The 53663-nt window shown below is 70.4% G+C and carries 56 protein-coding genes, 1 tRNA gene, 4 pseudogenes and 1 riboswitch (1 of these 62 cut by a window edge); of the genes and pseudogenes, 39 read left to right on the top strand and 22 right to left on the bottom strand.

Annotation, left to right across the window (positions count from 1 at the left end):
* Positions 1–38: 38 nt before the first annotated feature.
* Together AC07FJ_RS29955 and AC07FJ_RS29960 are read right to left on the bottom strand one after the other, a co-directional pair.
* Positions 39–626, bottom strand: coding sequence for an isochorismatase family protein (locus tag AC07FJ_RS29955; protein WP_479052357.1), 588 nt, complete (start codon positions 624–626; stop codon positions 39–41).
* A 120-nt stretch (positions 627–746) separates the two neighbouring features.
* Positions 747–2075 carry a nicotinate phosphoribosyltransferase gene (locus tag AC07FJ_RS29960; RefSeq protein WP_479052358.1) on the bottom strand — a complete coding sequence of 443 codons (1329 nt, stop codon included), beginning with the start codon at positions 2073–2075 and terminating at the stop codon, positions 747–749.
* A 107-nt stretch (positions 2076–2182) separates the two neighbouring features.
* Between AC07FJ_RS29960 and clpS the strand changes: the two genes are divergently transcribed.
* The 8 genes from clpS (at position 2183) to AC07FJ_RS30000 (ending at position 7834) form a co-directional block, all read left to right on the top strand.
* Positions 2183–2497: an ATP-dependent Clp protease adapter ClpS gene (clpS, locus tag AC07FJ_RS29965; protein WP_361422803.1), complete on the top strand. Its 315-nt coding sequence runs from the start codon at positions 2183–2185 to the stop codon at positions 2495–2497.
* Positions 2497–3075 (top strand): DUF2017 domain-containing protein, encoded by a 579-nt coding sequence (locus AC07FJ_RS29970; RefSeq protein ID WP_361422806.1) that lies wholly within the window; start codon positions 2497–2499, stop codon positions 3073–3075. Before clpS ends, AC07FJ_RS29970 begins: the two co-directional genes overlap by 1 nt.
* Before the next feature lie 305 nt (positions 3076–3380).
* Positions 3381–4796 carry an amino acid permease gene (locus AC07FJ_RS29975; RefSeq protein ID WP_361422809.1) on the top strand — a complete coding sequence of 472 codons (1416 nt, stop codon included), beginning with the start codon at positions 3381–3383 and terminating at the stop codon, positions 4794–4796.
* Positions 4797–4878: 82 nt separating this feature from the next.
* The gene (locus AC07FJ_RS29980; protein ID WP_479052359.1) at positions 4879–5301 is read left to right on the top strand and encodes a M67 family metallopeptidase; all 423 of its coding nucleotides are present in this window, start codon (positions 4879–4881) and stop codon (positions 5299–5301) included.
* 87 nt (positions 5302–5388) lie between these two features.
* Complete coding sequence (locus tag AC07FJ_RS29985; protein WP_355364863.1) at positions 5389–5505, top strand: putative leader peptide; 117 nt, start codon at positions 5389–5391, stop codon at positions 5503–5505.
* A gap of 110 nt (positions 5506–5615) precedes the next feature.
* Positions 5616–5894, top strand: a complete 279-nt coding sequence (locus AC07FJ_RS29990) for a MoaD/ThiS family protein (RefSeq protein ID WP_361422815.1) — start codon at positions 5616–5618, stop codon at positions 5892–5894.
* Complete coding sequence (locus tag AC07FJ_RS29995) at positions 5894–6844, top strand: PLP-dependent cysteine synthase family protein (RefSeq protein WP_361422818.1); 951 nt, start codon at positions 5894–5896, stop codon at positions 6842–6844. The genes AC07FJ_RS29990 and AC07FJ_RS29995 overlap by 1 nt, the downstream gene beginning before the upstream one ends.
* Positions 6845–7081: 237 nt before the next feature.
* Positions 7082–7834 carry an MBL fold metallo-hydrolase gene (locus AC07FJ_RS30000; protein WP_479052360.1) on the top strand — a complete coding sequence of 251 codons (753 nt, stop codon included), beginning with the start codon at positions 7082–7084 and terminating at the stop codon, positions 7832–7834.
* Positions 7835–7887: 53 nt separating this feature from the next.
* On the opposite strand, the gene AC07FJ_RS30005 is transcribed toward AC07FJ_RS30000, so the two are convergent.
* Entirely contained in the window at positions 7888–9138 is a 1251-nt protein-coding gene (locus AC07FJ_RS30005; RefSeq protein WP_479052361.1) for a PTS transporter subunit EIIC, read from the bottom strand.
* Between the two features lie 243 nt (positions 9139–9381).
* Positions 9382–10677 (bottom strand): PTS transporter subunit EIIC, encoded by a 1296-nt coding sequence (locus tag AC07FJ_RS30010; protein WP_479052362.1) that lies wholly within the window; start codon positions 10675–10677, stop codon positions 9382–9384.
* Positions 10678–10874: 197 nt separating this feature from the next.
* Here AC07FJ_RS30010 and AC07FJ_RS30015 point away from each other — a divergent pair, with 197 nt between their 5' ends.
* From AC07FJ_RS30015 to rdgB, 4 genes are all read left to right on the top strand, one after another.
* Positions 10875–11108 carry a PTS sugar transporter subunit IIB gene (locus AC07FJ_RS30015; protein WP_031076305.1) on the top strand — a complete coding sequence of 78 codons (234 nt, stop codon included), beginning with the start codon at positions 10875–10877 and terminating at the stop codon, positions 11106–11108.
* Positions 11109–11184: 76 nt separating this feature from the next.
* Positions 11185–11916, top strand: a complete 732-nt coding sequence (gene rph, locus AC07FJ_RS30020; RefSeq protein WP_479052363.1) for a ribonuclease PH — start codon at positions 11185–11187, stop codon at positions 11914–11916.
* Between the two features lie 92 nt (positions 11917–12008).
* Complete coding sequence (locus AC07FJ_RS30025; RefSeq protein ID WP_479052364.1) at positions 12009–12401, top strand: hypothetical protein; 393 nt, start codon at positions 12009–12011, stop codon at positions 12399–12401.
* A 22-nt stretch (positions 12402–12423) separates the two neighbouring features.
* Positions 12424–13026 (top strand): RdgB/HAM1 family non-canonical purine NTP pyrophosphatase, encoded by a 603-nt coding sequence (rdgB, locus tag AC07FJ_RS30030; RefSeq protein ID WP_479052365.1) that lies wholly within the window; start codon positions 12424–12426, stop codon positions 13024–13026.
* 52 nt (positions 13027–13078) lie between these two features.
* Here the strand turns inward: rdgB and AC07FJ_RS30035 are convergent.
* From AC07FJ_RS30035 to bcp, 4 genes are all read right to left on the bottom strand, one after another.
* A tRNA-Leu gene (locus AC07FJ_RS30035) sits at positions 13079–13154 on the bottom strand.
* A gap of 12 nt (positions 13155–13166) precedes the next feature.
* Complete coding sequence (locus AC07FJ_RS30040) at positions 13167–13541, bottom strand: HNH endonuclease signature motif containing protein (RefSeq protein ID WP_479052366.1); 375 nt, start codon at positions 13539–13541, stop codon at positions 13167–13169.
* Positions 13480–14196, bottom strand: coding sequence for an HNH endonuclease signature motif containing protein (locus tag AC07FJ_RS30045; RefSeq protein WP_479052367.1), 717 nt, complete (start codon positions 14194–14196; stop codon positions 13480–13482). The genes AC07FJ_RS30040 and AC07FJ_RS30045 overlap by 62 nt, the downstream gene beginning before the upstream one ends.
* 247 nt (positions 14197–14443) lie before the next feature.
* A complete protein-coding gene (bcp, locus tag AC07FJ_RS30050) occupies positions 14444–14911 on the bottom strand; it encodes a thioredoxin-dependent thiol peroxidase (protein ID WP_479052368.1) in 468 nt (155 codons plus the stop codon).
* A 123-nt stretch (positions 14912–15034) separates the two neighbouring features.
* Between bcp and AC07FJ_RS30055 the strand changes: the two genes are divergently transcribed.
* From AC07FJ_RS30055 to AC07FJ_RS30070, 4 genes are all read left to right on the top strand, one after another.
* A complete protein-coding gene (locus AC07FJ_RS30055; RefSeq protein WP_361422843.1) occupies positions 15035–15355 on the top strand; it encodes a DUF3618 domain-containing protein in 321 nt (106 codons plus the stop codon).
* 43 nt (positions 15356–15398) lie between these two features.
* Positions 15399–15737 carry a GroES family chaperonin gene (locus AC07FJ_RS30060; protein WP_031076289.1) on the top strand — a complete coding sequence of 113 codons (339 nt, stop codon included), beginning with the start codon at positions 15399–15401 and terminating at the stop codon, positions 15735–15737.
* A gap of 1 nt (position 15738) precedes the next feature.
* Positions 15739–15806, top strand: a riboswitch (guanidine-III (ykkC-III) riboswitch).
* A gap of 43 nt (positions 15807–15849) precedes the next feature.
* A complete protein-coding gene (locus tag AC07FJ_RS30065) occupies positions 15850–16170 on the top strand; it encodes a DMT family transporter (RefSeq protein WP_479052369.1) in 321 nt (106 codons plus the stop codon).
* Positions 16171–16244: 74 nt separating this feature from the next.
* Positions 16245–16628 (top strand): hypothetical protein, encoded by a 384-nt coding sequence (locus AC07FJ_RS30070; protein ID WP_479052370.1) that lies wholly within the window; start codon positions 16245–16247, stop codon positions 16626–16628.
* Between the two features lie 82 nt (positions 16629–16710).
* Here AC07FJ_RS30070 and AC07FJ_RS30075 read toward each other — a convergent pair whose 3' ends face one another.
* The gene (locus tag AC07FJ_RS30075; RefSeq protein WP_479052371.1) at positions 16711–19614 is read right to left on the bottom strand and encodes a transglycosylase domain-containing protein; all 2904 of its coding nucleotides are present in this window, start codon (positions 19612–19614) and stop codon (positions 16711–16713) included.
* Between the two features lie 131 nt (positions 19615–19745).
* Between AC07FJ_RS30075 and AC07FJ_RS30080 the strand changes: the two genes are divergently transcribed.
* From AC07FJ_RS30080 to AC07FJ_RS30090, 3 genes and pseudogenes are all read left to right on the top strand, one after another.
* On the top strand, positions 19746–20546 hold the full coding sequence (locus AC07FJ_RS30080; protein WP_479052372.1) for an ABC transporter permease: 801 nt from the start codon (positions 19746–19748) through the stop codon (positions 20544–20546).
* Between the two features lie 79 nt (positions 20547–20625).
* Positions 20626–21393 (top strand): annotated as a pseudogene (locus tag AC07FJ_RS30085) (ABC transporter permease).
* Positions 21394–21477: 84 nt separating this feature from the next.
* Positions 21478–22470, top strand: a complete 993-nt coding sequence (locus AC07FJ_RS30090) for an ABC transporter ATP-binding protein (RefSeq protein ID WP_479052408.1) — start codon at positions 21478–21480, stop codon at positions 22468–22470.
* Between the two features lie 12 nt (positions 22471–22482).
* Here AC07FJ_RS30090 and AC07FJ_RS30095 read toward each other — a convergent pair whose 3' ends face one another.
* On the bottom strand, positions 22483–23811 hold the full coding sequence (locus AC07FJ_RS30095) for an SGNH/GDSL hydrolase family protein (protein ID WP_479052373.1): 1329 nt from the start codon (positions 23809–23811) through the stop codon (positions 22483–22485).
* A gap of 98 nt (positions 23812–23909) precedes the next feature.
* Here AC07FJ_RS30095 and AC07FJ_RS30100 point away from each other — a divergent pair, with 98 nt between their 5' ends.
* Positions 23910–25199 (top strand): DUF445 domain-containing protein, encoded by a 1290-nt coding sequence (locus AC07FJ_RS30100; protein ID WP_479052374.1) that lies wholly within the window; start codon positions 23910–23912, stop codon positions 25197–25199.
* A gap of 281 nt (positions 25200–25480) precedes the next feature.
* Here the strand turns inward: AC07FJ_RS30100 and AC07FJ_RS30105 are convergent, their stop codons facing one another.
* On the bottom strand, positions 25481–25783 hold the full coding sequence (locus tag AC07FJ_RS30105) for a hypothetical protein (protein ID WP_361422859.1): 303 nt from the start codon (positions 25781–25783) through the stop codon (positions 25481–25483).
* A gap of 201 nt (positions 25784–25984) precedes the next feature.
* Here AC07FJ_RS30105 and AC07FJ_RS30110 point away from each other — a divergent pair, with 201 nt between their 5' ends.
* Positions 25985–26596, top strand: coding sequence for a hypothetical protein (locus AC07FJ_RS30110; protein ID WP_479052375.1), 612 nt, complete (start codon positions 25985–25987; stop codon positions 26594–26596).
* A gap of 82 nt (positions 26597–26678) precedes the next feature.
* On the opposite strand, the gene AC07FJ_RS30115 is transcribed toward AC07FJ_RS30110, so the two are convergent.
* A complete protein-coding gene (locus AC07FJ_RS30115; protein ID WP_479052376.1) occupies positions 26679–27458 on the bottom strand; it encodes a hypothetical protein in 780 nt (259 codons plus the stop codon).
* A 276-nt stretch (positions 27459–27734) separates the two neighbouring features.
* Here AC07FJ_RS30115 and AC07FJ_RS30120 point away from each other — a divergent pair, with 276 nt between their 5' ends.
* From AC07FJ_RS30120 to AC07FJ_RS30135, 4 genes are all read left to right on the top strand, one after another.
* The gene (locus tag AC07FJ_RS30120; protein ID WP_479052377.1) at positions 27735–28418 is read left to right on the top strand and encodes a hypothetical protein; all 684 of its coding nucleotides are present in this window, start codon (positions 27735–27737) and stop codon (positions 28416–28418) included.
* A 94-nt stretch (positions 28419–28512) separates the two neighbouring features.
* Positions 28513–29928 (top strand): transcriptional regulator, encoded by a 1416-nt coding sequence (locus tag AC07FJ_RS30125; RefSeq protein ID WP_479052378.1) that lies wholly within the window; start codon positions 28513–28515, stop codon positions 29926–29928.
* Positions 29925–31757 carry a DEAD/DEAH box helicase gene (locus tag AC07FJ_RS30130; RefSeq protein WP_479052379.1) on the top strand — a complete coding sequence of 611 codons (1833 nt, stop codon included), beginning with the start codon at positions 29925–29927 and terminating at the stop codon, positions 31755–31757. Before AC07FJ_RS30125 ends, AC07FJ_RS30130 begins: the two co-directional genes overlap by 4 nt.
* The gene (locus tag AC07FJ_RS30135; protein ID WP_479052380.1) at positions 31744–32514 is read left to right on the top strand and encodes a protein NO VEIN domain-containing protein; all 771 of its coding nucleotides are present in this window, start codon (positions 31744–31746) and stop codon (positions 32512–32514) included. Before AC07FJ_RS30130 ends, AC07FJ_RS30135 begins: the two co-directional genes overlap by 14 nt.
* Here AC07FJ_RS30135 and AC07FJ_RS30140 read toward each other — a convergent pair.
* Positions 32397–33491, bottom strand: a complete 1095-nt coding sequence (locus AC07FJ_RS30140) for a DNA cytosine methyltransferase (protein ID WP_479052381.1) — start codon at positions 33489–33491, stop codon at positions 32397–32399. The two genes, AC07FJ_RS30135 and AC07FJ_RS30140, sit on opposite strands and share 118 nt — an antisense overlap.
* Positions 33492–33623: 132 nt before the next feature.
* On the opposite strand from AC07FJ_RS30140, the gene AC07FJ_RS30145 reads away from it, so the two are divergent.
* Both AC07FJ_RS30145 and AC07FJ_RS30150 read left to right on the top strand, forming a co-directional pair.
* Positions 33624–34331, top strand: coding sequence for an HNH endonuclease (locus AC07FJ_RS30145; RefSeq protein ID WP_479052382.1), 708 nt, complete (start codon positions 33624–33626; stop codon positions 34329–34331).
* Between the two features lie 128 nt (positions 34332–34459).
* On the top strand, positions 34460–35632 hold the full coding sequence (locus tag AC07FJ_RS30150; RefSeq protein WP_479052383.1) for a DNA cytosine methyltransferase: 1173 nt from the start codon (positions 34460–34462) through the stop codon (positions 35630–35632).
* Here the strand turns inward: AC07FJ_RS30150 and AC07FJ_RS30155 are convergent.
* The 4 genes and pseudogenes from AC07FJ_RS30155 to AC07FJ_RS30170 form a co-directional block, all read right to left on the bottom strand.
* The gene (locus AC07FJ_RS30155) at positions 35605–36078 is read right to left on the bottom strand and encodes a very short patch repair endonuclease (protein WP_479052384.1); all 474 of its coding nucleotides are present in this window, start codon (positions 36076–36078) and stop codon (positions 35605–35607) included. The genes AC07FJ_RS30150 and AC07FJ_RS30155 overlap by 28 nt on opposite strands.
* Before the next feature lie 193 nt (positions 36079–36271).
* Positions 36272–37066: an NgoMIV family type II restriction endonuclease gene (locus AC07FJ_RS30160; protein ID WP_479052385.1), complete on the bottom strand. Its 795-nt coding sequence runs from the start codon at positions 37064–37066 to the stop codon at positions 36272–36274.
* Between the two features lie 43 nt (positions 37067–37109).
* Positions 37110–37184, bottom strand: a pseudogene (locus AC07FJ_RS30165) (excalibur calcium-binding domain-containing protein); the annotation flags it as partial.
* Positions 37185–37316: 132 nt separating this feature from the next.
* A complete protein-coding gene (locus tag AC07FJ_RS30170) occupies positions 37317–38333 on the bottom strand; it encodes an SEC-C domain-containing protein (RefSeq protein ID WP_479052386.1) in 1017 nt (338 codons plus the stop codon).
* Between the two features lie 130 nt (positions 38334–38463).
* Between AC07FJ_RS30170 and AC07FJ_RS30175 the strand changes: the two genes are divergently transcribed.
* From AC07FJ_RS30175 to AC07FJ_RS30185, 3 genes are all read left to right on the top strand, one after another.
* Positions 38464–38763, top strand: a complete 300-nt coding sequence (locus tag AC07FJ_RS30175) for a DUF6412 domain-containing protein (protein WP_361422868.1) — start codon at positions 38464–38466, stop codon at positions 38761–38763.
* A gap of 108 nt (positions 38764–38871) precedes the next feature.
* The gene (locus AC07FJ_RS30180) at positions 38872–39591 is read left to right on the top strand and encodes a YidC/Oxa1 family membrane protein insertase (RefSeq protein WP_479052387.1); all 720 of its coding nucleotides are present in this window, start codon (positions 38872–38874) and stop codon (positions 39589–39591) included.
* Between the two features lie 116 nt (positions 39592–39707).
* On the top strand, positions 39708–40565 hold the full coding sequence (locus AC07FJ_RS30185) for a fumarylacetoacetate hydrolase family protein (protein ID WP_479052388.1): 858 nt from the start codon (positions 39708–39710) through the stop codon (positions 40563–40565).
* Between the two features lie 82 nt (positions 40566–40647).
* Here the strand turns inward: AC07FJ_RS30185 and AC07FJ_RS30190 are convergent, their stop codons facing one another.
* The 3 genes from AC07FJ_RS30190 to AC07FJ_RS30200 form a co-directional block, all read right to left on the bottom strand.
* Positions 40648–41034: a hypothetical protein gene (locus AC07FJ_RS30190; protein WP_479052389.1), complete on the bottom strand. Its 387-nt coding sequence runs from the start codon at positions 41032–41034 to the stop codon at positions 40648–40650.
* A gap of 233 nt (positions 41035–41267) precedes the next feature.
* On the bottom strand, positions 41268–41762 hold the full coding sequence (locus tag AC07FJ_RS30195; RefSeq protein WP_479052390.1) for a heme-degrading domain-containing protein: 495 nt from the start codon (positions 41760–41762) through the stop codon (positions 41268–41270).
* Entirely contained in the window at positions 41759–42847 is a 1089-nt protein-coding gene (locus AC07FJ_RS30200; protein ID WP_479052391.1) for a Gfo/Idh/MocA family oxidoreductase, read from the bottom strand. Before AC07FJ_RS30200 ends, AC07FJ_RS30195 begins: the two co-directional genes overlap by 4 nt.
* A 56-nt stretch (positions 42848–42903) precedes the next feature.
* Between AC07FJ_RS30200 and AC07FJ_RS30205 the strand changes: the two genes are divergently transcribed.
* The 9 genes and pseudogenes from AC07FJ_RS30205 (at position 42904) to AC07FJ_RS30245 (ending at position 51127) form a co-directional block, all read left to right on the top strand.
* Entirely contained in the window at positions 42904–44016 is a 1113-nt protein-coding gene (locus AC07FJ_RS30205) for an ROK family transcriptional regulator (protein ID WP_479052392.1), read from the top strand.
* 385 nt (positions 44017–44401) lie between these two features.
* Positions 44402–45358, top strand: coding sequence for a hypothetical protein (locus AC07FJ_RS30210; protein WP_479052393.1), 957 nt, complete (start codon positions 44402–44404; stop codon positions 45356–45358).
* A 30-nt stretch (positions 45359–45388) separates the two neighbouring features.
* Positions 45389–45694, top strand: a pseudogene (locus AC07FJ_RS30215) (GntR family transcriptional regulator); the annotation flags it as partial.
* Positions 45695–45913 (top strand): annotated as a pseudogene (locus AC07FJ_RS30220) (2-aminoethylphosphonate ABC transporter substrate-binding protein); the annotation flags it as partial.
* Positions 45914–46046: 133 nt separating this feature from the next.
* Complete coding sequence (locus AC07FJ_RS30225; protein ID WP_479052394.1) at positions 46047–47576, top strand: alkaline phosphatase family protein; 1530 nt, start codon at positions 46047–46049, stop codon at positions 47574–47576.
* 98 nt (positions 47577–47674) lie between these two features.
* On the top strand, positions 47675–48454 hold the full coding sequence (locus AC07FJ_RS30230) for an HAD-IIA family hydrolase (RefSeq protein ID WP_479052395.1): 780 nt from the start codon (positions 47675–47677) through the stop codon (positions 48452–48454).
* Positions 48455–48577: 123 nt separating this feature from the next.
* Positions 48578–49222 (top strand): hypothetical protein, encoded by a 645-nt coding sequence (locus AC07FJ_RS30235; RefSeq protein ID WP_479052396.1) that lies wholly within the window; start codon positions 48578–48580, stop codon positions 49220–49222.
* A gap of 5 nt (positions 49223–49227) precedes the next feature.
* Positions 49228–49902 (top strand): class F sortase, encoded by a 675-nt coding sequence (locus AC07FJ_RS30240; RefSeq protein ID WP_479052397.1) that lies wholly within the window; start codon positions 49228–49230, stop codon positions 49900–49902.
* Positions 49903–50104: 202 nt separating this feature from the next.
* Entirely contained in the window at positions 50105–51127 is a 1023-nt protein-coding gene (locus AC07FJ_RS30245; RefSeq protein WP_479052398.1) for a glycoside hydrolase family 6 protein, read from the top strand.
* A gap of 64 nt (positions 51128–51191) precedes the next feature.
* Here AC07FJ_RS30245 and glxA read toward each other — a convergent pair whose 3' ends face one another.
* Positions 51192–53144: a radical copper oxidase GlxA gene (gene glxA / locus AC07FJ_RS30250; protein WP_479052399.1), complete on the bottom strand. Its 1953-nt coding sequence runs from the start codon at positions 53142–53144 to the stop codon at positions 51192–51194.
* Positions 53141–53663: the final stretch of a glycosyltransferase family 2 protein gene (locus AC07FJ_RS30255; protein ID WP_479052400.1), read on the bottom strand. 1415 nt of this gene lie beyond the right edge of the window; 523 of the gene's 1938 nt are visible here — the last part of the coding sequence; its start codon lies off the right edge, out of view; its stop codon occupies positions 53141–53143. The genes glxA and AC07FJ_RS30255 overlap by 4 nt, the downstream gene beginning before the upstream one ends.

A 53663-nucleotide genomic window follows, 5' to 3' on the forward strand; every position in this document is an offset into this window, starting at 1 on the left:
ACCCTCCCCGGCTCCTCCCCGGCGGCCTTCCCGGCGCCTCAGACCACCGGCTTGCCCGTCAGCTCCACGCCCGCCTCGCGCAGCTCCTCCAGGGCCCGCTGGACGGTCTCCTCGGAGACGCCCGCCGTCAGGTCCAGCAGCACGTGGGTTCTGAAGCCCTCGCGGGCCGCGTCCAGGGCCGTGGCGCGGACGCAGTGGTCCGTGGCGATGCCGACCACGTCCACCTCCGTCACCTCCCGCTCCCGCAGCCAGCGGGCCAGCGGCACGTCGTTCTCGTCGGTGCCCTCGAAGCCGCTGTAGGCCGCGTCGTACGCGCCCTTGTCGAACACCGCCTCGATCGCGCCCGACGCGACCGCCGGCGCGAAGTTCGGGTGGAAGCCCACGCCCTCCGTACCGGCCACGCAGTGCTTCGGCCAGGAGTTCACGTAGTCCGGGGCGTCGGAGAAGTGGCCGCCCGGGTCGATGTGGTGGTCCCGGGTGGCCACGACGTGCTGGTACACGGCGCCCGCGGCCTCGCCGATCAGGTCCGTGATGGCGGCGGCGACGTCCGCGCCCCCCGCGACCGCGAGGCTGCCGCCCTCGCAGAAGTCGTTCTGAACGTCCACGACGATCAATGCGCGGTGCATGGCGGGTGTCCTTCGGTGGTGGGGGACGGCGGGGATGGCATCGAGCCTAGAGACTTCCCCCGCCCTGCGGGAGGGGGCCCAGAAGGCCCGGACGGACGCGGCTCCTCGGGGACGGCCGGCTCAGACGTACTCCGTCGGGATCACCGGCTCGCCCCGCGACAGCTGCGTCGCCGACATCGGCAGCCCCGCCCGCGCCGCGATGTGCCGCTCGCGCGCCGCCTCCAGCGGCTCACGGGCCACGACCTCGCCGCCCTTGACGAGCTCGACCAGCAGCTGCCGGTCGGCGAGCCCGGCCGGCACCGGACCCGTGCCCACGACCTCCGCCTCGGCCGCGCCGTCCGCGTCCAGGCGCCGCGCGGCCCACTTGCGGCCGCCGACCGACATCTTGGCCCCCAGCGACTTCTTCGCCACCGGCACCAGCGGCGCCCGCACGTCCGCCGACTCGGCCCGGGCGACGAGCTTGTAGACCATGGAGCAGGTCGGGTGGCCGCTGCCGGTCACCAGCTGCGTGCCGACGCCGTACGCGTCCACCGGCGCCGCCGCCAGCGAGGCGATGGCGTACTCGTCGAGGTCCGAGGTGACGATGATCCGCGTGTCGCGCGCCCCCAGCTCGTCCAGCTGCTGCCGCACCCGGTGCGCCACCAGCAGCAGGTCGCCGGAGTCGATGCGCACCGCGCCCAGCTCGGGCCCGGCCACCTCGACGGCGGTACGGACGGCCTCGGTCACGTCGTAGGTGTCGACGAGCAGCGTCGTACCGCGGCCCAGGGAGTCCACCTGCGCCCGGAAGGCGTCGCGCTCGGTGTCGTGCAGCAGCGTGAAGGCGTGCGCGGAGGTGCCGACGGTCGGGATGCCGTAGCGGAACCCGGCGGCCAGGTCGGAGGTGGAGTCGAAGCCGCCGACGTACGCGGCGCGGGCCGAGGCGACCGCGGACAGCTCGTGGGTGCGCCGGGCGCCCATCTCGATCAGCCGCCGCCCGCCGGCCGCCGACGACATCCGGGAGGCCGCGGCGGCGATGGCGGAGTCGTGGTTGAGGATCGACAGGATCACGGTCTCCAGCAGCACGCACTCGGCGAAGGAGCCCTCGACGCGCAGGATCGGCGAGCCGGGGAAGTACACCTCGCCCTCGGGGTAGCCCCAGATGTCGCCGCCGAAGCGGTAGTCCGCCAGCCACGCGAGGGTCGGCTCGTCCACGATGCCGTGCTCGCGCAGGAAGCCGAGGACGCCCGCGTCGAAGCGGAAGTTCTCCACGGCGTCCAGGACGCGCCCGGTGCCGGCGACGACGCCGTACCGGCGCCCCTCCGGCAGCCGCCGGGTGAAGACCTCGAAGACCGAGCGCCGGTCGGCGGTCCCGCCCCGCAGGGCGGCCTGGAGCATCGTCAGCTCGTACTGGTCGGTGAAGAGCGCGGTAGACGGCACGTCCACCGGCAGCCCAAGATCCGCAGCGTTCATATGACGGATGCTACCTCCAATCTCGTCAGAGTGACGATTTCTCTGGGAGTCCAGGGGAAACGCTTCGGCGGGGCCGGTTTGTGCGGTGGTCCCCCTCCAGTGGCAGCATGGGCAAGGTGAGTGTTGCTCCCACTGAGATCGAACGCCCCCAATCGGCCGAAGAGTCGTTCGCCGTCGTCGAACCCGACGTGCCCTGGGTGACGATCGTCCACAACGACCCGGTCAACCTCATGAGCTATGTCACCTACGTCTTCCAGGCGTACTTCGGCTACCCCAAGGACAAGGCGCACAAGCTGATGCTCGACGTGCACCACAAGGGCAGGGCCGTGGTCTCCAGCGGCACCCGCGAGGAGATGGAGCGGGACGTGCAGGCGATGCACGGCTACGGACTGTGGGCGACGCTCTCCCAGGACCGCGGCTGATGAGCGGGCACTTCGAGGCGCTGCCGGGCGGCGGCGCGGCCGTCCTGCTGGACGAGGTCGAGGTCTCCATCCTGCGCTCCCTGACCGTGCAGCTGCTGGAGCTGATCGGGCCCGGCGAGCAGCCGCCCCGGGGCGAGGACCCGCTCGCCGAGCTGTTCCGCGACGGCCCGAGCGAGCCCCCGGCCGACCCGGCGCTGGCCCGGCTCTTCCCGAACGCGTACGCGGACGACGACGAGCAGCTGCGCGCCATGTCCGCGGAGTTCCGCCGGTTCACCGAGAACGACCTGCGCACCCGCAAGCGGGAGGACGCCCTCGCCGTCGTACGGAGCCTGGACGCGCTGACCGTGGCCGGGGAGGGCGCCGCGGTGCTCAAGCTGTCCGCCGACGAGGCGCGCCACTGGCTCGGCGCGCTCAACGACCTGCGGCTGACCATCGGCACCCGGCTGGAGGTCGGCGACGAGGACGACAACGACGACCTGTACCGGCTGCCGGACAGCGACCCGCGCAAGCCGATGGTCATGGCGTACCTCTGGCTCGGCGCCCTGCAGGAGACGCTCGTCGAGACGCTGATGCCGTAGGGGCGGGCGTCCATGCGGGCGTCCATGCAGGCGTCCATGCGGACGTCCGCTCAGCGGACGCTCAAATCCGCATAACGATCGGATTACCAGGACACCCCTTTCAGCCATGAAAGGGGTGTTTGTCCTGTTTTCGCTGTGTCCTGTTTCACATCACCGCTACTCGATCATCGTTGCGGCCGTGATAAATCTGCACGATCGCCCGGGAACGCCACCCCTGTTCCCCGGGTGCGCTTGGGCCGGCTGATCGCCGGTGGCACTCCATCCATATCCGGGGGGATCAGCGTGGAGAAAGGCGCAGCAGAACGATGACCTCAACGCAGGTCGGCAACCAGAACGACAGCCCCGTCGCCGGTGAGGGCGAGGGCTACCAGCGGGGCCTCGGCGCCCGCCAGATCCAGATGATCGCGATCGGCGGAGCCATCGGCACCGGGCTCTTCCTCGGCGCGGGCAAGGCCATCTCCAAGGCCGGACCGAGCCTCATCCTGGCGTACGCCATCGCCGGGCTCGTGATCTTCTTCATCATGCGGGCCCTGGGCGAGCTGCTCATGTACCGCCCCGTCTCCGGGTCCTTCTCGGAGTACGCCCGCGAGTTCATCGGCCCCTTCGCCGGCTTCGTCACGGGCTGGACGTACTGGCTGTTCTGGGTCATCACCGGGATGACCGAGGTCACCGCCGCGGCCACCTACATGACGTACTGGTGGGACATCCCGCAGTGGGTCTCGGCCCTGGTCTTCACGGTCATCCTGTACGGCGCGAACCTGATCTCGGTGAAGCTCTTCGGTGAGCTGGAGTTCTGGTTCTCGATGATCAAGGTCACCGCCATCATCGGCATGATCCTCATCTGCGCCGGCATCCTCACCATCGGCTTCTCGGACGCCGCCGACACCGCGTCCATGACCATGCTCTGGTCCGAGGGCGGGTTCTTCCCCAAGGGCATCGGCGGCACGCTGATGACGCTCCAGATCGTGATGTTCGCCTTCCTCGCGGTCGAACTGGTCGGCGTCACCGCCGGCGAGTCCAAGGACCCGAAGGTCACGCTGCCGAAGGCCATCAACACCGTCCCGTGGCGCATCGCCGTCTTCTACGTCGGCGCGCTGATCATGATCCTGTCGGTCGTGCCGTGGACGCACTTCCAGCCGGGCGTCTCGCCGTTCGTCGCCGCCTTCGAGAAGATGGGCCTCGGCATCGGCGCCGCCATCGTGAACTTCGTGGTGCTCACGGCCGCCCTGTCCTCCTGCAACTCGGGCATGTACTCCACCGGCCGCATGCTGCGCGACCTCGCGCTCAACGGCCAGGGCCCCAAGGTCTTCACCCGGCTGACGAAGTCCGGCACCCCGCTCCTCGGCACCACCTTCTCGGCGGCGCTGATGCTCGTGGGCGTCTGGATCAACTACGTCGCCCCCGGCAAGGCCTTCGAGTACGTCGTCTCCTTCGCGACCATCTCCGGCATGTGGGCCTGGATCGCCATCCTGGTCTCGCACATCCGCTACCGCGCCGCCGTCAACCGCGGTGAGGTGCCGGAGTCGGAGTTCAAGGCCCCCGGAGCGCCCTTCACCAGCTGGTTCGCGCTGCTGTTCATCTTCGGCGTGATCGTCATGATGGGCATCGACGAGGGCTCGCGGGTCTCGCTGTACTGCGCGCCGCTGTGGGCCCTGCTCCTCGGCGTCAGCTACCTGTTCCTGAAGAACCGGAACCCGGAGAACACCGCCTTCAAGCGGTGACGCCGTAGCCGGCTGTCCAGCATGTGGGCCCGCCCGTACCACTCCTCGGTACAGGCGGGCCCCTCTGCTTATCCTGATGCGCATGCTGACCATCACACGGGCCCTCTACGACCAGATCGTCGCGCACGCCCGCGAGGACCACCCGGACGAGGCCTGCGGCGTGGTCGCGGGCCCGGCTGGCTCCGGACGCCCCGAGCGCTTCATCCCGATGCTCAACGCCGCTCGCTCGCCCACCTTCTACGAGTTCGACTCGGGCGACCTCCTGAAGCTCTACCGCGAGATGGACGACCGCGACGAGGAGCCGGTCGTCATCTACCACTCGCACACCGCGACCGAGGCGTACCCCTCGCGCACGGACGTCTCGTACGCCAACGAGCCCGGCGCGCACTACGTCCTGGTGTCGACGGCGGACGCGGACGGCGCGGGACCCTTCCAGTTCCGCTCGTACCGGATCGTGGACGGCGAGATCACGGAGGAAGAGGTCCAGGTCGTCGACGCGTACTGAGTGCGGCGTCTCGCCAGGCGGGCGGAATGCGTCCGCAATGCGAGATCACACTCCAGGATCCGGACCGGGAATCGATACGATGACCGCATGGTTTCCATCGACGTGAGCGAACAGACGCCGGGCACCGTGCTGCTCGTGGCGCGGCTGCACGTCGACCTGTGCCGCCTCGCCAGCGCGATGTGTCCACCGCGCTGCGCCGCCTGAGCGCACCTCTCCGCACCGCCACCGCACCGCCGCGCGTGCCCCCCGGGGAACGCGCACGCAGTACGCCTGCCTGCCTGCCATCGACTCACCTTCCGACAGGAGCCCACGCCATGGCCATCGAGGTCCGCATCCCGACCATCCTCCGCACCTACACCGACGGCGCCAAGGCCGTCGAGGGCAACGGGGAGACCCTCGCCGACCTCTTCGCCGACCTCGAGACCCGGCACGCCGGCATCCAGGGCCGCATCGTCGACGAGGGCGAGCTGCGGCGGTTCGTGAACGTCTACCTGAACGACGAGGACGTCCGCTTCCTGGACGGCATCAAGACCAAGCTCTCCGACGGCGACAACGTCACGATCCTTCCGGCCGTCGCCGGCGGAATGCGCTGATGCGTTACGACAGCCCGCTCGCGGCGGTCGGCAACACGCCGCTGGTACGCCTGCCGCGCCTGTCCCCCTCCGAGGACGTACGCATCTGGGCCAAGCTGGAGGACCGCAACCCGACCGGTTCCATCAAGGACCGGCCGGCCCTGCACATGATCGAGCAGGCGGAGAAGGACGGCCGGCTCACCCCCGGCTGCACCATCCTCGAGCCCACCAGCGGCAACACGGGCATCTCGCTCGCGATGGCGGCCAAGCTCAAGGGCTACCGCATCGTGTGCGTGATGCCCGAGAACACCTCGCAGGAGCGCCGCGACCTGCTCGCCATGTGGGGCGCCGAGATCATCTCCTCCCCGGCGGCAGGCGGCTCCAACACGGCCGTCCGCGTCGCGAAGGAACTCGCCGCCGAGCACCCCGACTGGGTGATGCTCTACCAGTACGGCAACCCCGACAACGCGGGCGCGCACTACGCCACGACGGGGCCGGAGATCCTGGCGGACCTCCCCTCCATCACCCACTTCGTGGCGGGCCTCGGCACGACGGGCACGCTGATGGGCGTCGGCCGCTTCCTGCGCGAGCACAAGCCCGACGTCAAGATCATCGCCGCGGAGCCGCGGTACGACGACCTCGTCTACGGCCTGCGCAACCTCGACGAGGGCTTCGTCCCCGAGCTGTACGACGCCTCCGTCCTCACCTCCCGCTTCTCGGTCGGCTCGGCCGACGCGGTGACGCGGACGCGGGAGCTCCTCCAGCAGGAGGGCATCTTCGCGGGCGTCTCGACGGGCGCGGCGCTGCACGCGGCGATCGGCGTCGGACGGAAGGCGCTCAAGGCGGGCGAGAGCGCGGACATCGCCTTCGTGGTGGCCGACGGCGGCTGGAAGTACCTGTCGACGGGCGTCTACACGGCCCCGACGACGGAAGCGGCGATCGAAACACTCCAGGGCCAGCTCTGGGCGTAGCACGGGGACCCGGCCGTGGGGCGGAGCCCCCGGTTCCGGGAAGGGGAAGGGGAGCGGCGGGGAGGCCGCCACGGGCGGTCGCAAGGGGCGGGAGAGGCCCGAATCGGTGACAGCGCGGGTGAGTTCGACCACAAGCGGCCACTGCGAAGGAGCGGCCCGCCCTCCCGCGCCTTACGCTCGGTAAACCGCACGACCTCCCCCCAGCGCCCCGCCCCCGTCCACGGAGGTTCACGCTCCATGAAGCTCACCGTCGTCGGCTGCTCCGGGTCGTTCCCGTCCGCGGAATCGGCCTGCTCGAGCTACCTCGTAGAGGCCGACGGCTTCCGGCTGCTCCTCGACCTGGGCAACGGCGCCCTCGGCGAGCTGCAGCGCCACACCGGTCTGTACGACCTGGACGCGATCTTCCTGAGCCATCTGCACGCCGACCACTGCATCGACATGTGCGCGTACTTCGTCGCCCGCTACTACCGGCACGAGGGCGGCCGCTGCCCCGCCCTCCCGGTGTACGCGCCCGACGGCGCCGAGCAGCGCCTGACGACGGCGTACGCGGACACGCCGTCCGACAAGTCGATGAGCGAGGTCTTCGACTTCCACACGCTCAAGTCCGGCACCTTCGACCTCGGCCCCTTCCAGATCCGTACGGAGAAGGTGTGCCACCCGGTCGAGGCGTACGGCATCCGCATCGAGCACGGCGGCAAGTCGATCACGTACTCCGGTGACACCGGCGTCTGCGACGAACTGGACACGCTGGCGGCCGGGACGGACCTGTTCCTGTGCGAGGCGTCGTTCACGTACGGCAAGGAGGACATCCCCGGCCTGCACCTGAACGGCCGCGAGGCGGGCGCGCACGCCGCCCGCGCGGGGGCGGGGCGGCTGGTGCTCACGCACATCCCGCCGTGGACGGACGGCGAGCGGAACCTCGCCGACGCGCGGGCGGTCTACGACGGCCCGGCGGAGCTGGCCCACGCGGGTGCCGTGTACGAGGTCTAACGGCATGCGAACGCCCCCGGAACCTGTGGTTCCGGGGGCGTTCCGTCATGTGCTCACGCCTTGGTGAGGTCCTCGATCTCCTCCTCGGGCTCACGGCCCGGGGTCGCGAGGTCGAACTTGACGATCGCGAAGCGGAAGACCACGTAGTAGACCACCGCGAACACGAGACCGATCGGGATGATCAGCCACGGCTTGGTGTCGAGCTTCCAGTACAGCAGGTAGTCGATCAGACCGGCCGAGAAGTTGAAGCCCGCGTGCACGCCCAGGGCCCAGGTGAGGGCGAGGGAGATGGCCGTGAGGACCGCGTGGATCACGTACAGCACCGGCGCCACGAACATGAACGCGAACTCGATCGGCTCCGTGACACCAGTGACGAACGAGGTCAGCGCCAGCGACACCATCATGCCGAGGACGGCCTTGCGGCGCGTGGGGTGAGCCGTGTGCGCCATGGCGAGCGCGGCGGCCGGGAGGCCGAACATCATGATCGGGAAGAAGCCGGACATGAACATGCCGGCGGTCGGGTCGCCCGCGAGGAAGCGGCCGTAGTCGCCGTGCACGACCTCGCCCGCGGCGTTGGTGAAGTCACCCAGCTGGAACCACGCCACGGTGTTCACGAACTGGTGCATGCCGATCGGGATCAGCGCACGGTTGATCGCGCCGAAGAGACCGGCGCCCAGCGCGCCCAGGCTCGTCATCCACTCGCCGAAGTTCGCGATGCCCTCGCCGATCGGCTCCCAGACCAGGCCGAAGAAGACACCGACGATGACACCGACGAAGGCCATGATGATCGGGACGAGCCGGCGGCCGTTGAAGAAGCCGAGCCAGTCCACCAGCTTGGTGCGGTGGTACTTCTGCCACAGCACGGCGGCGAGCAGACCCATCACGATGCCGCCGAGGACACCGGGGTTGTTGAACGTCGCCGGATCGTCCTTGCCGGCCTTGACGACGGCCTCGGTGACCGGGAAGGCCTCGAGCACCTTGCTGTAGACGAGGAAGCCGACGAGGGCGGCGAGCGCGGTGGAACCGTCGGACTTCTTGGCGAAGCCGATCGCCACGCCGATGCAGAAGAGCATCGGCAGCGCCCCGGTGATCGCGCTGCCCGCGTTGGCGAAGACGGCGGCGACCTTGTCCCAGCCGAGTCCGTCCTTGCCGAACACGTCGTCCTGGCCCAGCCGGACCATGAGGCCTGCTGCGGGAAGGACGGCGATGGGCAGCTGCAGGCTGCGGCCGATCTTCTGCAGGCCCTGGAACAGGCCGGAGCCCCGCTTCTTCGCGGGCGCCGCCGTGGCGGTGGCCGTACTCATACTTCCTCCAGTAGGCAAGGCGCCGCCCGGGGACAGTGAAAGGGGACGGCGGCGTCTCGTGAAGCGCTGCGCAGAAATGCGCGCGTGGTCTACACCAATTGTGGTGTAGACCTGTTGTAGCACGGTGAAGGATAGATAAGGAACTTGCAATTTGATAACGCCCGAAGGGGCCCGCGACCTCGCAGGTCACAGGCCCCTTCGGGCGTCGGTCGGGCGTCGGGCGCCAGGCGCCGGCCTCCTCGGCTACGGCTTGGTGACGTCCGTCTCCGCCTCCTCGGGCTCGCGCCCCGGCGTCTTCAGGTCGAATGCGGTGATGGCGAAGCGGAAGATCGCGTAGTACACCGCCGCGAACGCGAGACCGATCGGAATGATCAGCCACGGTTTCGTCGCTAGCCCCCAGTTGATGACGTAGTCGATGAGGCCGGCCGAGAAGCTGAAGCCGTCCTTCACGCCGAACGCCCACGTCACCGCCATCGACACGCCGGTCAGCACGACGTGGATCACGTACAGCACGGGCGCGACGAAGAGGAACGAGTACTCGATCGGCTCCGTGATGCCCGTGACGAACGAGGTGAGGGCCACCGAGAGCATCAGGCCGCCGACCTCCTTGCGGCGGTGCGGCTTGGCGCAGTGGGTGATGGCCAGCGCGGCGGCCGGCAGGGCGAACATCATGATTGGGAAGAAGCCGGTGGTGAACTGCCCCGCGTCCGGGTCGCCCGCCAGGAACATGCTGATGTCGCCGTGCACCACCGTGCCGTCCGGTTTGGTGTACGTGCCGAACTGGAACCACACGGGCACGTTCAGGAACTGGTGCAGCCCGATCACCAGCAGCGCGCGGTTCGCGACGCCGAACAGGCCCGCGCCCCACGCCCCGAGGCCCACCAGCCAGTCGCTGAAGTCCTCCAGGGCGTCGCCGACCGGGGGCCAGACGAAGAGGCAGACGACCGCGAAGGCGATGGCGACGAACGACATGATGATCGGCACGAGCCGGCGCCCGTTGAAGAAGCCCAGCCAGTCCACCAGCCGGGTCCGGTGGAACCGCTGCCAGAAGTAGGCCGTGAGCAGGCCCATGACGATGCCGCCGAAGACACCCGGATTCTGGTACGTGTACGCCACGAAGGTGTCGTCCGCGCCCAGGCAGCCGCCGTTGACGTCCTTGGTGCCCGGCGGACAGTCCTTGGGGAAGGCGCGCAGCACGCCCCGGTAGACCAGGAAGCCGGTGACCGCGGCGAGTGCCGTGGAGCCGTCCGCCTTCTTCGCCATGCCGATCGCGACGCCCACGCAGAAGAGCAGCGGCAGGCCCAGGTCCGCGTCGAGCAGCGCGCCGCCCGCGCCCGCGATGACCTTGGCGACGTCGTTCCAGCCCAGCCCGTCCGCGCCGAACACGTCCGGCTGGCCGAGGCGGTTGAGGATGCCCGCCGCGGGCAGGACGGCGATGGGCAGCTGGAGGCTGCGGCCCATCTTCTGCAGCCCCTGGAAGGCGCCGGACCACCGCTTTCGCTGGGGAGCGGCCGTGCTGGCGGAGCTGTCGGAGCTCATCGGCGTCCTCCTGGTCTCCTGCGAGACTGGTGTAGACCAGTTGCGATATCGTAGGCGCTGGTGATCGTCATCCTTCGCTACAAGCCGGTCATGTGCCCGCGAAGATGGGCCAACCGTGCGTTACGGTGACGAAAGACCTAGGTGGGCCGAGCAGCGCTCAGTGCTCCGAAACGGCTCTTGGACGCAGGGAGAAGGACATGGCCAGCAAGGCTGAGAAGATCGTCGCCGGGCTCGGCGGCATCGACAACATCGAAGAGGTCGAGGGCTGCATCACCCGCCTGCGCACCGAGGTCGCCGACCCCGCCCTGGTCGACGAGGCCGCGCTCAAGGCCGCCGGCGCCCACGGCGTCGTCAAGATGGGCTCCGCGATCCAGGTCGTCATCGGCACCGACGCCGACCCCATCGCCGCGGAGATCGAAGACATGATGTGAGCCACCGCCGCTCACCCGCGAGGGCCCGTTCCGGAACCGGAACGGGCCCTTCGTACGAGGGGGCTAGGCTCATCCCATGTCTCGAATCGACGGCCGCACCCCCGAACAGCTCCGCCCGGTCACCATCGAACGCGGATGGAGCAAGCACGCCGAGGGCTCCGTCCTCATCTCCTTCGGCGACACCAAGGTCTTCTGCACCGCCTCCGTCACCGAAGGCGTCCCGCGCTGGCGCAAGGGCAGCGGCGAAGGCTGGGTCACCGGCGAGTACTCGATGCTGCCCCGCGCCACCAACACCCGCGGCGACCGCGAATCCGTACGCGGCAAGATCGGCGGCCGCACCCACGAGATCTCCCGCCTCATCGGCCGCTCCCTGCGCGCCGTCATCGACTACAAGGCCCTCGGCGAGAACACCATCGTCCTCGACTGCGACGTCCTCCAGGCCGACGGCGGCACCCGCACCGCCGCCATCACCGGCGCGTACGTCGCCCTCGCCGACGCCGTCGCCTGGGCGCAGCGCAACAAGCTCGTCAAGGCCGGCCGCAAGCCCCTGACCGGCACCGTCGCCGCCGTCTCCGTCGGCATCGTCGACGGCACGCCGCTGCTCGACCTCTGCTACGAGGAGGACGTCCGCGCCGAGACCGACATGAACGTCGTCTGCACCGGCGACGGCCGCTTCGTCGAGGTCCAGGGCACCGCCGAGGCCGAGCCCTTCGACCGCAAGGAGCTCAACGCCCTCCTCGACCTGGCCACCGGCGGCTGCGCCGACCTCGCCGACATCCAGCGCCGCGCGCTGGCGGAGAGCCTGTAGCGGCAACCATGACGGGGTCCGGCCGCGTCCGTACGGTTACGGGCGTACGGATCGAACCGTACGCCCGGCCAACCCTTCGGAGGACACCAACCATGCGCCGACGCCGACGCACCGCAGCCATCGCCACCACCGCGGCCGCCGCCGTACTCGCCCTGACCGCCGTAACCGGCTGCGGCGCGCTCGACAAGGCCATGGACTGCGTCCAGGCCGCCGACGCCATCGCCACCAGCGTCGAGAAGCTGAGCCAGGCGGCGTCGTCCGCCACCAGCGACCCCACCCAGCTGAACGAGTCCCTCGACGCGATCGACAAGGAACTCGCCTCGCTGAAGGACAAGACGGACAACGCCGACCTGTCCAAGGCCGTCGACGACCTCGGCAAGGGCGTCGACACCGTCCGCACCGCCGTCAAGAACGGCGACACCACCCCCGACATCAAGCCCGTCACGGACGCGGCCACCGAGATCGGCAAGGTCTGCACCCCCTGACGGCCCGTAGATACTGGGGTGCATGAGCCGCCTGATCCTCGCCACCCGTAACGCCGGGAAGATCACCGAACTGCACGCCATCCTCGCCGACGCGGGTCTCCACCACGACCTCGTCGGCGCGGACGCGTTCCCCGAGGTCCCCGACGTCAAGGAGACCGGCGTCACCTTCGCCGAGAACGCCCTCCTCAAGGCACACGCCCTCGCCCAGGCCACCGGCCTGCCCGCGATCGCCGACGACTCCGGCCTCTGCGTCGACGTCCTCGGCGGCGCCCCCGGCATCTTCTCCGCCCGCTGGGCCGGCCGCCACGGCGACGACCGGGCCAATCTGGAGCTGCTCCTCGCCCAGCTCGCCGACATCGCCCCCGAACACCGCGGCGCCCACTTCGCCTGCGCGGCCGCCCTCGCCCTCCCCGACGGCACCGAGCGCGTGGTCGAAGGCCGCCTCCGCGGCACCCTCCGCCCCACCCCCACGGGCACCGGCGGCTTCGGCTACGACCCGATCCTCCAGCCCGACGGCGACACCCGCACCTGCGCGGAGCTGACCCCGTCCGAGAAGAACGCCATCAGCCACCGGGGCCAGGCGTTCCGCGCACTGGTACCGGTGATCCGGGAGCTGGTCGGCTGAAGCCGACATGACGATGGGCGCGGCACCCGCTTGGTGCCGCGCCCCTCGCATGTGGGCCCGGTGGGACTCGAACCCACGACACACCGGACCTAAACCGGCGCCCTCTTGGCCAGCTGGGGTACGGACCCGCAGCGGCTACTTTACTGGGCCGTCGATGCGGCCGTGCGCCGAGTTTGCTTGGAAAAGCTCCTCGTCTGGCTATGGCAGGACGGACACAGGTACCTGAGGTTCTCCAAGCGGTTGTCCAACCGGTCGCCGTTGACGTGGTCGATCTCCAGAACGAGCCGTCTCCCCTGCCAGAGATCGCCGATGCCGCACGCCTGACAGAGATGCGGTACGCCCTGGTCGTCGAGCGCACGACGCAGCTGAACCGTCTTGGTCCTGGGTGAACCGGGAGCGCTGCGTCGGAGTATGTCCTCCGCCGACTTGCGTGGGGGGGAGGGGCGTCCACCTCTATGGCCCTGTCCGACGAAGTGAGCCGTGGACACCTCGTACGCCTGGATGCTTCGCTTCACCCGGACCCGCGCCGCGCCGCTGCCGGCGTGCCCCAGCCTTCGCAGTACGCCGGCGATGCTGTGCGACTCGGCGACCGCGCGGACGAGTTGGTCTCGCGGGATCAGGGCACCGCGGCCTCGCCCTGAGACGTGCGACGTGTCGGATCGCCGTCCGCTCACGCGGCTGCCCTTCGTTTGCGGCCGCGGTAGGGTCCGTCACGGCGTGGCAGTTCGGGCACAGCAGCCGCAGGTTTTCCGGGCGGTTGTCCCACCAGTCCCCATTGACGTGGTCGACTTCGAGCCGCAGGGGCGCGCCGTTCCAATGAGGGCCCGTTCCGCACATCGCGCACTCCTCGGGCACGCCGGTCCGCAGCAGTTCGCGCCGGAGCCGTTCGCCCGGAACTCTTCCGTTCTCCGGTGACCGCAGCGTCAGGAGTGAGCCTCTCGGCCCGTGGCGTCGCTGCGGCGCACACGGCCGAAAATGCGACGTGTCGATCCCGAACGCGGCGATCCGCCGACCGATGTGTGCCTGGTTTCCCCCTACAGGGCTGAGCCCGAGGCGGCGGACGACCTCGTTGACGCTCGTGGCGGCGGCGACGGCTTCCCGGAGGCGCTCCTCCGTGTGGCGCGCCGACCCGGTGGGGAAATGCGACGTGTCCACCCCCGCGTCCGCCATCCTCCGGCGCAGGTAGCGGCGACTGCCCGGTGTCGGTGTGCCGCCGCACCAGCGGACCGCGTCGCCCAGTTGTTCGTCTCCCGTGCCGCCTCGGCGAGCAGCTCATAGGTGTACCTGGCTGGCATTGCACCCCCTCCGTCTCCGGCCGCGTGTTCGCGGCCTCGCACGGAGTAACGAACCGTTTATCGGACGGTCACGGCCGGAAGGGAACGTCTGCTCGACGGCGTTCCGGTCCGGGCGCGGGTGATCAGATGCCGAGGTCCTTGATGATTTTGGCGACGTGGCCGGTCGCCTTCACGTTGTACAGGGCGCGCTCCACCTTGCCGTCCTCGTCGACGACGATCGTCGAGCGGATCACGCCCGTCACCGTCTTGCCGTACAGCTTCTTCTCGCCGAACGCGCCGTACGCCGCCAGCGTCTCCTTCGACGGGTCGCCGACCAGCGTGACCTTCAGGTCCTCCTTCTCGCGGAACTTCGCGAGCTTCTCCGGCTTGTCGGGCGAGACGCCGATCACGTCGTAGCCCGCGCCCGCCAGCAGGTCGAGGTTGTCGGTGAAGTCGCACGCCTGCTTGGTGCAGCCGGGCGTCAGCGCGGCCGGGTAGAAGTAGACGATCACCTTGCGGCCCTGGTAGTCGGCGAGCGAGACGTCGTTGCCGTCCGCGTCGGGCAGGGTGAAGGCGGGGGCGGGGTCGCCGGGCTGCAGTCGCTCGCTCATGGTCTCTCTCTCCTGGCTCGGGCGTACGCCTTCAGAGCCTAATGGGGGTCGGGGACAGTGAGCGGGCCGTTGAGCTGACAGACTGTCCATCACGGATTTGGACAGACCTACGGAGGCAGCGCGGTGTCGGATGCCAGGACCCCTGCGCAGATCGAGGCGGACATCGTCCGTCGTCGCGAGCAGCTCGCCGTCACGCTCGACGAGATCGGCGTACGCATGCACCCGAAGACGATCATCGGGGACGCTAAGGCCAAGGTGGCGTCGACGGTCGACCAGACCGCGGGACGCGCCTTCGTCACCGTGAACCGCGTCGTCACGGACGTGAAGGGCCGGTTCGTCGCGGAGGACGGCTCGCCGCGGCTGGAGCGGGTCGTGCCGGTGGCGCTGCTCGCGATCGGCGTGGTCGGGCTGCTCGCCGTGTCCGCGCGGCGCCGCAAGGGCTGACCCTTCGGCGCGCGGGCCGCGCCGGGCCAGGTAGTTTCGTGGGGTGAGCGAGAACACCCACGACAAGCTGCCCATCCGCATGCTGCACGACCGCGTGCTGGTACGGAACGACACGCCCGAGGGCGAGAGGCGCTCGGGCGGCGGCATCCTGATCCCGGCGACCGCCGCCGTGGGCCGCCGGCTGGCCTGGGCCGAGGTGGTCGCGGTCGGCCAGAACGTACGGACCGTGGAGCCCGGCGACCGGGTGCTGTACGACCCCGAGGACCGCGCCGAGGTCGAGGTGCGCGGTGTGGCCTACGTACTGATGCGGGAACGCGACCTGCACGCGGTCGCCGCCGACCGGTTCGAGGGCTCGGAGGACTCGACGGGGCTGTACCTGTAGCGCCGGTTTGTTACGGTCGAGGGACCCGACGAGACGCGCCGTACCGGGTTGACGCAAAGACGACGCACCCCTGTTGTCCGTTCGTTTTCGCGTCCACGGAGGTGCCGCCGTCATGGCATGGGTTCTGCTGATCATCGCCGGTCTGCTCGAGGTCGGCTGGTCGATCGGGATGAAGTTCACCGAGGGGTTCACGCGGCCGTGGCCGAGCCTGCTGACCGCCGCCGGCATCGTCGCCAGCATGGTGCTGCTGTCGCAGGCGGCGAAGACCCTGCCCATCGGTACGGCGTACGGCGTATGGGTCGGCATCGGCGCGGCCGGTGCGGCGGTGGTCGGCATGGTGGTCCTGGGGGAGCCGGCGACCGCCGCCCGGATCTTCTTCGTGTGCCTGCTGCTGGTCGCGGTGGTCGGCCTGAAGGCCACCTCGGGGCACTAGTGCCGCATCGGGCGATGCTCGCCCCGTTCCTTGCCGGTCGAGTGTGGAGCGCGCGGGGCACGTAGTCTCGCGTGATGCGTGCGCACCTGAGCTCCGAGGACCGTCCCGCGCTGTCTCGTGCGTTCGTGGTCGAGACGTTGGAGCGGGCCCTGGGGGACCGCTCGCACGAGGGCGAAGCGGCGGACGTCCTGGTCGGAATCGCCTTGGGCGACGACGACCGGGAGTTCGTCGAGCGCTGGTGCGTGGAGGTCGGGACGCGCGCCGTGCCGGGCAGTCCGCTCCTCGGGCTGGCGGGCCTGTGCCTGGGCCATACCGCTCGACGCTTCGGCCGTCTCGGCGACGACGCCCTCGCGCTGGCGAAGTCGCTGGCGGTGCGGGCCGAAACGGACCCGGCGGACGTGGATGGCCGGGCTCTCGACGGTTATGACGACGTCCGGAGCTTCCTTAACCTCTGGTGACGCCGGCCGGCGCCGTCGCCGGTCGGGCGGCGCGGCAACCGGACGGTGCGTCAGAGCGTGGCGACCGTTGTCTGGTGCGGAACTAGGGCATGTCGTGCGCCTCCCAGGACTCCCACGGTTCCCACGGCCTCCGGGCCGTCGGCGTTTGTGGGGCCGGCGGGGCTTGCAGCGTTCCGGCGGCCTGGGGAGCTTGGGAGGCCGCCTCGGGTGTGGGCGCGGCGGCGACCGGGGCGCTGCGGACGCGCGGCTCGGCGGGGGGTGCCGCGGCCGCCGGGGCGGCGGGGGTGACGGGGGCCGCGGGGGCGCCGGCGCCCCGGTCGTGTCTCGGGCCGGCGTTCTCCGTGTCCGGGGTGCGGCGGCCGAAGCCGTCCCGTCCGTCCCGCTCGTCCGGTCCGTCCGAGGGGTCGGGGCGCGGTTCCATGCCCTCCGCGATCCGCAGGTCGAAATCGCGTGCCGCCGTGCCCGCCAGGGCCTCGCGGGTGTACTGGGCCCAGATCTCCGCCGGTGCGCCGCCGCCGTTCATCCGCTCCAGGCCGAGCGCCCCGTACAGCGGCTTCTGGCCGCCCGTCTTCGGGTCCTGGCCCATCACCGCGACGACGGTCGTCAGGTTCGGCGTATAGCCGGCGAACCAGGCCGCCTTGTCGTCCTCCGCCGTGCCGGTCTTGCCGGCGGCCGGGCGACCCGCCGCCTGGGCCGCCGTGCCCGTACCGCCCTCGATGACGCCGCGCAGCACCGCCGTGGTGGTGTCCGCCGCCTCACGGCTGATGGCCTGGGTGGTCTCGGCGCCGGGCAGCTCCAGGTCCTCGCCGTCCCGCTGCACCCGCTCGACCAGCGTGTACGCGCTGCGCTTGCCGTGGTTGGCGAGGGTCGCGTACGCCTGCGCCATGTCGAGTACGGAGGCGGTGGCGGGGCCGAGGGCGATCGACGGCGACGGGTTCAGGTCCGGGGTGTCGACGGGCAGCCCCAGGTTGATGGCGGTCTGCTCGACCTTGGCCGGGCCCACGTCGACGGCGAGTTGGGCGTACACGGCGTTGACCGACTTGTCGGTGGCGGTGGTCACGGGGATGCTGCCGTACGAGACGTCGTCCTCGTTCTTCGGGTTGTACGCCGGGCCCGTCCAGCCCTCCACGTGGCGCTCGTTGGTGCCGTCGTACGACGTGTTGGGCGTGATGCGCTCGCCGTGCTGGGTGCGCGAGCCGTGGTGGACGGCGGCGGCGAGGACGAACGGCTTGAAGGTGGAGCCGACCTGGTAGTCGCGGCGCGTCGCGTTGTTGACGTACTGCTTGGTGTAGTCGACGCCGCCGTACATGGCGAGGACCTTGCCGGTGGCGGGGTCGAGGGAGACGCCGCCGACGCGTACGAAGCGGTCGGTCTCGTTGGCGGCGGTGTCGAGCCGCGCCATGACCTGGTCCTCGACGGCCTGGATGAACGCGTCCTGCTTGCGCTTCTGCAGGGTGGTGGTGATGCGGTAGCCGCCGCGCGCGAGGTCCTTGCGGTGGAGGACGCCGTGGTCGGTGAGGTAGTCCTGGACGGCCTGGATGAGGTAGCCGCGCTGGCCGGAGAGCCCGATGGTGGAGCGCGCGGCGAGCGGCGTGGGGAAGACGGCCTCGGCGCGCGCCCTCGGGGTGAGCCAGCGCTCCTTGACCATCGCGTCGAGGACGTACACCCAGCGGGCGATGGCCCGGGGCCGGTTCTGGGGGTGGGTGGCCACGTCGTACGCGCTCGGGGCGTTGAGCAGCGAGGCGAGGTACGCGCCCTCGGCGACGTCGAGGTCCTCGACGTCCTTGTCGTAGTAGGCGTGGGCGGCGGCCTGGATGCCGTAGGCGTTGCGGCCGTAGTAGCTGGTGTTGAGGTAGCCCTCGAAGATGTCGTTCTTGGTCTTCTCGCGGTCGAGCTTGATCGCGATGAAGAACTCCTTCACCTTGCGGGTGACGGTGCGTTCCTGGCCGAGGTAGTAGTTCTTGACGTACTGCTGGGTGATGGTGGAGCCGCCCTGGGTGCCCTTGCCGGTGAGGGTGTTCCAGGCGGCGCGGAGCATCGCCTCGGGGTCGACGGCGGCCGCCGAGTAGAAGTCGCGGTCCTCGGCGGCGAGGACGGCGTGCTGGACGTGGGACGGGACGCGGGTGAGGCGGACGTTCTCGCGGTTGACGCTGCCGTCGCGGGCGATCTGGGTGCCGTCGCTGTAGAGGTACACGTTCGACTGGGCGGTGGCGGCGGCGTTGGCGGGCGGGATGTCGACGAGGTGGTAGCCGATGAAGAAGCCGCCGACGAGGAGGAGGCAGGCGAAGAGGAAGCCGCCGAGGAGCATGCGCCAGGTGGGCACGGCGCGCCGCCACCCGGTGCGCTTCTCGCGCTGCCGCCTGCCGCGGCCCTTCGGCCGCTGCTGCCCGCGGGGCCCGCGCGGCCCGCGGTGGCTCTCGTCCGGGGGGCCGGCGGGGGTGCTTGGTGCGCCTGGGCGGGGGCGGGCGCCTGTGGTGCGAGTGCCGGCTGGGCGGGCACCGGCCGGGCGGGCGGTGTCGGGCGCCGGGTCGGAGGTTTGGCTGCCGCTGCTGCTGGTGTCTGCTGCGCCTCCGCTTTCCGGGCCACCGCCGGGGCGGACCGTGGGTTCGGTTCCGGGCGTGGCGGCTGCCCGGGGGCGTGCGGTGTCAGCGGCCTGCTTCCGGCCCTCCGGCTTCACCTGCTTCACCGGCTTCGCATGCGTCTCCGGCTTCGCCTGAGTCTCCGGCGTCTCGGTCTCGGCCGTCTCTGTCTCCGGCTCAGGCTCCGGCGTCTCAGTCTCGGCCGTCTCCGGCTCCGGCTCCGGCGTCTCGGTCTCCGGTGTCTCCGTCTCCCGTTCCGGCGTCTCCGGCGTGTCCGGCTTCTCGGGCTTCTTCCGCCCGCCCGCCCTCCCCGCCTTCTTCCCCTTCTGCGGTGTCTCGCGGGCCGGGGGGCCGGCGACGGTCGGGTCGCGGGGCTCCCAGGCCTGCTTCGGTGGCTCGTCGCTCATGTTCTCCGGCCTGTCGATGACTGCTGCGCTGTTTATGACGATTTGTCCGAAACTCATCTTGCACCGAAAAGCAGTCGCGACGACGGATTCCGCAGGGCTAGGCTCGTCAGCTTTGACGGAGGGAGCTCAGGGTGCGGCTGTACGCGGCCGTGGCGGCCGGTGGTTTCCGGCGCCATGCGACGTATCGGGTGGCTACCGCGGCAGGGGTGTTCACCAACACCGTCTTCGGCTTCATCCTGGCGTTCACCTACATAGCCCTCTGGGATGAGCGTCCTCACCTCGGTGGCTACGACATGGGCGAGGCGCTCGCCTATGTGTGGATCGGCCAAGCCCTCCTCGCCGCCTGCGGCCTGATGGGGGGTGGGTTTGAGGACGAGCTGATGGAGCGCATCAGGACGGGCGACATCGCCGTCGACCTCTACCGCCCCGCCGACCTCCAGCTGTGGTGGCTGTCCGTCGCCGTCGGCCGGTCCGGCTTCCTGCTGCTGGGGCGGGGCGTGGCGCCGCTGGCCGTCGGCGCGCTCGCCTTCGACATCGCGCTGCCCGAACAGCCGCTGACCTGGCTCGCCTTCCTCCTCTCGGTGGCGCTGGGCGCGGTGGTGAGCTTCGCGGTGTGGTTCCTGGTGGCGCTGAGCGCGTTCTGGCTGATGGACGGGCAGGGGGTGGTGCAGGTGGCGTGGCTGTCGGGGATGTTCTTCTCGGGCATGCTCCTGCCCCTGAACGTCTTCCCGGGCGTGCTCGGCGAGGTCGCCCGCGTACTGCCCTGGTCGTCGATGCTCCAGGTCCCGGCGGACGTCTTCCTGGAGAAGCGCACCGGCTGGGGACTGGTGGAGGCGTACGCCTTCCAGGGCGGCTGGGCGCTGGTCCTGCTGCTGGCCGGACGGGCGCTCCAGGCGGCGGCGACGCGTCGGGTGGTGGTGCAGGGTGGCTGATCAGACGTACGAGCGCGAACACGACCACGCGTACGGGCACGTGGGCGCGGGGCTGCGCGCGTACGGGCTCATCGCCGCCATGTGGGTGCGGTCGACGATGACGTACCGCTTCTCCTTCGCGATGACGCTGCTCGCCAGCTTCATCGCGACCGGCTTCGACTTCGTCGTCATCCTGCTGATGTTCGGTCACGTCCGTGGCCTCGGCGGGTTCTCCTTCGCCGAGGTGGCGTTCCTGTACGGGACGACCGGCACCGCCTTCGGCCTGGCGGACATGGCGCTGGGGCAGACGCAGCGGCTGGGGCGGCGGGTGCGGGACGGCACGCTGGACACGCTGCTGGTGCGCCCGGCCCCGGTGCTGGCGCAGGTGGCGGCGGACCGGTTCGCGCTGCGGCGGCTGGGCCGGGTGTCGCAGGGACTGCTGGTGCTGGTGTGATCGCTGGTGCTGTTGGACGACGTGGAGTGGACGCCGGTGAAGGTGGCGCTCGTCCCGCTGATGGTGGTGAGCGGCTGGCTGATCTTCGCGTCCGTGATGGTGGCGGGGGCGGCCTTCCAGTTCCTGGCCCAGGACGCGGCGGAGGTGACGAACTCGTTCACGTACGGCGGCAACACGCTGCTCCAGTACCCGCCGACGGTCTTCGCGACGGATCTGGTGCGGGGGGTGGTGTACGTCGTGCCGCTCGCGTTCGTGAACTGGGTGCCCGCGTTGTACGTGCTCGGGCGCCAGGCGCCGGCGGGGTTGCCGGGGTGGGCGGCGTTCGCGTCGCCGGTGGTGGCGGTGGTGATGGGGGCGCTGGCGGGGCTGGCGTGGCGGTTCGGGGTCCGTTCGTACCGGAGTACAGGGAGCTGAGCAGCGGTGAGCAACGAGACGAACGAGATGAACGAGACCATCGAGACCAACGAGACCACCGGGACCGTCGGGACCACCGAGACCATGGAGCCGGCCTTCAGCGAGTCGGATTTCATCGAGCTCGTCGGCGTCGAGAAGGTCTTCGACGTGCGGCGCCGCGTGCCCGGCACCCTGCGTCGCGAGAAGCGGCGGGTCCGGGCGGTGGACGGGATCTCCTTCCGCGTGGCGCGCGGCGAGATGGTCGGCTACATCGGCCCCAACGGCGCCGGGAAGTCCACCACCATCAAGATGCTGACGGGCATTCTGACCCCGAGCGGCGGTCGGCTGCGCGTCGCCGGCATCGACCCCGCGCGCGACCGCACGCGGCTCGCGCGGCGGATCGGCGTGGTGTTCGGGCAGCGTACGACCCTGTGGTGGGACCTGCCGCTGCGCGACTCGTACCGCCTGATCCACCGCCTGTACCGGATCCCGGAGGCCCGCTACCGCGAGGACCTCGACCGCTGCGTCGAGCTCCTCGACCTCGGCGAGCTGCTCAACGTGCCCGTGCGCCAGCTCTCCCTCGGCCAGCGCATGCGCGGTGACATCGCGGCGGCGCTGCTGCACGACCCGGAGGTGCTGTACCTGGACGAGCCGACCATCGGCCTCGACGTCGTCTCCAAGGCCCGGGTGCGGGAGTTCCTGCGCGACCTGAACGCCGAGCGCGGCACGACGGTCCTGCTCACCACCCACGACCTGACCGACATCGAGCAGCTGTGCAAGCGGGTGATGGTCATCGACCACGGGCGGCTGATGTACGACGGGGCGCTCGGCGGCCTGCACGAGGTGGGCCGGAGCGAGCGGACGCTGGTGGTGGACCTGGAGCGCGAGCTACCGCCCATCGAGGCGCCCGACGGGGCGCGGGTGGTGCGGGTGGAGGGGCCGCGGCAGTGGCTGGCGTTCCCGGCGGACCGGTCGGCGGCGCCGCTGGTGGCGCGGATCGCGGCGGAGTATCCGCTGGTGGACCTGTCGGTGCGGGAGCCGGACATCGAGGCGGTGATCGCGAAGATGTACGCGGAACGGGCGGAGGTGCCGGAGTGAGGGGCGCGCGGACTAGAGCTCGCGCTGCGGAGCCTCACCGTCGGTGGGGTGGGTGAGGTCGGTGAGCTCGGCGAGGTCGACGGTGCGGGCCATGCGGCGGTAGCCGGCGTCGCCCGGGTGCAGCCCGTCTCCGGAGTCGTACGCGGGCAGCAGGCGGGTCGGGGCGTACGGGTCGCGCAGGGCGCGGTCGAAGTCGACGACCGCGTCGAAGACGCCGCCCGTGCGGATGGTGGCGTTGACCTGCTGCCGTACGGCCTCCAGCTCCTTCGTGTACCGCCGGTGGCCGCCGAACGGCAGGAGCGTCGAGCCGACGACGCGCAGCCCGCGCGCGTGCGCCTGCCGCGTCAGCGCGGTCAGACCGTCGGTGATGCGGCGCGGGTCGGTCTCGTGGGGCGGGCGGATGATGTCGTTGATGCCGAGGCATATGACGACGGTCCGGACCCCCGGACGGCTCAGCGCATCGCGCTCGAAGCGCGAGAGGGCGCTCGGGCCCCTGCCGTCGCGCAGCACGCGGTTGCCGCCGATGCCCTGGTTGACCACGCCGTAGCCGCGGGAGCGCAGCCGGTCGGCGAGCAGGTCGGGCCAGCGGTGGTTGGCGTCGCGGGTGGAGCCGACGCCGTCGGTGAGGGAGTCGCCGAGGACGAGGACCGCGCCGCGGGCGGCCGGGTTGACGACGTCGACGGCCGCCAGGTGGTGCCAGGTGGGGCTGGGGGCCTCGGTGTACGCGGCGCCGCTCACCTCCCGCGTGTGGTCGCCGTCGGCGGCGTACGACGTCTGCCGGGCGACCGGGTGCCGGGTCGTGGGCGCGTCGGCCGGGACGTACAGCGTGACCAGGAGGTCGCCGTCGTACGGGACGGCGAGGGGTACGGGGTCGCTGACGGCGTCGGCGCCGGGCGGGATGGTGACGTACGGGCGGCCGCCGGCGAAGGTGACGCGGCGGAGCGTGCCGGGGACGGCCGAGGCCCCCTCGGCGCGTACCGCGAGGGAGGCGGCGTCGACGCGGAGCGGACGGTGGCCGCCATACCGGTTGGTGAGGGTGATGCGGGCGGTGGTGCCGCCGATGCTGGTGTGGATGACGTTGCGTATGGAGCGGGGCTCGCGTGCCGCCTGGGCGTGAAGCGGCGCGGGCTCGACGGGCGCGGCGGACCAGGTTCCGATCCACGCGGCCTTCTCCGCGGTCGTGGCGGCGCGCGCGTCCTGGTGCGGCGGGTCGGTGTGCCGGACCGGGCCGTCCGCGCCCGTCCGCTCCACCGCCGCCACGAAGATGCCCCCGCAGCCCAGCACGATCGCGGCCAGTACCACGGCCAGCGGACGCCCGTATTCCCCACGTACTCCCCTCATGGTCGACATCATCCGGCATGGACACGGGAACTCGGTGTGCGCCCCGGGAGTACCTGAGGTAGGGACCCTGGGAAGGGACTACGTACATGGTGGTGCGGATGAACCAGTCGAAGACCCCGCTCGTGGCGTTCTCGTACACGGCGGCGGACGAGGAGAAGCGCCGCGGTGTGCGCCGGATGAAGCTCATGGCGACCGGGCTGCTGCTCTTGGTCGCCCTCGTCTACACCCTGGCCACGTGGGCGCGGAACGCCGGCGTGGGCGGCTGGCCCGGTTACGTCGCGGCCGCGGCGGAGGCGGGCATGGTGGGCGCGCTGGCGGACTGGTTCGCGGTCACCGCGCTGTTCCGGCGGCCGCTGGGCCTGCCCATTCCGCACACGGCGATCATCCCGACGAAGAAGGACCAGCTGGGCGCCTCGCTCGGCTCCTTCGTGGGCGAGAACTTCCTCTCCGGCGATGTCGTACGCGCCCGGCTGCACGCGCTCTCCATCGGCCGCCGGCTCGGCGCGTGGCTCGCCGAGCCGGCGCACGCCGACCGGGTCACGGCCGAACTGTCCACGGCGCTGCGCGGCGCGCTGACCGTGCTGCGGGACGCGGACGTCCAGGCGGTGGTGGGGGAGGCGGTCACGCGGCGCGCGGAGGCGGCGGAGATCGCGCCCGGGCTCGGCAAGACGCTGGAGAAGATCGTCGCTGACGGCGCGCACCACGGGGCGGTGGACCTCGTCTGCAACCGCGCCCACGACTGGCTGGTGCTGCACGCCGACTCGATCATGGACGCGGTGCAGGGCGGGGCCCCGGGCTGGACGCCCCGCTTCGTCGACCGGAAGGTCGGCGAGCGCGTCTACAAGGAGCTGCTGCGCTTCGTCACGGAGATGCGCGACATGCCGGGGCACCCGGCGCGCGGCGCGCTGGACCGCTTCCTGACGGACTTCGCCTCCGACCTCCAGGCCGACACGGACACCCGGGCGCGGGTGGAGCGCCTCAAGTCGGACCTGGTGGCGCGCCCGGAGGTCCAGGACATCATCGCGTCGGCCTGGGCGTCGGTCCGCGCCATGGTCATCTCGGCGGCCGAGGACGAACGCAGCGAACTGCGCCTGCGCGCCCGCGCCTCGCTCCTCGCGCTCGGCCGGCGGCTGGCCACCGACGCGCGGTTGCAGGCGAAGGTGGAGGGCTGGGCGGAGGACGCGGTGGTGTACGTCGTGACGACGTACCGCGCCGAGATCACGTCGCTGATCAGCGAGACGGTGGCGAGCTGGGACGCGGACCAGACGTCGCGGAAGATCGAAGCTCATATCGGCCGCGACCTGCAGTTCATCCGCATCAACGGCACGGTGGTCGGCGCGTTGGCGGGCCTGCTGATCTACACGGTCTCGCACGCGCTGGGCGGCTAGGCGGGGGCCGACCGGGGTGCCGGGCTGCCCGGGCTGTCCGGGGTCGTGCTGGGCGGGTGCCCCGGACCCTGCCGCCCGGGCCCCCGCCCAGCCACTGTGGGGAGGTGCCGTCTTATACGCACGCGGCGGGCGCCGCGTTCAGCGCCGGCAGGCACGGTTTTTCGGTGCGCCTGCGGCGCAGGGCCGCGCGGCGAGCGCAGCGCCTCAGCGGCGCTGCGGCCTCAGTCCGGCACTGCGGCATCAGCGGGGCTCAGCCGGCACCACGGCCCCGACCGACGGCCTCAACCGCTCCGGCGACCGACCGCCCAGGACGCGGCCGCCATGGCCCCGGCGACCGAGAACACCGCGGGCCATGCCCCGACCTTCTTCGCCAGCGGGTGCGACCCGGCGAACGCGGCCACGTACGCCGCGGTCAGCCCGGCTGCGGCCTTCCCACCACTCTGCCGCTGCCACTCCCGCGCGGCCACGGCCCCCGCGGCCGCGAGCGCCACACCCCCGAGGGGCCGCTTCTTGGTCCACCGCGCCACGGCGTACCCACCGACGAGCCCACTCGCCGCCACGGCTGCTGCCGGAATCCTGGCCATCTTCGCTGTCCTGCCTTCCGCACGCGTGTTCATACCTGTCCCGAGGCTAACGCGGCGGGTTCGAGCAGCTTGCGACGGCCTCGTACCGATTCGCCGACAGAAGTGACCGTGAGGGGCGGTGCAGGACCCTTCCTGCCACCAGCACGTAACAACCGCACAGCGCAGGCATGGCCGACCGCACCGTACGGGCACGAAACGCGCATGCCGACCCCCACGCCGCCGCACCGCTACGCCGCCGACCCGCTGGTCGTCGCGCAGGACGGAGTGGCCACCGTCCACCAGCTCATGGACCTGGGCTGCGCCTCCTCCGCGATCGCAGCCCACTGCCGCCCGCCGGGGCCCTGGCGCCGGTTGCTGCCTCGGGTGATCGTCCTGCAGACGACGGAGCCCACGCCCCAACAGCGCTTGCGCGGAGCTCTCCTGTATGCAGGGCCCGACGCGCTCCTCACCGGCCCCGCGGCCCTGGCTCTGTATGGCCTGGAGTCCGTCGCCGCGCCCGCCGCGCCGGCGAAGGTGGACGTCCTGGTCGCCCACCGGGCGACACCGCGCAGCCACGCGTACGTCCGCGTCCACCCCACGGTCCGCCCCGCCCTCCGCGTCCCGGTCCGGAACCTGGCCTGCGCGGCCCTCCCACGCGCGGTCGCGGACGCGATCCCGCACCTCGCCGACGAGAGCGCGGTCGCGACGCTGCTGCGGGAGGTCATGGAGAGGCGCCTCTGCCGACCCGACAACCTCATGACGGAGGCACGGGCCGCGCAGCTGCGGATTGAGCTGAACCGTCCGACAGGCTGCGGCCCCGGGCATAAAACCTGAGCCAGATGGCCACGACTGCGTGTAACTCGACGAGTGAGCGGCTAGCACGGTGTGACAAGGAAGGAGCCAGCCGGCGCGATGGTCAGATGGAACCGCGGGCCGCCGTCAGCATCACGCTCGCATCTTCATACTGGCGCTCGTCGTGCAACGCGGCCGTGATGCTCAGAACCGCCCGGACTTCCCGCTCCGCAGCCGTCTTCAAGAGCGTCTCCACTGCCTGCTCCAGTCCAGCAGCACGGCACGAGGACACAATGCCCGGGAACTCGTGAGCGGGCGCTGTGCTGGCTGCGTTCCGCAACATCAGATACGCGTCCCAATCCCGTCCCTCCGCGAAGTGACGGCGAATCTCCTCGGCTTCGATGGCCCACGCCGTTGCGGTGGCGGCGCGTGTCCGGTGCCGGTCCCCCTCCCCAAGGGGGACCGGCACCGCTGCGCGTGCTGCCGGAAGGAAGACTCTGCGCCGTGCTCCGTACAAGCGAACGCGTCGCTGCACGCGCCGCCGCGGACGGACGCGGCGGACCGCCGGCATTTCTCGCGTGCCCTGAGGCGGCTCATCACTCAAGGCGCCTGCACCCGTCCGGCGCTCGTAACGTTCGCGAACCGCCTGGTCAAACAGTGCGTGCAGGTCGGTAAGGGAGTAAGGCAGCGAGCGGTGTGCCTCTTTGGCATGCCGCTCTACTGCGGCGTAGACACGACCCAGGGGCCTTTTGCCTTCGGGCAGGCGGTGGCCGCGCACGTAGCTTGACAAGGTGGTGGCGGGGAGCCCTGCCTTATCCGCGACTCTGTACTGGGCCAGGCCGACGCTCTTGATGACCTCGTCGAGAGCGGAGGCGAACTGAAAGTGTGCAGGCGGCAGTTCCATGCGCGCACCTCGTGCTCGGGCTGATCTGACGGTCACCAAGAACCTCCGCGCGGTCAGCAGGCTGATGGATAGTCAAGTCTGCTTCCGCTTCCGGCCCTCCGGTAGGGGTTTCGCCTGCTGTGATCTACGCGGTGACGCGTACTACGCGGCACCGTGAATGTCCCGCCAGGGCTGGATTTCCTGGCCAGCGCCACGCAATCGTTGAACGGCGCCACCGGGCAGAGATTTCCGACTGCTCCGTGTGCGGTTGTCGGTACTTGGCTTAAGGGGAACGTGATGGACCTGCCGTCGTGGACGGACGGAAAGCTCGGCACGATGAAGCGCGCCGCGCTGTGGCTCGTGACCGTAGTAGGGGAAGGGAATGTCTTCACCAAGGAGGACGTGAAGGACGCCTTCCCGGGGATCAGCCAGGCTGATCGGCGGGTGCGCGACCTGCGGGACCACGGCTGGCAGATCGACACCAACCGCGAGGATGCTTCCCTCGGTCAGCACGAACAGCGGTTCGTGCGGCAGGGGGAGCCTGTCTGGGAGCCGGGCAAGGGGTCCCGGCCCACTACGTCGATCACTCAGACCCAGCGCCGGGAGGTGCTGGCCAGGGACGGCCACTTCTGCCGCTCGTGCGGCATCGCGCCGGGTGAGGTCTACGCCGGCAGCTACGAGTCGGCTCAGCTGGACATCGCCCGCCGCATCGTGAAGCAGCCGGACGGAAGCGAGAAGACCGAGCTCGTATCCGAGTGCAACCGGTGCCGCGTTGGTGGGCGCGGTAAGCCCACGGACGTGGCTGCGGTACTCAGCGGCATTGCCGCACTGGGCAGCCTGGAACGCAAGATGCTCGCGGAGTGGGTTGCGGACGACAAGCGGCAGTTCAGCACGGTGGAGCGGCTCTGGGCCGACTACCGGACGCTCCCCGAGGAGTCGCGGGCGCAGGTGCGTAAGGTGCTGGCACCCCCCGCCGACTGATTTCGGCAGCTTCTATCCGTACGCGGAGGCCGGCACAGCCACCGGCCTCCGCGGGGCGGTACACACTCACACGTTTTGACCAGGAGGATGCCTCGTGAGCAAGGACTTCGGCCGGCCGCCGCTGGCAGCGCAGAACCGCACACTCGTTGAGCAGCGGCTGCATGAGACCACCAGCGGCAGTGGCGTACGCGAAACCCTGACAATTGAATGGCGCACGCAGCCGCTGAGTGTCGAGGTCATCGACATGCCGGTGGATTGCCTGTACTACAACCCTGGTACGCACCGGGTCCGTGCCCAGCGCAGTCACGACCCCCAGCGGGACCTGCTGCTGGACAAGGATGCTTGGCGCCCCGAAAGCCAGGAATATCTCCACTACCTGCTCCAGGCACTGCCGGCGGACCCCTCCAAGCGTGACCCTGACTTCGATGCCCTGAAGGAGAGCCTGCGCGAGTTCAAGCAGAACGAGCCCGGTCTCATCACGCGTGACGGCATCCTCGTCAACGGCAACACGCGCCGGGCTGCGCTCAAGGAGCTTGGTGTCGCCCATATGCGGGTCGGCGTGCTGCCGGAGTCGTGTACATGGGAGGACATCAACGCCGTCGAGCTGTCACTGCAGCTCCGCCCGGATCGCCGCCGGGACTACTCGTACATCAACCGGCTCCTGGCGATCGAGGAGCAGCATCTGCTGGGCAAGCCTTTGGCAGACATCGCACGCGATTTTCATATCCGCGTTGCCACGTGTGAGCAGGACTTGTGGATCCTTGCCTGCCTCAAGGACCTGATTGAGCGGTCCAGGGACGGCGAAGCCGAGCTCCGGCTGCTCGACTTCGAGAAGCAGCAGGAGAAGCTGCGGGAGCTGCACCGCCGGTACGTAAAGGAAGCAGCCGTCAGCAGGGACAACGCTGAGCTCCTCAAGGAATCGAGGCTCGTCGCGATCGTCCTCAACTTCTCCAAGACGGACGTCCGTCTCATCGAGCCTGACTTCAGGGCTCGCTACCTGAACCAGAGGCTTCCTCAGTCACTGAGGACAACGCCCAGCACGCCGTCGTCTGTTTCGATTCCGGGACTCAACCGGTCAGTCACGTCTGCCGCGCCGCAGGTAGCGGAGGCGAAGGCCCTCACCGACATGGTCCTGAGGGCAAAGGCGGTCGAGACCGCGGAGGATGGCAGCCTTTCAGAGCGTGGCCTGACCGCGTCCCAGATCTACGCAGCGGCGCGTGACGCTCTAGAGGACGCGCTGGAGCCGGCGGGCAAGGACGCCCGGATCCGTAAGCGGAAGCAGGCAGCTCCGGACCGGATCGCCGATGCCTGCCAGGACATCGAACAGTGCATTACGGACCTCGTCCTCGCCCGCGCCTCCCGCAGCCTTGACGAAGAGGCGTTCGATGAGGCCGTCATCAACCTCCGAAGCACTCTTGGCAAACTCGCTCATGAGTCGCGCCGGAGCATCAGCGCCCCCGGTGACGGGGTGTCGTGGCTCCTCGAAGCGGTCCAGCAGGAGGGAGCGTGAGCGCGGCTGGGGACCCGTCTCTGACCATCTCCTTCGATGTCACGCGTACTAGGGCTGTGTTGCGCGCAGCACAAGGGCTTGAAAGCGACTTCGCCAAACTGGCTGCTCGCTTTCCGGCTGCCGGACAACGCACCCTGCTCTCCGTCGAGGTGGAGCTCGATGACTTCCTGACAGGCCTGGAAGTGCTGGGCAGCTGGCAGCAAGCGGAATCGGTCCACTGGGAAGAGGAGCTGGCCACATTGGTGGGCGGTGTCCTTGATGACGCTGAGATGGCCCGTCGGCGCCTGGAAGGTGGCGCGGAGGCCTCTGGCCCGGTTGGCCCGGACGAGGTCGTGGGTCTGCTTGGCCCCGGCTGGTGCGCTGATCTCACTGATTTCCAGCGACGAGATATCGCCCAGCTTCTTTCCATGCAGCATGGTGCCAACTTTTCCGTGCCGGGAGCCGGAAAGACGCGGGTGGCCCTGGCTCTGTTTGCGGCGATGCGTGCTCAGGGTGAGGTGCGCCGCCTCCTGGTCGTCAGCCCCAAGTCGGCTTATGAGTCATGGCTGTACGAGAGCCGGGTGTGCTTCAAAGAGCCCCTCGTCGTCAGGGTCATGGAGAAAAGCCCCCACCCTGGGACAGAGGTTCTGATTGTCAACTATGAGCGCCTGGACAAGTCCCTGGCAGCGTTGGCTACATGGCTGAGGGCCGGTCAGGCAATGCTCATTCTGGATGAGGCGCACCGGATGAAGCTGGGGGCGCAAGGCATCTATGGCAGCGCCTGCATGGCTCTCGGTCCGTTGTCCCGCCGGCGCCTGATTCTCACCGGGACACCAGCGCCCAACGGTGCCCGAGACCTGGAGAACCTGCTCTCGTTCGTCTGGCCAGGCCATGGCCGGCGCGTGGTGACGCAGGCCGTTGCTGGCGGAGACCTCGCGTACGCCAGCCGTGTGCTTCGCCCGCTGTTCACGCGGACGACCAAGGGGGAGCTGGGTCTTCCCCCGTTCGAGACGCGCATTCGCCGGGTAGAGCTGGCTCCTCTGCACAGAGAAATTTACGACGCACTGGTCGGCCGCTACACCGCACGAGCTGAGGCCGCGCGCTCCGACTTCGACGCGCTCGGCAAGGCCATGCTGCGGCTCCTCATGGCGGCCACGAGTCCGGCACTGCTCTTGGAGGGGGAGACCCGGTACGCCCCCCTCGACTACCGCGTCCCGCCGCTGGCGATTCCAGAGACGGACTCCCTGTACTCCTTGATGCAGAACCTGCCTAGCTACGAACTTTCGCCTAAGTACAAGGAGGCCCTCAGCATCGTCGCCGAGAACGCGGCGATGGGGCGGAAGACGCTCGTCTGGACGACGTTCGTGCGCAGCCTCACCACCATGGAGCGGTTGTTCGCTGCCTACCAGCCGGCAGTGGTGCACGGAGGGACGTCTGACCGGGAAGAGCAGATAAGGAGGTTCCGAGAGGACCCCGACTGTCATGTTCTCCTCTCCAACCCGGCGACGCTTGGTGAAGGGATCAGCCTCCATCATGTATGTCATGACGCCGTCTATGTAGACCGGGATTTCATGGCGGGTCGGTTTCTCCAGAGCCTTGACCGCATCCATCGCCTTGGCCTCGCGCCCGATACCGAAACCTGGGTCACGGTACTCGCTGCCGAGGGGACCATCGATGAGGTGGTGGCTCTCCGGCTGGAGGAGAAGCTCGAATTCATGGGCCGGATTCTGGACGATCCTTCTGTACAGCAACTTGCTGACTTGGAAGAGGAGCCATCTCTGGCCGCGGGTATGGACATGGCCGATGTGCGTGCCTTGCTGCACCACCTTGATGCGCATGGCTCCCGGTGAGGGAACCCGCCGCGCGGCGCTGCGCTGGCTGGAGCAGCTTCGCGTGGCCGAGGTCTCCCGCGCCCGAGCACTGTTCACCCACCATCCCGATTACGCGGACCTGACACCCGTCCAGTACGCGGAGGGTCTTGACTGGCTGCGACGTACAGGTCTTCTCACCCACAGAGATCAGCCGGTCGTCGAGGTTGCCGAACACGAGCTACGGGACTGGGCCGCTGCCTCTCGCATCACGCGCGTGCGCTGGGCTCCCGCGGCGGACGCTGCACGCCGGGAAACCGGGCTCGCAGGCGAGCACGCTGTTCTCCGGCTTTTAACGAGCGCGGGGGCGGAAGGCGTCAAGCACGTAGCAGACTTGTCGGACGCATATGGGTACGACATCGAAGCCATGGTGAGTGCTGAGGCCGTCCACATCGAGGTGAAGGCCACCACGGACCCGACCCGCCTGGTGGTTCATCTCAGCCGTCACGAATACGAGGTGATGTGCCAGGACAGCCAGTGGCTCATGGCGGCGGTACTCATCGGTGCCGACGGAGAAGCTCTGAACGTAGCAACTGTCGCGCGGCACTGGCTGAGCTCCGCTGCTCCAATCGACCGGAGCAGTCGTGGGCACTGGGACTCCGCGCGCTTTGCCGTACCAGCTCATGCGCTGGCGTGGGGACTCGTACGGGCGAGCGGCGCCAGGCTGCTACCAGAGGGGATGTCGCCCTTTTTGCCGGTCTGGGGGGTGGTGAGGAGTACGGAGGCCGGGCTGGCTTGAGCAAGTGCCGCCAGAATCCTGCTTCCGACGGCAGACGCGACGGGCGGTGGAAAAGCGTTGCCAACCTGGCGGTATGCCGACGTCTTGCGTCCCTCGAAGACCCACTCCGGCGGAAACCCCTGGAGCAGTGCCATCTGGGCAATGGTCAGTTTGACCGGCAGGGGGTCTCCGGGGGCAGGCGGTGCATCGGCGATGCCCGCGCCGTTCACTCCCATGTCAGCCCAGGCGCGTCGGGCGCGGGATGGCCCGAGGTCAGGACCACCGTGCTTCTTCGAGCCGCCGCACAGCGTGGGTGCGATGCGCTGCGCCTGCCGGGCCCAGAAGTCCGCGAGCTCCCAGCCGCCTGCTGCCATAGACGCGCGCAGGACATCGCCGACTAGCGGAGACGTCCCGTTCGGCGTGGTCGGCTCAGGCCAGCGGAAACAGGCGAAGGCGTCGGGTCTCAGCGCGACGAGCACAGCCCGGGGGCGGAGCTGCGCTACGCCGAAGTCGCAAGAGTGCAGCAGGCGCCACTCAGCGGCGTATCCGCACTCACTCAGACGCTTGAGGATGTCTGTCCGGTAGGTGCGGAACTTCTCTTGCAGCAGCCCCTTCACGTTCTCGATGAGCACTGCTTTCGGCCGCAGCTCTTGAGCGATGGCAAGCACGGACGGAAAGAGATCACGCTCGTCATGGCCGCCTAGCTGCCTCCCGGCGAGTGAGAAGGGAGGGCACGGCACGCCGGCAGCCAGCAGATCCGGGACCTGCTGCTCATCGCCCAGCAGCACCGCAGGGTTGACCTCACGGACATCGGCCTGAAGGACATGCCATTCAGGTCGATTCCTCCGCAGAGTGCTGCACGCGTCCTCGTCGATCTCGATGAGCAGCGTGTGCCGGAATCCCGCCTGCTCCAATCCGAGTGCTTGCCCGCCCGCTCCCGCGCACATCTCAAGGCAGGTGGGGGCGGTCGAGCCGCGGCATTCCTGTTGGCGTGGCATCCGAGAGCGCTCCATCCAGGGGTGGTCTGTTACCAGAGAGAGCTTGCCGCCACTTGCCGCGGCAAGTGGCGGCAAGTTACCCTGTTCGCCCGAAGGGGCGAGAGCTCGAACGTATGGATGATTGGCGATGGTGTGTCCGACCAGGACATGAACTGGCAGAACGAGTCGCTAGGCGCTCGTATCCGCGTGGCGTTGTGGCTGCGCGATGAGGTGGGTGAGGGCGGCACCTTTTCGAAGGCTCGGATCCGCGAGGCGATCAAGGGTACGGAACAGGTCGACCGCCGCATGCGCGACCTCCGCCCGGCCGGCTGGGTGATCCACACGTACCGCGACAAGCCAAGCCTTCAGCCGGACCAGCTGTTCCTGGAGAAGATCGGCCTGCCAGTCTGGGACGCCGAGTACCGAGCGGCAGGCTTGCGCCAGATCAGCGCCAAGACCCGGCGGTATGTGTACGAGCGGGACGGCCACATGTGCCGCCGCTGCGGAGTCGCGGCTGGCGAGGAGTATGCGGATGAGCCGGGAAGCCATGCGCGTCTGACCCTCGGCCACGTGAACCCGCATAAGTCTGGCAGTGGCGCGAACGCCGAGGATCTGCTCACCGAGTGCGCCCGCTGTAACGAGACCGTGAAACACCTCACTGGCGTGCAGATGACCAAGGAACAGATCTGGGACCGGATGAAGGAGCTTCCGCTCCGGAGCAAGCGTGACCTCCTGGCGTGGATCAAGGCCGACTGCCGCCCGCTCAGCCCGGCCGAGAAGGCGTGGGGCATGTACCGGCAAATGCCGGCTGCCGTGCGCGAGGAGCTCGAGCGTGACCTGGAGGCGCTCATGAGGGGCTGATCTACGCGGTGCGGTGGGTGTGGAGCTCTCCTCACCGGTCAGATGCGACACTTGCATATCTGCTGTCAGTCGCGGTTGGCTGTGGCTGACTCATCGCAATGCGTAGTCGCATCACCAGGAGGGTCCTCATGGGTTCCAGCGGTCGGCCGCTGACCTCAATTGAGATCTGCGCAGGCGCGGGAGGGCAGGCCGTCGGTCTGCACAACGCCGGTTTCCGCCACCTTGCGCTTGTTGAGATCGACGCACATGCGGCCGCAACGCTGGAGCTCAACGTCCTCACGGACAAGCGCTGGGGCGAGCGTGCAGCGGAAGAGTGCGATGTCCTTCACATGGACGTCAAGAATTTCCGTCCTGCTGAACATCTCGTGAAATTTAACGCCCGGATGGAGCGCCAGATCGAAAAAGGCGAACTCGATCTCCTGGCGGGTGGAGTTCCATGCCCCCCGTTTTCGGTAGCGGGGAAACAATTGGGGCGTGATGATGAGCGTGATCTGTTTCCCGCGATGCTCGATCTGGTCGAAGAGCTGAAGCCACGCGCCGTCATGATCGAGAACGTAGCGGGCTTGGTCAGACCTCGCGATAAGTTCTTCACATACCGCGAGGAGATCAAGCAGGCATTGCGGGAATCTGAGTACGTGATCTGCGGTTGGCGACTTCTGGAAGCCGCAGATTATGGGGTTCCGCAGTTGCGGCCGCGGGCCATCCTGGTGGCCATCCACAAGGATCATTACCGTGGATTTACGTGGCCTTCCCCTAATGGTCGGCGGCGTACTGTGGCGGAGGCCCTCGAAGAGACTATGAAGCGCCGTTTCGTGGAGGCAGGGCGTCCCGAGTGGTTCTATCTCTGGCGGGACGAAGCTATCCAGGGTGACGTAGCCCCCACTCTGGTAGGGGGTTCCAAGAAACACGGCGGAGCGGATCTTGGCCCCACAAGGGCGAAGAAGGCTTGGGCGGCACTCGGGGTTAACGGCATGGGTGTCGCAAATGATGAAAGCGAGCCTGACTTGGCCCGGGACCTGGGTAACCCGGCAGACAAAAAATGGCCCATGCTAACTGTCGAGCAGGCTGCCATCATCCAAGGGTTCCCAGACAGTCAGAACTGGAAGTTCTCAGGCCGGAAAACCGCTCGCTACCGGCAGGTAGGAAACGCCTTCCCTCCGCCTGTCGCGGAAGCTGTCGGCCGAGCAATTAAGCAGGCGCTCGAGCGGAAGGGTGACCTGATCGATCCCCCGGCCGGGGACCTTGAGCCTGACGGCACAACGTGGGGGAATTCTCAGGGAGTTCTGCCCGCGCTGCTCTGAGTGCCCTTGCTTCGCCGATCGTTTACGGCGCGAGTGATCGCACTTACACATTCGGTGGCCGGCATGTGCTCCCAGAACCGGAGCACAAGCCAGCCTGCCTCCCGGAGGCGTTCATCCGTGTCGCGGTCGCGGGCCATGTTGCGAGCCACCTTGTCCGACCAGTAGCCAGGGTTGGTCTTCGGCGGGACGTAGTGCTCAGGGCAGCCGTGCCAGTAACAGCCATCGATGAACACGGCGACCTTCGCTGGACGGAAGACCATGTCAGCCGTCCGGCGCAAGTTGGGCAGGGGTTTGGCTGCAACCCTGTACCGCAGTCCCTGGGCATGCACGAGCCGTCGGATGAGTTGCTCAGGTTTTGTATCCCTGCTGCGGATCGCTTGCATGTTGCGGCGCCGCGCTGCGGAGGATGCCCACGATCCCGCAGGCGGCTGCCACTGGTCTGACATCAGTTCGCCCCAGAGTTGTGAAGATGCCCGTCAGTCTCCGGCGTGTCTACCACTTCGTCGCGCTTAAGGCCACCTCTGCCCGCCGGCCTCGGCCAGCAGGGTCTTCCGCCCCTTGCTGAGCGGCGGCGCCGGGGACGTACGGCACTTCATGACGCTGTTGTCGGAAGACCCTTTTCCGGTTGGCGCGTGAAGGCTAATACCTGACCAAATCCAGGGCTAGCTGGTTATAGTCCCTGAGCCGGTTCTGCTCCGTCATCTCCTGCCATAGCTCCAGCTGAGAAGGTTCGTTCTTGCGGTGCCGAACGGTGCCGTGCTCCTGGACCGCTGCCTGGGTTTCCTCGAAGGCGACATGATAGACAGTGTCGATTTCTCCGGTTCCGCGAGTGAGGGAGGCAAGCCGACTGGGGAGTGGTTCGGCAGTGACGGCAACCAAGTGGGGTGCGCGGCCCCGGCGAGACCGGACGAGCAAGTTGAACTCGTGCCGGACATTCTGGGCGCGGTCAGAGCGCAGGGTCCATTTGCAGGAGACGACAGCATGCAGCGGGTTACCGGGTGCGTTGAGAGAAATAGTGACGTCCGGGGCGATTTGATAATCGGTGCCGAGTGTCACCCTCAAACTAGGGGTGCTGGCGAGTATCTCCCGAAGTTCGGCGAGGTGCTTGTACTGCTCGAAATTCCGAACGTCCTCGCCTCGTTTGACGGCCCATGGCATCTCCGGGCGAATCTTTGGAAGTCTGGTCAGGAGTTCCGCTGTCACGGCATTTTCTAGAGCTGTGCCTCGGCTTTCCTCCTTTGCTTCGGCGGAGCTTGCGGTTACCTGCCTGGTGACGCCGAGGTCGTCGAGCACGGCCTTCGCGATGCGGATGCTGGTCTTATTGGCTATATCAGATATGTTTGGTGCTAGATTGGTTCCACATACATCCTGCACTGTCTTATTAGACGTGGCCTTCCATGCGAGCAATCCGGGCAACCATGCTGGTGCGGCCATGTCTGTGCCTTTCTCGGGAGCTGTCCACGCAGGGTCGTGGCGGTCAGCCGTTGTAGCAGGTGACGCCGTCGTCGTCGCGGTCGAGGCGACGGCCGTAGCCTGGGTTGCCACGGTGGACCGGGCGCCATGGGCCTCAAGACATTGCTGGAGCCCACGACTCCGCAGCCGGTGCCGGTCAAAGGGGGCGGCAGGACGCCCACCCGCACCCAGTTCCTGCGGAGAAGTGGGCGAACGGCGGCAGCGCCCGTTGTCAGACCTCCAACGTCCCGTGGCACTCCCCGTACACCGTGCCCGAGCCGCACCAGCACGGGGACGTGCGGGCCGGGGGCCAGGGGGTCGCGTGGCCGCGGGCGGCGAGGGTGGTGGCGTATTGGGGGAGCAGGTCCGGGTTGGCGGGGGAGGCGGCCTCGGAGGCGGCGAAGGCTTCGTACGAGGGGACCGTGCCCTGGACGATGCCGAGGTTCGGGGTGCCGGCGGCCGCGAGTTCGCGGAGGGAGGCCTCCAGGTCGGTGAGGTGGGCCTCGTGGGTGGGGTACTCGGCCTCCAGCTCCGGGTAGGCCGCGAGGAGCTCGGCCAGTTCGTTGGGCGGCCAGAGCAGGACCGCCACCGGGAAGGGGCGGGAGAGGGCCGTGCGGTACGAGCCCAGCTCGCTGCGCAGGCGCTCGATCTCCGCCTGGAGCTCGGCCGGGTCGTCCGAGCCCAGGGACCAGAGGCGCTTGGGGTCGTGGAGCTCGTCCAGGGGTACCGCGCCCCGGTGGAGGCGGTCGGCCAGGACGTCCCAGTCATCGTGCGACAGCGCGAGCAGGCGGCGGACGCGGTGGCGGCCCATGAGAAGGGACTGCGCCGGGTACGGGACCTCGTCGTCGGGGGAGGGCAGGAGGGTGGTGACCGCCGTGGTGAAGGTCGCTTCGGCGGCCTCCAGTTCGTCGTGGGCCTCCAGCGTCTCGGCGACGATCTCCCACGCGGCGGCGTCGGTCGGGGGCGTCGCCCGCAGGCCGTCGAGGATCGCCCGGGCCTCGGCCTCGTGGCCGTACTCCCACAGGTTCGCCGCCTTGAGCGCCTTCACCAGGTGCGGGTTCTCCGGCGGCGGGGTGGCGGCGAGGAGGTCGTCGTAGAGGGTCGTCGCGCGGGCGCGGGCTCCCGCCAGCTCCAGGTGGGCGGCCGCCCGCAGCAGCAGCGGTTCGCGGTCTTCGGGGTACTGCGCCGCGGTGCGCAGCAGGCGCTCGGCTTCGGTGATGTGGTCGGCAGACGTGTCATCGGGGCGCATGGGGGACACCGTACTGCTGTACGGGGGCGGCGGGGGCCCGTCCCCCGCGCCCGCCGTCCGAGCCCGTCGTCCGCGCCGGGAACCATGCGGGACGGGCGTGCGTTCGAGACGGTGAAGGGAGGGGGATCGCATGCGCCGTCTTGCCGTGTGGGTGTCCGTGATGTGCGGCCTGACCGCTGTCCTGTACCTCCTCTTCGCCGACGGCGGGGCGTTCTCCGTCGCCGCCGCGCTCGTCGCCGTCGGGTCCGCGCTGGTCACGTACGCCGTCGTCGCCTCGCGCCGCGCGGCCGCCGTGCCGCCGACCCGCATACGCACCGCCCTCCGGGACCGCGAGCAGCGCACCGCCTTCCTGCGGCAGCGTGACCCCGACGCGCCGGGCCGCCGACGGCCCAGGGCGCCCGGCCGGCGTCTCGTCGCGACGGCCGCGTAGAGGTTCCCGCTCCCCTTTTCACCGTTCTCCACGCGGTTCCGTCGTCAATCCGGCATGCCGAAAACACCTCATTCCGGTACGACGAGACCCTCGGAGGGTTCCCTCACCATGTCCGCTTTCGCCTCGCTGGTCGAGCGCCTCGCCGCGCTGCTCCAGCCGCTGTTCCACGGTTCCGCCACCGCCGCCGCGATCGTCCTGTTCACCGTGGCCGTACGGCTCGCCCTCCACCCGCTGTCGCGGGCCGCCGCGCGCGGGCAGCGGGCGCGGATGCGGCTCGCGCCGCGCGTCGCCGAGCTGCGCAGGAAGTACGGGCGGAACCCGGAGCGGCTGCAGCGGGCCGTGATGGACCTGTACGTGGGGGAGCAGGTGTCGCCGTTCGCCGGGTTCCTGCCGAGCCTGCTGCAGCTGCCCGCGTTCTTCCTGATGTACCACCTCTTCACCGGCGGCGGCATGGACGGGCACGCCCTGCTGGCCGCGCCCCTCGGTGGGCGCTGGACGGGCGCCCTGGCGGACGGCGGGCTCTTCGGGCCGGCCGGGCTGGTGTACCTGGCGCTGTTCATGATCGTGACCGGGCTCGCCACGTACACGTACCGGCGGGCGCGGCGCGAGATGGGTGTGATGGGCGTGATGGGTGAGGCGGCCGGCGCGGAGCTGCCGGGGGCGGTCACCCGGCTGATGCCGCTCCTGGGGTACGGGACGCTCATCAGCGTCGCCGTGCTGCCGCTGGCGGCCGGCCTGTACGTCGTCACGAGCACGGCGTGGGGCGCGGCGGAGCGGGCGTACCTCTTTCGCAGAGGTGCGCCGACCCCTGCGGTTACTCGCGCGTAAAGGTCCACTGTGTGAACGAGGTCTTGCGGGGTGACCTGCGGTATTGGAGGATCGACCAATCCTCCGATGGCCGCACCCCATCGGCCGGGGCCCACCTCGACCACAGGGAGAAGACCATGAAGCTGCTGCGCGTCGGTACGGCGGGCGCCGAACGCCCTGCGCTGCTGGACCAGGAGGGGACCCTCCGCGACCTGTCCGCGCTCGTGTCGGACATCGACGGGAACCTGCTCTCCGACGCCTCCGCCCTCGACCGGATCCGTGCCGCCGTCGGCGCCGGTGTGCTGCCCGCGCTCGACGCGACCGGGCTGCGGATCGGGCCGCCGGTCGCGCGGATCGGCAAGGTTGTGTGCATCGGGCTGAACTACCACGACCACGCCGCCGAGACCGGCCAGGCGACGCCCGCCGAGCCGGTGGTCTTCCTCAAGGCGGCCGACACGGTCGTCGGACCGGACGACACCGTGCTCGTACCGCGCGGCAGCCGCAAGACCGACTGGGAGGTCGAGCTCGCGGTCGTCATCGGCCGTACGGCCCGCTACGTGGAGTCCGCGGAGGCGGCGCTCGCGCACGTGGCCGGGTACGCGGTCGCGCACGACGTCTCGGAGCGCGAGTTCCAGATCGAGCGCGGCGGCACCTGGGACAAGGGCAAGAACTGCGAGACCTTCAACCCGCTCGGCCCCTGGCTCGTGACGGCGGACGAGGTGCCGGACCCGCAGGCGCTGTCGCTGAAACTGTGGGTCAACGGCGAGCTCAAGCAGGACGGCACCACCGCCAACCAGATCTTCCCGGTCGGTGAGGTGGTGCGCTACGTCAGCCAGTTCATGACCCTCTACCCCGGTGACGTCATCAACACCGGTACGCCGGCGGGCGTGGCGATGGGCCAGCCGGAGCCGAAGCCGTACCTGCGCGCCGGCGACGTGGTGGAGCTGGAGGTCGAGGGGCTCGGGCGGCAGCGCCAGGAGCTCAAGGACGCGTGAGCGCGCGACGCGCAGCACCCTGACGGCTTGATGCGGCGGGTCGCCCCTGTGCGGGGGCGGCCCGCCGCTCGTCGACGACCGGTCAGGACACCAGTTGCACCTTCTCGGCGCGGTCCTTGAGGTTGACGCATTCCGTGTACGGGTTCGGGTCGCCCTGGCGCTCGCGGCACTTCCAGCGAGCGTCGTCCACGTGGACCACGACGACCTTGCGCCCCTTGCCACCGTGGTGCTTGGCCTGGACGGCGTCGCCGTACGCGTTGGCCACGCGGTGCGCGGTGCCGCAGGCGGAGCTGCCCTTCGTGGTCACCGCGACGACGGAGAGGCCGTTCCAGCCGGTACCGCAGTCCACCGCCTTGGTGGCGGCGCCGGGATCAACGGCCGGGGCCGCTGCCGACGACGGGGCGGCCGTCAGGGCCAGCAGGGTGGCGCCTCCCGCGAGGGCGACGGCGGCTGCTCTCATGGAGCGCATGACTGCCTCCTTCCGGCGCGCTTCGGCGAGGGTGATCGGTTTGCACGCCTTCTCGACCGTAGGGCCGGTCGGGTGATGCCGCGCGGTTGGATTGCTCCGAATGGGTGAAGCGATGCGGACGTACAAGTACCGCCTCAGGAGTCCTCGCGGTGGCCTCGCGGCGGACCTCACCCGCTCGCGTCAGGGCACCCGGTGAGACGCCGCCTCCCCTGGTCCGGAACCCGGGGCAGCCGTCACAGCCCCGCGACGAACCGCTCCAGCGCCTCGACCACCAGGGCGTGGTCCTCCAGTTGTGGCAGGCCCGAGACCGTCACCGTGCCGATGACGCCCGCGACGCCGGTGACCGTGAGCGGGAAGGAGCCGCCGTGGGCCGCGTAGGAGTCGGGGTCCAGGCGGGAGTCGGTGTCGAAGGACTTGCCCTTGGCGTGGAAGCGGGTGCCGACGAGGAGGGAGCTCTCGGCGTAGCGCTCGACGACGCGGCGTTTGCGGTCGATCCAGGCGTCGTTGTCGGCGCTGGAGCCGGGCAGCGCGCAGTGGAACAGCTGCTGCGGGCCGCGGTGGATGTCGATCGCGACCGGGGCCCGGCGTTCGCGGGCCAGGTCGACCAGCAGCGTGCCCAGCCGCCACGCGTCCTCGTACGTGAAGTGGGGGAGCGTCAGGCGGGCCTGCTGGGCTTCGAGCTCCTCAATGGTGGGAGCCGTGGTGGGGGCGGGGGAGGGCGCGGTCACAGCGTCACCGCCACGCCGTCGCGGGCCGAGCGGCGCGCCGCCTCCAGGACGTCCAGCGCGGCCGCCGCCTCGTGGGCCGTCACCGGCGGGGGCGTGCCGTCGCGCAGGGCGGCGGCGATGGCCGCGTAGTACGCCGGGTAGTCGCCCGGCAGCGACGGGACCGGCGTGCCGCCGCCCGTCACCGGCGACTCCCCGGCACCCAGGCGGCCCCACAGCGCCTCCGGCTCCGTGCCCCAGTCCGGGCTCGTGCCCGGCAGCAGGCCCTCGCGCAGGGCCGCCTCCTGCGGGTCCAGGCCGTACTTGACGTACCCGGCGCGCGAGCCGAGCACCCGGAAGCGCGGGCCGAGCTGGGCGGCGGTGGCGCTGACGTACAGGTGGGAGCGGACGCCGTTCGCGTGCGTCAGCGCGATGAAGGTGTCGTCGTCCGCCTCGGCGCCCGCCCGCCGGACGTCCGACTCGGCGTACACCCGCGTGGCGGGGCCGAACAGCACCAGCGCCTGGTCCACGACATGGCTGCCCAGGTCGTACAGCAGCCCGCCGAACTCCTCCGGCGCCCCCGACTCCCGCCAGCCGCCCTTCAACTGCGGCCGCCACCGTTCGAACCGGGACTCGAAGCGCTGTACGTCGCCGAGCTCGCCGCGCTCGACGAGCGAGCGGAGCGTGAGGAAGTCGTTGTCCCAGCGGCGGTTCTGGAACACGGAGAGGAGCAGGCCGCGCTCCTCGGCGAGGGCCGCGAGGCCCCGCGCCTCCGCCGCCGTGCCCGCGACCGGCTTGTCGACGACGACCGGCAGGCCGGCCTCGAGGGCGGCGGTCGCGACCGGGACGTGCGTCTTGTTGGGGGAGGCGATCACGATCAGGTCCAGCTCGCCCGCCCGGTCCCACAGCTCCTCCGTGGACGCCGCGACCCGGACCCCCGGGAACGCGGCGCGCGCCTGCTCCTGGCGCTCCGCGTTCGACGTGACGACCGTGTCCAGTACCAGGCCCTCGGTCGCGGCGATCAGCGGGGCGTGGAAGACGGAGCCCGCGAGGCCGTAGCCGACGAGTCCGACGCGCAGCGTTCCAGGCGTTCCAGGCGTTCCAGTCATGCGGCCCACTTAAGCAACGCTGTTGCCAAAGTGCAAGCGGGCCGGACAATGGGACCGTGAACATCAACGCTCTGCGCAGCCACAACACTGCCCTGCTGCTCAACCTGCTGCGGCAGGCGGGCGAGGACGGCGTCAGCCGGCTGGAGCTCGCCGAGCGCACCGGGCTCACCCCGCAGGCCATCAGCAAGATCATCGCCCGGCTGCGGGACGAGGGCCTCGCCGTCGACGCGGGGCGCCGCGCCTCCACGGGCGGCAAGCCCCGCACCGTGCTGCGCCTGGTGCCCGGGGCCGCCCACGCCCTCGGGCTCCACCTCGACCGCGACGAGCTCACGGTCGTCCGCGTCGACCTCGCCGGGGCGGTCGTCGCGGCGCGCGGCGTTCCGCTGGACCTCGGCGCGGGTACGGAGGCCGTCCTCGGGGTGGCGGCGCGGGAGGCGGCGGGCCTCCTCGACGCGACCGTCCTCGGCGCCGGGGTCGCCATGCCGGGGCCGCTCGACCACGCCGCCGGCGTACCGCACCGCGTGACCGGGTTCCCCGAATGGGACGGGTTCCCGCTGCGCGACGCGCTCGCCGAACGCCTCGGGCTCCCCGTGGTCCTCGACAAGGACACGAACGCCGCCGCCTTCCGTATCGCCGCGCGGGGGCGGGGCGGGGAGTCGTTCGCGTACCTCCACCTCGGTACGGGACTGGGCGCCGGGCTCGTCCTCGGCGGCACGCTCCACCGGGGCGCCCGGACCGGCGCGGGCGAGTTCGGGCACCAGACCGTGCAGCTCGACGGCCCGCCGTGCGGGTGCGGCGCGCGCGGCTGCCTGGAGGCGCTGTGCCTCGCGGCGGTGTCGCGCGGCGACCTGGCGGAGGCCGCGCGCGTGCTGGGCGTCGGCGCCGCCAACCTCGTCGGCCTCCTGGACATCGACCGCGTCCTGCTGGGCGGGCGCGTCGTCGCGGCGGCGCCGGAGCCCTTCGTGCGAGGAGTCGGCGCGGTCCTGGAGGAGCGCGCGCGCCGCGAGGGCGGCGTGCGGCCGGTCCCGGTGAGCCTCACGGACGCGAAGCCCGGTGCCGGTGGTGCCGGTGGTGCCGGTGGTGGGGGTGATGCCGGTACCGCTACCGGCGACCACCAGGTCGCCCAGGGCGCGGCACTGCTGGCGCTGGCGCCGCTGTTCGGCCTCTGAGCGGGGCAGGGGCTGGGCCCCGGCTGTGCCGGGTCGCGAGCCCCGGACCCCCGGACCCCCGGGCCCCCGGACCCCCGGGCCCCCGGACCCCCGGGACCCCGGCCGCCGGGCCGTCGGGCGGGTACGTCGGCGAGGGGCCGGGCTCGCCGGTCCCGGGTCGGGGCGTGGGCCCACGTGGACCCGGCGTGGCCGGGCTCGCGGAGCACTCGCCTCCGCCCACCCCGCCGGGCCCCGGCTCTGCCGCACGCGCCCCCACCCCCGCTCCGCTGATCGGGCGCATACGTGCCCCCGTACGGCGGGCCACCCCGCCCCGGCCGGTGCGGTGGCGGCGATGCGTGGCAGGTTCTCGGGGCACGACTTTCCGCGCCCCGCCGAAGGTGCCCCCATGCGACTGCGTCACGCCCTCGCCACCGGAGCCACGGTTGCCCTGCTCGCCGTCCCCTCCGTCGTCGCGGGCACCGCGCTGGCCGCATCGACCGCGACCGCGACCATGCCCGCGCCCGCACCCACGCCCCCGCCCGTCGCCGGGGGCGGCGCCGACACCTCCGGCGGTGCCGACACCATCGCCGTGCCGGAGCGCCAGCCGACCTGCGGGGACGCCGCCGACACCGCCTTCCCGATCGGTACGCGGATCAAGGACGGGCCCACCACGTACGAGGCCGGCGGCGGCTTCCGGACCTGGCGCGTCGAGCTGACCAACACCACCGCCCGCACCTGCGGCAACATCCACCCCGTCATCGTCTTCACCGACCGCGCCCAGACCCTCCAGCCCTCGCAGATCCAGCTGGAGTTCTACGAGGACGAGCGAGGCCCCGCGGAGGGCGGCCGTCCGCACCCCGTGACCATCGAGAAGACCGACCACAACGAACTCGTCGGCGTCCTCGACAACGGCTTCCCCGGCTACACCGTGCCGCCCGGCCGGACCCTCACCGTCCCCGTACGGCTCGCCTTCACCTCCGCCGCCCGCCCCGACGAGGTCACCGCCAACGCCGCGATCGTGCAGCGCCGCGGCGACGACGGCGACTGGGTCGGGGAGTCCGGCGACTACCGCTTCGCCGTCCGCGGGGAGGAGCGCCCGGCCGGCGAGGCCACGGCCGAGCCCACCGGGCCGCCGCCGACCGGCGAGGCGGCGGAGCCCGGGGTGGCCGACGAGCTGTCGAAGACCGGCCACGACACGTTCCTCCTGGCCGGGGCCACCGCCCTCGCGCTCCTCCTCGGTACCGGGGCACGGTGGTGGGTCGGGCACCGAGGGGTCGGGCGCCGTGACGGCGGGCACCGAGGGGTCGGGCGCCGTGGCGGCGGCCGCCGAGGGGCCGGGCGCCGAGGGGCAGGCCGCTCCTGACGTTCACGTACGTCTGCGGACCATCCCGCCGTGGACTACCCGAACGGCCAGGCCTCCCCTGGCGCACCCGTCCGCTCCGGCATCCCGGAGCACGGGCGCGTCCCCAAGTACTACGCGGTCAAGGCCCGCATCTCCGCCCTCCTCGACGACCTCGGCGAAGGCGGCACCCTGCCCACCGAGCGCGATCTGGCCGTGCGGTACGAGGTCTCCCGCGAGACCGTACGGCAGGCCCTGCGCGAACTGCTGCTCGAAGGGCGGCTGCGCCGCCAGGGGCGCGGCACCGTCGTCGCCGGGCCCAAGCTGGAGCAGCCGCCGGCGCTCGCCAGCTATACCGATGAGCTCCTGGACTTCATGCTCGGCGAGCGGGCGCAGCGCCAGGTCAGCGCTGTCGGCGGCGGCTTCCCGGCCCGTACGGACGTGAGGCCCACCGACGCCAACGCCGTCGCACTCGCCCGGCTGATGGAGGGCGTCGACGTCTTCGAGCCGGACGGGGCGGACATCGACGAGAACCTGAAGACGTACGTCGACGCGTGGAAGGCGGCGACGGGCGGCTAAGCCGGAGCCAACCGTTCACCGCACGTATCTGGTGCCCCGCGAGAGGGTCGCGGAAGGATAACGGGTACGGACCAACACCCCTGGCACACCAGGGGTGTTGGCATGCCCCCGCACCCCCCATGGAGGTTCCTCGATGCCCCAGACCGGCATGTCCCGCCGTACCGTGCTCGCCGCAGCGGCGGCCGGAGCCGCTACCGCTGCCGTCGCCGCCGCCCCGGCCGCCGCCGCGCCGACGCTCCCGAACGGCACCAGCCAGGACAAGGTCCTCGTCGTCGGCATGGACGGGCTGCGGCACGACAGGATCGAGGCCGCCAACGCCCCGCACCTGAAGGCGATGATGGCGAACGGCACCTACGGCCTGTCGCTGCTGTACGCGAACCCCATGGCCGCCACCTCCTCAGGGCCGGGCTGGTCGACGATCTCCACCGGCGTCTGGCCCGACAAGCACGGCGTCAAGGACAACACCTTCACCGGCAAGAACTACGGGCGGTACCCCGGCTTCCTCGCCCGCCTCGCCCAGGTGCGGCCCGCCCTCTCCACGTACGCCGCCGTCGACTGGAAGGCGCTGGACACCCAGGGCACCGTCACGCCCGGCGCCGACGCCAAGCTGGTCCTCGACGGCGACCGCGACGGCTACGTCGCCCACGACGCCACCATCACCGCCGAGACGGAGGCGGTCCTCCGCGACCAGAACCCCGACGTCCTGTTCGTCTACCTCGGCAACACCGACGCCGTCGCGCACGGCAGCGGCACCGGCCAGAAGTACCTCGACGCCATCGCCGTCCAGGACGCCCAGCTCGGGCGGATGCTCGCCGCCATCAAGGCCCGCCCCACGTACGCCTCCGAGCGCTGGACCGTCATCGTCACCACCGACCACGGCCATGTCGACGCGGGCGGCCACGGCGGCAGCTCCATCGAGGAGCGGCGCACCTTCGTCCTCGCCACCGGCCCCGGCATCGCGGCCGGCGCCCGCCCGCTCGACACCCGGCTCGTGGACGTCGCCGCCACCGTCTTCCACCAGCTCGGCATCGTCCCCGACCCGGCGTGGGGCCTGGACGGCAAGCCGATCCAGCAGCGCTCCACCGACCCCTTCGACACCCTCCAGTCCGCCCTGACGCAGCGCGTCGACGAGACCGGCATCCCCGCCGGGGTCCTCGGCTTCACGCACACCCCGCCCAGCGGCTGGTCGGTCATCAACAACGCCATGGGCACCGGCGGCGTGACCGAGTGGCGCGGTTGGTCCTTCGCGACGGACGAGTTCTGGTCCCGGACGCAGCGCGACCAGCAGCGCGAGCTCAACATCCGGGCCCGGGGCGTCTTCGCGGTCGCCGACTCCGACGAGTGGGCCGACAAGACCTTCTCCGGTACGTACGACTCGACGCTGGTCACCCCCGCGTACGGCGTCGGCGGCAAGACGAAGGTCACCCTGGACTTCACCACGCTCTACCGCCAGGAGGGCGGCCAGAGCGCCGAGGTGCTGGCCTCCTTCAACGGCGGGACGCCGACCCTCGTGAAGAGCTACACCTCCGACGTGATCTCCCAGCCCCAGTCCCTCACCGTCGCCGTCCCCTCGGGCGCGTCCAGCGTCAGCTTCCGTTTCCGTTACACCGGCTCCAACAACTGGTACTGGACGATCGACGGGGTGAAGATCACCTCATCCTGATCCGGCCGGGTAGGGCCTACGCTGAGGGCGTCGCCACAGTGCCGTCGCGGCGCCCCCCAGCACCCACGCACGACTTGCACGGCAGGAGTCCCGCAACCATGGCAGAGCGCAAGCCGATCGAATCCTGGCTCACCGACATGGACGGCGTCCTCATTCACGAGGGCGTCCCCATCCCCGGCGCCGACGCGTTCATCAAGAAGCTGCGGGACACCGACAGGCCCTTCCTGGTCCTCACCAACAACTCCATCTACACCGCCCGCGACCTGCACGCCCGGCTCTTCCGCATGGGCCTGGACGTGCCCGTGGAGAACATCTGGACCTCGGCCCTCGCCACCGCCCAGTTCCTCGACGACCAGCGGCCGGGCGGCACGGCGTACGTCATCGGCGAGGCGGGGCTCACCACCGCGCTGCACGACATCGGGTACATCCTCACCGACCACGACCCGGACTACGTCGTCCTCGGCGAGACCCGCACGTACAGCTTCGAGGCCCTCACCAAGGCGATCCGGCTCATCAACGGCGGCGCCCGCTTCATCTGCACCAACCCCGACGAGACCGGCCCCTCCGCAGAGGGCCCGCTGCCCGCCACCGGGGCGGTCGCGGCGCTCATCACCAAGGCGACCGGCAAGGACCCGTACTTCGCGGGCAAGCCGAACCCGCTGATGATGCGGACCGGGCTCAACGCCATCGGCGCGCACTCCGAGACCAGCGCCATGATCGGCGACCGCATGGACACGGACGTGCTGGCCGGTCTGGAGGCGGGCATGGAGACGTTCCTGGTGCTGACCGGCCTGACCACCCCGGCCGACGTCGACCGCTACCCCTTCCGGCCGTCCTCCGTCGTCGACTCGATCGCCGATCTGGTCGAGCGCATCTGACCGGATCCGCCCGCGTCACCGCAGGTCAGAGCGGTGATTGCGCCGAATGGCCGCCCCTCGCAGTCCCCTGGAGATGCGAAAAGTCCCAACAGGAGTGAATCTTCGAGTACCAGGAGGTTCACGATGCGTTCAGGATTGCTTGCTCTCCGTGCCGCAGGGGCGGCCACCGTACTGGCGCCCGTGCTGGTGCTCGCACCGGCCGCCGGCCTCGCGCACGCGGGGGAGGAGGAACCGGGCGGACACCACAAGGTGACGGCCCTGGTCCTCCCGGCCATCGCCGCCCCCGGCGCCGACGTCGAGGTCCGCGTCACCGGCTGCAAGCGCGACCACGGCCACGCCAGGTCCAAGGCGTTCCTCACCGACGCGCCGCTCTCCGCCCCCGACGGCAAGGGCGCGCCCCTGCGCGGCGCCACCGCGGTCAAGCCCCAGATCTCCCCTGGTACGTACGACGTCACCGTGCACTGTGACGGCCGCGACCACCACGCCGTCGGCACCGTCCACGTCATGCTCCCGGCGCCGGCCAGCCCCACCGCGCCCGTACGGGCCGGGGGCGGTGGCGCGGCCGCGCTCGCCGCCGACCCCGCCCAGGCCCCGAGCGTCGCCGACGCCGTCACCGGAGCCGACGCCGGCGAGGGCGGGCCCGGCACCCCGCACACCGTGATCGGCCTCGTCCTCGCGGGCGCGGCGGCCGTCGCCGTGGCGTTCCGCAGCGCCCGCCTGCGCCGCCGCCGGCGTACCGGCGTGGGTACGGGCCCGGGCGCGGACTGACGGCCATGGCGTCGACCCCGGACCGCCCGGCGGGTTCCGGGCGGCTGCTCACCGGCGTGGCCTGGGCCCTGCTCCTCCTCGGCCTGTGGCTCTGGGGCAAGGGCATAGCCGACGGCCCCGGTGGCCTGTCCGCCCCCACCACCGGCGACGTGGCCGCCGTCGGCCGCCCCCTCGGTGTACCGCTGCCGCCCGCGCACCCGCCGCTGGAGCCGGCCGGGCCGACCCGGCTGGAGGTGGAGTCGCTGGGCATCGCCGCCCCGGTCGTGGCGCGGGGCCTCGACAGCAGCGGCGCGATAGACCCGCCGCCGTACGAGACTCCGCGGACCGTCGGCTGGTTCGGCGCCGGCAGCGAGCCCGGCACGGACGGAGCGGCCCTCTTCACCGGCCATGTCGACACGGAGACCGAACCGGCCGTCTTCTACGGGCTGAGCTCGGCCCGCCCCGGCGAACGGGTCCGGGTGACCCGGACCGACGGCTCGGTCGCCGAGTTCACCATCGAGGACGTGCAGGTCGTCGCCCGCGACGAGTTCGACCCCGGGAAGGTGTACGGGCAGCGGCGCCCGGGCCGCGCCGAGCTGCGGATGATCACCTGCGGCGGCACCTTCGACCGCGCCTCGGGCGCCTACACGGCGAACGTCGTCGTCTCCGCGTACCTCACGGGCGTGACCGGGCCCCGTTGACCGGGCCCCGCTGACCGGGCCCCGTTGACCAGGGTCCGCTGACCCGGCTCCGCTGATCCGGCTCCACTGATTCGGTCCGCCGATCCAGGGCACACTGATCCGCGACCGGCCCGTGTGTCAGGATGGATTCGACCGGGCTTGTCCGGGGCGGGGCGCCTGGGGGGTGGCCCCGACGAGACGACAGTGCACCAAAGGGGAGTGGATGTACGGCAGTTGCACCGGTCGTGCGCGCCTGGGCGCGGCCGCGGTGGGGGCGGTCGCGGCGCTGCTGCTGGCGGGGTGTTCCTCCTCGGACGGCGGTGGGCGGTCGCAGGGGCCGGCGCCGGGGATCGGCCAGCAGCCCAAGGAGGTCTCCCCGTTCTGGGTCAACCCGGAGGGGAAGGCGGCCCAGGCGTTCGCCAGTCGGGTGCGCGACGGGGACACGGAGAACGCCGAGCTGATCAAGAAGATCGCCGCCCAGCCGATGGGCCAGTGGGTGGGCGCCGAGAACCCGGAGGCGGAGGCCCGCGGCTACACGGAAGCCGCCGCCAAGGCCGACCGGGACGCCGTCCTCGTCCTCTACAACATCCCCCACCGCGACTGCGGCCAGCACTCCGCGGGCGGCGCCGCCGACGGCAACGCGTACCGCGACTGGCTCGACAAGGTCGCCAAGGGCATCGGCGACCGCCCGGCGACGGTGATCCTGGAGCCGGACGCCGTGATGCACATGGTGGACAACTGCACCGACGGGCGCTACCACGAGGAGCGGTATGACCTCCTGCGCGGTGCCGTCCAGCGGCTGAAGCAGCAGCCCCACACCAAGGTGTACCTGGACGCGGGCAACGCGGGCTGGGGCAAGCCCGACCAGATCTTCGAGCCGCTGAAGCGCGCGGGCGTGGGGCAGGCCGACGGCTTCGCGGTGAACGTCGCCAACTTCCAGACCACCGAGGCCAGCAAGGAGTACGGCCGGAAGGTCTCGGCGAACGTCGGCGGCAAGCACTTCGTCATCGACACCAGCCGCAACGGCAACGGCCCCTACACCGACGGCGACCCCGCCGAGCGCTGGTGCAACCCGCCGGGCCGCGCGCTCGGTGAGACGCCCACCACCGAGACCGGTGACCCGCTGGTCGACGCGTACCTGTGGATCAAGCGCCCCGGCGAGTCGGACGGCGACTGCAAGGGCGGCCCGAAGGCGGGCGACTGGTTCCCGGAGTACGCCCTCGAACTGGCCCGCAACACGAAGTAGACCCGCGTACGCGAAGGGCCCCGGCGACCGCCGGGGCCCTTCGGCTCAACGCACCTCGACCCGCTTACGGCACCTCGACCCAGACCGCCTCCGACGGCGTGCCCTTGTCGTCCGTGACGAAGAGCATGTACCAGCCGGAGGGCACCAGGGCGCGGTTCTTCGGCACCGTCACCTCGATGCCGTCCGCCGTCTTCTCCACCTCCAGCGCGATCGAGCGCTGGTCGACGTCCGTCACGTGCGTGACCGCGCTCGGCCGCATCAGCTTCGCCGTCTTGATCTTCGCGGCGTCCGGCGTCTTGAAGACCCCGCTCCCGCCGCGCTTGATCGTCTCCGGCCCCGAGGTGATCTTCGGCCGCGCGTCCCGGTACAGGTAGGGCGGGGTGTAGATCTCGATGCGCTGCTCGAAGACGCCGGGCTTGGTGTTGGCGGCGTCGGCGAAGAGCGAGTCGGACCCGAAGATCATCACGCGGCCGTCGGGCAGCAGCACGGACCCCGAGTGGTAGTTGCGGCCCACCGCCGGGTCGGCGACCCGCTTGTACTGGCCGGTCTTCGGGTCGTACGTACGCGCCTGCAGGATGTTGGAGCCGCCGCGGCCCCGGTAGTCCTCGGAGCCGCCGGTCACCAGCACGGTGTCGTCCGGCAGCAGCGAGGCGCTCGGGTAGCGGGTGCCCTTCTCCAGCGTGGCGCCGTCCTTGAAGCGCGGGTTCGGGTCCTTCAGGTCGACCAGACGGGACTTCTCGCTGGACTCCTGGGACTCGCCGACTCCGCCGCCGCCGATGACCATGAACTTCTGGTCCTGCGCGGGCGGCAGCATGACCGTCGCCGAGGTCTCCATCTTGTCGGGGTCGCTCAGGCCCGGGATCTTGTCGAACTCGTTGGTCTCCAGGTCCCAGACGCCCGGTTCACGGCCGACGTCGGCGGGGCCGTACCCGGCGTTGGAGCCGGAGTAGAAGAGCTTGCCGTTGTCCATCAGGAAGATCGCCGGGTAGGTCGGGAAGCGGCGCTCGATCCCGGTGTACTCCCACGTCTTCTTCTTCGGGTCGTAGATCTCGTCCTTGCCAGGGACGATCTGCCCGATCTCGTCGAGGCCGGAGAGGGCGAGGACCTTGCCGTCCTTCAGGGTGGTCAGCGTGGGGTACCAGCGGGCCTCGTTCATCGGGTCGACCTTGATGTACTTCTCGGCGACCGGGTCGAACTCGAAGGCGTCCTTGATGCCCTGGAAGTCCTTCTTGTCGAGGGCGAGCTTCTGCGCCATGCCGTAGACGTTGCGGGCGTCCTTGCCCTTCAGGCCCTCGATCTTGTAGTTGTCCTCGGTTCCGGTCTCGAACTCCTTGCCGGACTTCTCGGCCTCGACGTAGATCCGGCCGAGGCCCGGCTCGGTGCGCAGGAAGGCGCCCGTGGCCGGGTCGAAGACCTTCTTCGCCTTCTCCACCAGGATCGGGTCCTTGGAGACGAAGGTCTTTCCGTTGGCCTTGCCGGTGAACTCGGTGCCCGCGGGCAGCGTGATCGGCTTGTCCGGGTCCTCGTTGTGGACGATCATCAGGCCGCCGGCCTTGGTGACGTCGCCCTTCAGCTTCTCGTACCGCTTGGTGCCGCCCGCGACCAGCAGCTTCCCGTCGGGCAGCTGGGTGTGCCCGGCGCAGAACATGTCCTTGGGAGTGGGGATCTTCTTGAACGTGTTCGTCTTCGGGTCCCACAGGACCGACTCGAACTTGTTCGCGTCGAAGTTCTTCTGGTTGTTGCCGGAGCCGGCGATGAGCAGCACCTTGCCGGTGTGCAGCAGCGCCGCGTGGATGGTGTTGATCCGGAACTCGGAGGGGACGTCGAGGAAGTCCCAGTGGCCGTTGGCGGCCTTGTACTCCGGCTTGTTGATCGTGTAGTCGTGGTACTTCTCCGAGCCGTACCGGTAGAGGGCCGGCCCGTTGAACCCGGCGACCACCGCGACCACCGCCGTGCCTATCAGGATGCGACGGGCGCGGTTCTTCCGGTGGTTCGGCCGGACGGGCAGGCTGCTCATTTGTTACGTCCCCCAAGGGCGATCTGCATGGTGTCGTTCTGCTCGGCCCAGCTCGGCCTGGCCTGCGGCGCGTGGTCCACGGCGGGCGCGGGCGGCTGCGGCGGGCGGCCCCCGCCGGCGTGCCGGGCGGGGCGGCGCTTCTTCTCCTGGCGCAGCATGTGCCGCCAGACGAAGATCGGCAACGCGGTGATCAGCGTCGCGAACGACGCCCAGACGACCATCGCGGGGTGGGAGTTCCCGAGGACGAAACCGGCGACGATGGAGGCGACGAAGATCCCGATGAAGTACCAGTGGTACCGGAAGGTCCCGAACCACCGGTCCGGGCTCGCCGAGTCACCCTTCGGGGTGACGACGAACTTGCTCTTGCGGCGGAGGGCCGAGTCGATCAGGGCCTTGGCGTAGAGCGGCGCGGACAGCGCGGACATGACCATGCCGGCCACACCGCCGGATCCCTCCGGCTCGTGCGGGGAGACGTTGTGGCGGCGGTTCCAGACGTACAGGCCGATCTGGAGCGCGGAG

It is taken from the genome of Streptomyces sp. NPDC045998 (assembly GCF_056430285.1).

What these genes read in the sequence shown, in the direction of transcription:
- AC07FJ_RS30045 (WP_479052367.1), bottom strand. Translation starts at nt 14,196, where the DNA reads ATGGCGGACGCGGGGGTGGACACGTCGCATTTCCCCACCGGGTCGGCG.
- AC07FJ_RS30065 (WP_479052369.1), top strand. Translation starts at nt 15,850, where the DNA reads ATGGCATGGGTTCTGCTGATCATCGCCGGTCTGCTCGAGGTCGGCTGG.
- AC07FJ_RS29960 (WP_479052358.1), bottom strand. Translation starts at nt 2,075, where the DNA reads ATGAACGCTGCGGATCTTGGGCTGCCGGTGGACGTGCCGTCTACCGCG.
- AC07FJ_RS30235 (WP_479052396.1), top strand. Translation starts at nt 48,578, where the DNA reads ATGCGTTCAGGATTGCTTGCTCTCCGTGCCGCAGGGGCGGCCACCGTA.
- AC07FJ_RS30140 (WP_479052381.1), bottom strand. Translation starts at nt 33,491, where the DNA reads ATGCCACGCCAACAGGAATGCCGCGGCTCGACCGCCCCCACCTGCCTT.
- AC07FJ_RS29955 (WP_479052357.1), bottom strand. Translation starts at nt 626, where the DNA reads ATGCACCGCGCATTGATCGTCGTGGACGTTCAGAACGACTTCTGCGAG.
- AC07FJ_RS30155 (WP_479052384.1), bottom strand. Translation starts at nt 36,078, where the DNA reads ATGTCAGACCAGTGGCAGCCGCCTGCGGGATCGTGGGCATCCTCCGCA.
- AC07FJ_RS30170 (WP_479052386.1), bottom strand. Translation starts at nt 38,333, where the DNA reads ATGCGCCCCGATGACACGTCTGCCGACCACATCACCGAAGCCGAGCGC.
- AC07FJ_RS30240 (WP_479052397.1), top strand. Translation starts at nt 49,228, where the DNA reads ATGGCGTCGACCCCGGACCGCCCGGCGGGTTCCGGGCGGCTGCTCACC.
- AC07FJ_RS30000 (WP_479052360.1), top strand. Translation starts at nt 7,082, where the DNA reads ATGAAGCTCACCGTCGTCGGCTGCTCCGGGTCGTTCCCGTCCGCGGAA.
- AC07FJ_RS30010 (WP_479052362.1), bottom strand. Translation starts at nt 10,677, where the DNA reads ATGAGCTCCGACAGCTCCGCCAGCACGGCCGCTCCCCAGCGAAAGCGG.
- AC07FJ_RS30095 (WP_479052373.1), bottom strand. Translation starts at nt 23,811, where the DNA reads ATGAGGGGAGTACGTGGGGAATACGGGCGTCCGCTGGCCGTGGTACTG.
- AC07FJ_RS30120 (WP_479052377.1), top strand. Translation starts at nt 27,735, where the DNA reads ATGGACCTGCCGTCGTGGACGGACGGAAAGCTCGGCACGATGAAGCGC.
- AC07FJ_RS30110 (WP_479052375.1), top strand. Translation starts at nt 25,985, where the DNA reads ATGCCGACCCCCACGCCGCCGCACCGCTACGCCGCCGACCCGCTGGTC.
- AC07FJ_RS30210 (WP_479052393.1), top strand. Translation starts at nt 44,402, where the DNA reads ATGCGACTGCGTCACGCCCTCGCCACCGGAGCCACGGTTGCCCTGCTC.
- AC07FJ_RS29995 (WP_361422818.1), top strand. Translation starts at nt 5,894, where the DNA reads ATGCGTTACGACAGCCCGCTCGCGGCGGTCGGCAACACGCCGCTGGTA.
- clpS (WP_361422803.1), top strand. Translation starts at nt 2,183, where the DNA reads ATGGGCAAGGTGAGTGTTGCTCCCACTGAGATCGAACGCCCCCAATCG.
- AC07FJ_RS30150 (WP_479052383.1), top strand. Translation starts at nt 34,460, where the DNA reads ATGGGTTCCAGCGGTCGGCCGCTGACCTCAATTGAGATCTGCGCAGGC.
- AC07FJ_RS30015 (WP_031076305.1), top strand. Translation starts at nt 10,875, where the DNA reads ATGGCCAGCAAGGCTGAGAAGATCGTCGCCGGGCTCGGCGGCATCGAC.
- AC07FJ_RS29970 (WP_361422806.1), top strand. Translation starts at nt 2,497, where the DNA reads ATGAGCGGGCACTTCGAGGCGCTGCCGGGCGGCGGCGCGGCCGTCCTG.
- AC07FJ_RS30115 (WP_479052376.1), bottom strand. Translation starts at nt 27,458, where the DNA reads ATGGAACTGCCGCCTGCACACTTTCAGTTCGCCTCCGCTCTCGACGAG.
- rph (WP_479052363.1), top strand. Translation starts at nt 11,185, where the DNA reads ATGTCTCGAATCGACGGCCGCACCCCCGAACAGCTCCGCCCGGTCACC.
- AC07FJ_RS30200 (WP_479052391.1), bottom strand. Translation starts at nt 42,847, where the DNA reads ATGACTGGAACGCCTGGAACGCCTGGAACGCTGCGCGTCGGACTCGTC.
- AC07FJ_RS30025 (WP_479052364.1), top strand. Translation starts at nt 12,009, where the DNA reads ATGCGCCGACGCCGACGCACCGCAGCCATCGCCACCACCGCGGCCGCC.
- rdgB (WP_479052365.1), top strand. Translation starts at nt 12,424, where the DNA reads ATGAGCCGCCTGATCCTCGCCACCCGTAACGCCGGGAAGATCACCGAA.
- AC07FJ_RS29975 (WP_361422809.1), top strand. Translation starts at nt 3,381, where the DNA reads ATGACCTCAACGCAGGTCGGCAACCAGAACGACAGCCCCGTCGCCGGT.
- AC07FJ_RS30175 (WP_361422868.1), top strand. Translation starts at nt 38,464, where the DNA reads ATGCGCCGTCTTGCCGTGTGGGTGTCCGTGATGTGCGGCCTGACCGCT.
- AC07FJ_RS30225 (WP_479052394.1), top strand. Translation starts at nt 46,047, where the DNA reads ATGCCCCAGACCGGCATGTCCCGCCGTACCGTGCTCGCCGCAGCGGCG.
- glxA (WP_479052399.1), bottom strand. Translation starts at nt 53,144, where the DNA reads ATGAGCAGCCTGCCCGTCCGGCCGAACCACCGGAAGAACCGCGCCCGT.
- AC07FJ_RS30005 (WP_479052361.1), bottom strand. Translation starts at nt 9,138, where the DNA reads ATGAGTACGGCCACCGCCACGGCGGCGCCCGCGAAGAAGCGGGGCTCC.
- AC07FJ_RS30160 (WP_479052385.1), bottom strand. Translation starts at nt 37,066, where the DNA reads ATGGCCGCACCAGCATGGTTGCCCGGATTGCTCGCATGGAAGGCCACG.
- AC07FJ_RS30230 (WP_479052395.1), top strand. Translation starts at nt 47,675, where the DNA reads ATGGCAGAGCGCAAGCCGATCGAATCCTGGCTCACCGACATGGACGGC.
- AC07FJ_RS30190 (WP_479052389.1), bottom strand. Translation starts at nt 41,034, where the DNA reads ATGCGCTCCATGAGAGCAGCCGCCGTCGCCCTCGCGGGAGGCGCCACC.
- AC07FJ_RS30180 (WP_479052387.1), top strand. Translation starts at nt 38,872, where the DNA reads ATGTCCGCTTTCGCCTCGCTGGTCGAGCGCCTCGCCGCGCTGCTCCAG.
- AC07FJ_RS29985 (WP_355364863.1), top strand. Translation starts at nt 5,389, where the DNA reads ATGGTTTCCATCGACGTGAGCGAACAGACGCCGGGCACCGTGCTGCTC.
- AC07FJ_RS30185 (WP_479052388.1), top strand. Translation starts at nt 39,708, where the DNA reads ATGAAGCTGCTGCGCGTCGGTACGGCGGGCGCCGAACGCCCTGCGCTG.
- AC07FJ_RS29980 (WP_479052359.1), top strand. Translation starts at nt 4,879, where the DNA reads ATGCTGACCATCACACGGGCCCTCTACGACCAGATCGTCGCGCACGCC.
- AC07FJ_RS30135 (WP_479052380.1), top strand. Translation starts at nt 31,744, where the DNA reads ATGGCTCCCGGTGAGGGAACCCGCCGCGCGGCGCTGCGCTGGCTGGAG.
- AC07FJ_RS30105 (WP_361422859.1), bottom strand. Translation starts at nt 25,783, where the DNA reads ATGGCCAGGATTCCGGCAGCAGCCGTGGCGGCGAGTGGGCTCGTCGGT.
- AC07FJ_RS30070 (WP_479052370.1), top strand. Translation starts at nt 16,245, where the DNA reads ATGCGTGCGCACCTGAGCTCCGAGGACCGTCCCGCGCTGTCTCGTGCG.
- AC07FJ_RS30075 (WP_479052371.1), bottom strand. Translation starts at nt 19,614, where the DNA reads ATGAGCGACGAGCCACCGAAGCAGGCCTGGGAGCCCCGCGACCCGACC.
- AC07FJ_RS30100 (WP_479052374.1), top strand. Translation starts at nt 23,910, where the DNA reads ATGAACCAGTCGAAGACCCCGCTCGTGGCGTTCTCGTACACGGCGGCG.
- AC07FJ_RS30090 (WP_479052408.1), top strand. Translation starts at nt 21,478, where the DNA reads ATGGAGCCGGCCTTCAGCGAGTCGGATTTCATCGAGCTCGTCGGCGTC.
- AC07FJ_RS30245 (WP_479052398.1), top strand. Translation starts at nt 50,105, where the DNA reads ATGTACGGCAGTTGCACCGGTCGTGCGCGCCTGGGCGCGGCCGCGGTG.
- bcp (WP_479052368.1), bottom strand. Translation starts at nt 14,911, where the DNA reads ATGAGCGAGCGACTGCAGCCCGGCGACCCCGCCCCCGCCTTCACCCTG.
- AC07FJ_RS29990 (WP_361422815.1), top strand. Translation starts at nt 5,616, where the DNA reads ATGGCCATCGAGGTCCGCATCCCGACCATCCTCCGCACCTACACCGAC.